Here is a 50,927-nt window from a genome sequence, read left to right as displayed (position 1 = left end):
GCGCATTGGGCAGTTTGTCCCGTGCACACCCACGGATTCGCAGCGTTGAAACTCGATCGCTTCGGCCTGATTCAGTCCCTCACGAGTCTTAATACCAAGCCGCGATGAGGCAGGCGCACGCGGGGGATTCCCCAAGCCCGAAAAGTCTGAATCTATGGGACCAGCAATGGAAGGACTGACTCTTGTCTGACTCCCAATGGTCGGAACCTACCTGTCGCTTCGCGGCCAGGGCCAGGGCCAGTCATACGGAAGCCCCAAACCCGCATAAATGAACGACCCGTTTCGGCGATCCGCGAGCAAGCCGCGAATGTCGGCTCTGCGGGCGCTTCCGGCATTTGTGGTAGCCTTTGACGGCGCGCGCGGCTTGACCGGCGCAGGATGCCTTGCAAAAGTCGGCCATGGCTTCCGAAAAGACTCTGAACGCCAAGAATTTGGCTGCGCTTGGTGCGGAGCGCCTGGCGGAGTTGCTGCTCGAGTTGGCGACGGGGGATGCCGCCGCAAAGCGCCGATTGCGGCTTGAACTGGCCAGCCGCAGCGGCGGCGGTGATGTCGCGGCGGAAATACGTAAGCGACTCGCTGCGATTGCCCGGTCGAAATCCTTTGTCGACTGGCGAAAGATCAGGCCGCTGGCGCAGGATCTCGACATGCAGCGGGCGGCGATCATGGATCATGTCGCCCCGACCAAGCCCGCCGAAGCCTTTGATCTCCTCTGGCGGTTGCTGGAGATGGCGCCATCGATCTACGAGCGGTGTGATGACAGCAACGGGACGATCGGCAACGTCGTCGCCATCGCCTTGGAGGATCTTGGCACAGTTGCAGGGCATGCGGCACTGGTCCCTGCCAGACTGTCCGAGCGGGTCTTCGCAGGGGTCTGCGCCAACGATTACGGCCAGTTCGACGGTTTGATCGCCCTGATGGCAAAGCCGCTTGGGCGGGAAGGACTGGAAACGCTCAAGGCTCTGTTCGAGAAATTGGCCGCAAAGGCGCCGCCGGGCGAGCGCCGCGTGATCGGGTATGGCATGGGCGGTCCTCTCTACAAGGACGACTATCTTGCGAGGAACCACGCGCGAACGGTCCAGTCGGCGCTGACCGAAATCGCCGATGCGCTGGGCGATGTCGATGGATATATCGCGCGCTTTTCACCGGAAGAACGCGCCAACCCGGCCATCGCCGCGCGGATTGCAGAGCGCCTTTTGGCGGCCGATCGGGCGGCGGAGGCCATGACGGCGCTGACTGGTGCCGAAGCCGAATTCAGGAGCGGCAGGCATTGGCCCGATTGGCAGCGCGTCCGGATCGATGCGCTCGATGCCCTGGGACGATCGGACGATGCGCAGAGCGAGCGCTGGGCCATTTTCGAGCGCACGCTGAATGCCGAATACCTTCGGGCCTATATCACGCGCCTGCCCGATTTCGACGACGAAGAGGCGGAAAACCGGGCTTTGGCCTATGTTGGCCAATTTCCGATATTCAGCCAGGCGCTGGCCTTTCTGATCGATTGGCCGGCACACGACCTTGCGGCCAAACTCATTCTGGCGCGCCATGCCGAACTCGACGGCAATCACTATGAGTTGCTGACCCCGGCAGCCGACGCGCTGGAGCAACGCCATCCGCTTGCCGCCACGCTGATGCTGCGCGCGATGATCGACTTTTCACTCATCAACGCCCGATACAAGCGCTACGGTCACGCCGCCCGCCATCTGCAAACTTGTGCGCACCTTGCCAAACGCATCGAGGATTTCGGGGATCATCCGGACCATGACGCCTATGCGGCGCACCTCAAGCAGGTTCATGGACGCAAGACCGGCTTCTGGAACGCGTGATTTTGGCGCGAGGGGTCGCAGCCGCCCTGCCCCTGCGATGAACCGGCTGGCATGGTCCTATGTGAAAACTGTCCCGTTACGGGGACGCTCATCAATGTGCAGGCTGAACAGATCCGGTCTGGAATAGTGCCCCACCACGTCCAAATCATAGCGCGCGCGGATGATTTCGGCGGTGTCGATCTCGGCAACGAGCAGCCCGGCCTCACCCGTCATCGGCCCGGCAATGACATCCCCGAGCGGGCCGACGATCATGCTGCCGCCGCCGATCAGCGGCCTGTCGGCATCCCATTGCGCGATGTCCTTGCCCAGTTCGGCGGGCGAAGGCTGCACCTGGCAGGCGCTGATGACGAAGCAGCGCCCTTCGTGCGCGATGTGGCGCATCGAACTGCGCCAGATGTCACGCTCGTCAACGGTCGGCGCGCACCAGATTTCGACGCCCTTTGCATACATCGCGGTGCGGAACAGCGGCATGTGGTTTTCCCAGCAGATCGCCGCGCCGAGCTTGCCCGCCCGGCTGTCCACAACGGGCATGGTCGATGCATCGCCTTGCGACCAGATCAGGCGCTCGGTGCCGGTCGGCATCAATTTGCGATGTTTGGCAACGACGCCGCGTTCAGGCTCGATGAACACGGCGGTGCAGAACAGCGACGACCCTGCGCGTTCGATCACGCCAAGCACCAGTGTGGCACCGGTGCGTGTGCTCATTGCGGAGAGAGCGGCCAATTCCGGCCCGTCCATGTCGACGGCGTTGGCATGGTAGGACGCAAAGGCGTCGCGCCCTTCCGGCGTGCGATAGCCAAGCCGCGTGCCGAACTGCTCGCCCTTTGGGTAACCGCCCAGCAACGCCTCCGGCATGACCACCAGGCAGGCGCCAGAGGCCGCAATGCGATCTTCAAGGGCCAGGATGTTTTGCAGCGTGACGGCTTTGCCCGCGTAATCGGAACCGATCTGCAGCGCGGCGACAACGATTTTGCTCATGAGCCGGATGTAACCCCGCAGCCGTCAGATCGACAAGACCCGCTTGCACCATGGCTGCGATCGACACCCGCCCGGTTCCATGGATTGTCTTCGTTGTTGTCATTTTGCGAAAAACGGGCAGTTTGGCATTGCGATATCCGGACCGGGCCACGCTGAAAGTGGGGCCTCGTGCGTTCCAGACCAATCAAAGCCGTGCTGTCGGTCGCATGCCTGATTGCCGCGCAATCGGCAGTCGCGCATGGCGTGGTGATGCAGCAGTTCTCGTCGCAAGGTCGTGGGCACGATGTTTTCGTTCTCACACCTGAGGTCCAGCCACGGCAGGACAGAGATCGCGATCAGCCTCAAGCGCTTATGGCTGATTTCGAAGCCCTCGCCACCCCGAACGAGCGGCGTCCAACACCTGCGTTCAGCACGCCCGGACCAAGCGAACCATTGATGTCTGAACTTCTCGCTGGTCGCGCGCACGCTGCCGCTGCCCGCGCATGCGTGGCCGATCCCTATCGCCCTGCCCCGGCGCTGTCGCCGATGACTGAACGCCGCCGCGCCACGTGGTATACCACGATGGTTGGCGCTGCCTGCGCGGCGGGTGTCCCGGTAAACCTGTTCGACGCGCTGGTGATTGCAGAAAGCCGATACAATCCGGCGGCACGCAGCCCCAAGGGCGCTGTTGGCCTCGCACAATTGATGCCGGAAAGCGCTCGACGTTTTGGCGTCGGCAACGTCTGGGATCCGGATGCCAATTTGCGCGGAGGCGCGAGGCTGCTGCGCACGCTGCTCGACGAGTTCGGTCGCTTTGACCTGGCACTTGCCGCCTACAATGCTGGTGCCGGACGCGTGCGCGCCGCAGGGCAAGTGCCAAGGATCCCGGAGACGCTACGATATGTCTCCAGCATCCTGCTGACAATGCGTGACCAGTTCATGGGAAAGGCAGGGAAATTGCCATAGCCGATGCCGGGCCAAGCCGGACAGGTCGGTTCCGCAGAATTCGACTTCGCGCCGAAGATCCCAAATAACAATGAGGATTGATCCGGTCGGCTAGGAAGGGATTACAGACTTCAAGTCCATCACTTCAAATGTCGCGAAAATGGTGAGAATTTTCCCCTTGAAATCAGATCTTAACAGATCAAAATCGATCTCACGTCCGGTTTTACCTGACGTGTGACCGGGTTCCGGCGCGGATGTCCAGGCAAAATGCTAAAGGCGCCGGTGCGTGCTCCCAACGCGCGCTTTCCACAGCTCGGTCACCTTACATCCCGACTTATCCATCCATACAGCGATTATAATTGGATTATAAAATTCAGTTCACGGTTCCAATTGATCATCATTTCCGTGCGGCTGCTGGAGTCGCAAAACAGATGGAGATGATCATGGAAAAGACCTTCGACAATTCCGTCGACGAGCTGATCGACCTCGGCTCGGTCACGCAGGAAACGCGCGGCGCCACGATGGGTCACGAAGACACCGGCGGTGGCCGCCAGATCGTCGCCGGCCTGACCGACGACTGACAGGATGCGCGCGCTTCGGCGCGCGCATCTCATTTGCGAACAGCACTATGCCCGAGCCCGCAATGGACATCCATTTTTGCGTCATCGGCGGACGAGCGATATTTCTCGATCTGCGCCGCAATCGCTATTTCGCTCTCCCTTCGAGAACAAACGGCGCTTTCGTGACCATCGCCGGCGAACGCAGTCTTGGCGCCATAAGAACGAGCGTGTTCGATCAGATCGCCGTGGGCGCAATGCCTTCCGGTTTCGGCTTTGCCGGATCGCACACCATGAACTCTTCAAAGATCGCCACCCCAGAAAGCGACCGTCTGGCCGCGCAAGAACAGGCTGCCACATCACCAGCGCTGGTATTGCTGGCCTGGTCAGCGGTTGCCGTGGCCAAGATCCTTGTTCAGCTTTGCCCCTTGTACCGGATCCTTTCCGGGCTTGAGAAAAGCAGGGCCAAGACCGTTCGGCATAAGGACTTCGCAAACATGGACAGGATTGGCGCTGCCTTTCGCAAGGTACATCCGTTTATGCGAAGCGACGGCAATTGCTTGCCGCTGACTTTGGCCTTCGTTTGGCTTTGCCGACGTTTCGGCCACAGTCCGGCTTTGATCATCGGTGTCCGCGTCAATCCGTTCTCGGCACATTGCTGGAGCCAGGACGGCGCGATCGTTCTCAACGACGCCTATGAACGAGTTCAACCCTACCTGCCGATATTGGTCTCATGACCAGCCAGGGATGGGTGGTGATCGCCGGTCCGAATGCAGCACGGCGTGCTGAGCTGGCAGCAGCCATGGTCGATCGGCCTGACTGGCGACAATGCGTATTCAATGGCCCGGCTGCAGTCTTCACCCAATCGCAATGCCAATACGCAACGCCTCCCGGAACTGCCGATGCAGGGGTTTTGGGCACAGTCTTCACGCGCCACGGCACGAGCTATCACCAGGGCACACTTGAGGATGCTGCCTGGCGAAACCTGTGCTGCGGATCGATCGGCCAGTTCTTCGAACGCTGTTGGGGTGGTTTCGTCGCCCTGTCGTCGAGCGCAGAAAGCCTGCAAGTCAGCCGCGACCCGTCTGCGGCCATGCCATGCTACTATGCGCATGCATCCGGGGTCGTGCTGGTCGGTTCGAGCATTGCGCACCTGATTGCCGCAGGGTTGAGGAAGCCGACGATTGCCATGGACCAACTGGCCCGAAGCCTTTTTCGGGCCGACTTGTCGTCGCAAGAGACCGCATTCGTGGGCGTCAGTGAACTCCTGCCGGGCGATTGCCTTCAGATCGACCGCGACGGCCTGCACATTCGCCATGTCTGGTCCCCATGGGACCACGTCGCCATCGACGAGACAATCGGCTTCCTTCGGCATGCCGAGCAACTACGGGATGCCGTCGAGAACTGCGTGGCGGCGTGGGGCACAACAGCACACAGGACATTGGTGGGCGTCTCCGGCGGGCTCGATTCCTCAATCGTGGCGACCTGCCTGGCCTCGAAAACGCCGAGACCGGTTTGCGTGACAGTCTCCACCGCCGATGCCGAAGGTGATGAGCGGGTCCACGCCCACCGGATATGCGACCATCTGAAGCTTGCGCTGCAGGAAGCCGACTATGACCTCGACGACATTGATATCGAGCGCCCCGCAAGGCCCGATCTACCGCGACCGACGGGACGCATGATCGCGCAGGCCTACAATGCTGCGGTGACACGAGTGGCGCATGGAAACGGCGCTGATGCGTTCTTCACCGGAAATGGCGGCGACAATGTCTTTGCTTTCTCGCAGTCCGCCGGCGCGATTGCGGATCGTTTGCTGCATGATGGGCCATGGATCGGTGCATGGCAGACCGCGCGGGATATATGTCAGCTCACGGGGTGCAGCCTGATTCAGGCCTGGCGATCGGCACTACGCTTGGCAATCGGGCCGCATAGCTACAATTGGAAACCCGATCGGGGATTCCTGCATCCGGACGTTCTGCGCAAACTGGATCGCGAACCACTGATGCATCCATGGCTCGATGCTCCCAAAGGAGCACTGCCCGGTAAGGCGGCGCATATCGCAGCCTTGTTGCGTATTCAAAGGCACCTCGAAGACACCGGACAATTGAGCGCCGTTCGCGTCATCAACCCCTTGATGTCGCAACCTATCATCGAGACCTGTCTGGCCATACCAAGCTGGATGTGGTGCCGGGGCGGCAGAAACCGCTCCGTCGCGCGTCACGCCTTTCGCAATGTCATGCCGCCCTCCATCACCGACCGCGTGTCCAAAGGTGGGCCGAGCGGCTTTGGCACGCGCATCATCAACACATTCCATGATCGCATCATGGGCCGTTTGCTCGAAGGCCATCTGGCGGCTGGCGGCATTGTCGATCGAGCAGCGCTGGAACGCCGCCTGCGCGACGACCGCCCGGATTGGGGAACAGAGCAAGTGCGCGTCCTGGAACTGCTCGAAGCCGAGGCTTGGATCGACCATTGGCGTTAAGCCGGGATCATGACTTGGGCCGCCGTTCGCGCAGCGCGGTCCAGCGGGCCAGCTCTTCCTTCGACGCGTCGATTGGCTCCTCGCTTCCCAACCAGAACTCGAACCAGGCCAGGCTGCGACGATAGATCGCAAGCCGATGGGCCGGTTGCCACTTCACATGATATTCACCAGGAAAAACATACATTTCTGCAGGCTGGTGATGGTCCTGCAACGCGGTGATGGCAGTTAGGGCATTCATCAATTCGCTCTCCGGTTCCTGGATCAGCATGGGCACATCAAGGCGTGCGGCATTCTTGGCGATCGAAACCGGATCCCAGACCGGATCGCTGTCGCTCATCACACTGGGATAGGTTTCAGCGAAAACGGGCATTGCGCCCGGCCCGACGCTGATGGCGAGCGACGAATCCCAGCAACAGGAACTGAATGCCGCAGCCTTGAACAGATGGCTGTTGATGAGGGCGTAGTAAACGCTGGATGCCCCGTCGCTGAGCCCAGTGATCCCAAGGCGATCAGGGTCGGCGACGCCTCGATCGATGGCCAGTTTGATTCCGGCCTCGATTGACGATTGGTTGCTGCGCCGATCAGCGAAACCCTTGTCGGCGCTCCGTTGGGCCTCGGCCAGCGTACGTGCACCGTAGCCGACAAATTGCGGCTGATTCACACTCAGCACGGCAAATCCGTGCGCGGCGAAGAGCTGGATCGGATATTCATCACCCGTCCCGCCACGCAGAAACCCACGCGATTCATACTGTACAACGATCAGCGGATAGCGCTTGCCAGGTTCATAGCCCACCGGCAGGACGAGGTCGCCAAAGGCTTCCAGGCCTTGCGCATTGCGCCAGTGCAGGCGCTCAACTTTGCCGAGCTGGAGTGTCCGATATTCGGGATTGGGATCGAGGAGGTCTGTGTCCCGACCGGACGGCAGATCGATCCGGTCGATATAACGGGGGCGCAAGCTGCCATCGCGCAAGCAGATGACAGCATCCTGATCAGGCACGCAACTGGCGAGCACATCGTTGGTCCGGAAGACGCGCTGCGGCGGCCCTTCATCTGGTTTCCACTCATAGATGGCGATGGCTTCACGATCCCATCCCTCGCGATGCATGAAGCGCAGGCGACCATTGCTTGCCCACCACATGTCGGAAATGTTGCCTGGGCAAATTGCGGACGGGCACTCGATGACCTTGCCATTTGCAAGCCGTGCCGAGAGCTTCATCTGCGGTGGGAAATGCTCCCCATCAATCGCAAGCCAGGCCTGTTCACCGCGTGGTGAAGTCACTGCAGCCATTGCCTTCGGCGGAACAGCAGAGCCCCAGTTGAACAATGCTTCCTGCGCTTTGCTTGCTCGTTCCGCTTGGGCGCCCGGCGTGTCCGTCTGAACCCAGGTCGAATAAGGCAGTGGCCCCGGGACAAAGGGGCGACTGCTCGTCATCGGCGAAAAGCGCGCGTCATAGTGAAAGCCGCTGAGCCCTTCGGCGTCGATGGCCTTGAGACCCTGCCGATATTCTGGTTGCGCCTTGTAGACCACAGTCCGATCATCGGCAGCGATCCGGAAATCGAGCACATCATCGACGCCGTGCGTGACAGCCCTGCTGCCCGATCCATCCGCTTCTGCACGCCAGACCTGCACAGTGCCATTGACCTGCTTGAGGAACAGCACTGCCTTTCCATCGCTTGTCCATGTCGGCAAGCGATTGACCGCAAGGCCATAGGGAAAGCCGGCCTTGCCCCGAAAATCATTGTCGCGGTATCGGATCAGCTCGCCGCCCGTGTCGATAGGAACCGGCTTGGCCTCATGATCAAGGGCAAGAACGAACATGCCGAGGCAAAAGCTGTTATTGGCGGGATCTGCCCGGCGCATTTCGAACGCGAGCCTGGTGCCGTCCGGAGACAAGGCAATCGCCTTGGGATTCCCGGGGACTTGCCCTGCCCAGATCGGCGTATCGAAATTGGCACCAATGTCGCGCAAGCGCACCAGATCTTCAGCACGCAGCCTGCGATCTTCAATCGCGCGGGCAACGGGCTGAAGAGCAGTGGCGCAGTCCTGCGCCGCCTCCTCGCAATGGGCCTTCGGCACAAAGGCAAGGGCCATGAGGGCGCCGACGATCACTGGGCTGATCCTCATCCTCAAAACTCCTTGGAAATGCTGACGCCGATCACCCGGCCCGCAGCCGGATAGTTCGTCGAATCATAGGGTGGGTCGGTCGGGATCGAATTGCGGATCACCGCAGGCTTGGCGTTGAACAGGTTCTGGACCGACAACGCGAAGGTCATGCCTGAGCCAAGCCCGCTCTTCGCTTTGGAGCGCCATTGTCCGACAAGATCGACTGTCTTGAAGGAGCCCACACGCACGTCGGGGGTGTAGCGGTTATCGATGGTGCCACCGACGTAACTGCCGAACGCTGAAATCGTGACGTTGTTCTGCTGCCAGCTCGCGCCCGCACGACCGCGCCAATGCGGTGGATTGAAGATCACGCCCGCCATCTGCAACTGCGGAAACCCCGGACTCAGCTGCTCTTCGCTCTCGAGGTAACTTGCCGAACTTTCGAGCTTGATGAAGTTCTCATGGCCGAGGTCAATCTTGTAACGCGCGGCAAGGTCGAGACCCCGCACGTGCTGGGTCTCCGCGTTCTGCAGCGATGTGTTGATGATGCCGCCAACCGCAGATGGATCGAAGGGCGCCCCGGTCTGATTGCTGAGCCCTTGCGGCAGGTTGGCAATTGCCGCCGCAACGGCTGCGGCCGATGGCGCGATCGTGACATATTGGGCATAGACAGGATCGGTGAATGCCCCCAGCACGTTGGCAACAGGCGAGACGACGCGATCGCGATAGTGGATATCAAACCACGTCGCTTCGACTTCGAGACCAGGGATAGCCGGCGGCGCGACGGTGATCCCGACATCCCAGGTCGTTGCCTTCTCTGGCTTCAAATCGGGATTGCCGCCGGACAAAAGGAGGACCGGCAGATCCGACGGTGCGCCCGGAAAAACCCACGCCGGAAGCAGATCTCCCTCTTGCTGTTGATACTGCTGATAGAGCGTCTGGGTCTTGAAGGATTTGCCCCATCCGCCGCGAATGGTGACCGCCGGATCGGGGCGATAAACGACGCCGATTTTCGGCGTCACCAGCTGCGCATTGCCGGGATAATCCTCGTAGCGAGCAGCAAAATCAAACTGCAGCAGGTCGACCAGTGGCACGCGGTTGATATGGCCGACGAGCGGCAGCGAGAGTTCGCCATAACCGAACCAAACCCCTCGCCCGCTGGTCGTATCGGTGGTGACCGCACTGACACCGCCGCTTTCCTGATTGACCAGGATGTCGAGACCGACATGGCGATACCCGCCGCCGACGGCCAGCTTGACGTCGCCGCCAGGCAGCTTGAACAGGATGCCTTCAGCCCCGATTTCGCCGGTCGCCAGGTCATTGTCGTAATTGAGCCGCGATTGCAGCGTTTCGACACCGCTCAAATATTGGTGCGCGAGGACATGGTTGTTGCTGAAGCCGTAAACACCGGTGGCCGATACCGTCCATGAGCCGCCCAGACCCCAGTGCAATGTCGCCGAGACATTGGCAGATTGGACCACCGGTCGCTGCAGCAAGCCATTGGTCGTCACACTGCTTGTGGTAAGAAACGGCGCCGCTGTCTGCGATACGCGATGGTTGTACTGCGCGTCGAGTTCAAGACTGAGATCGTTCGTGAGATCCTGATGCCCCGCCGCAATCAGGCTGTATTGGCTCTGCCAGGGAACCAGGGTGGAGGAAGGGTCGAGATTGCTGGTGTAACTGCGCTGCCCCGCGGTAATGGCCGTGACATTGGAGTAGCTGCCGGCCACCATAAAGCCCCCGCCGCTCCACCGACTGCCGGTCAACAGGTCATATTGCTGTTGCGTGTCACCCCCATCGGGGGCGCCACCAACCCGCGCCGAAGCGAGCAAGCCCTTATAATCACGACGAAGGATCACATTGGCGACACCGCCGACTGCATCTGAGCCGTAGAGCGCCGAGGATCCATCCGTGACGATCTCCACACGATCGATCGCCACAAGCGGGATTTGCGAAATGTCGACGCCCTGTGCGACCGTGTCATAAGCGAGGCGATGGCCGTTGAGCAGCGTCAGCGTCGCGGCTGGCCCGAGCCCGCGCAAATTGAGCGCTGAGGACGAACTGCTATTCTCGTTGTCGGCGCCCTGATCGCCGCCGCCGGTAACGCCCGGGTTCTGGCCACCGGAAAAGTTTGCGGGAATCGAGCGAATGAAATCGCCAAGATCGTGATGCCCCTCCCCCTCGATTTCGCTCCGGCTCACCTTTTTCACCGGGGCCGATGGGACCGCGCCGCGAATGTGAGTGCCCGTCACAATGATTTCCGGGTCGTCCGTTCCCTCCGGATCCGCATCTGCCCCTTGCGATCGCCCCACGATGACGATCGCACCTTTTGAAAAGCGCGCCTTGAGGCCAGAGCCCTTGAGCAATTGCTCGATTGCCTGACGCGCGGTGAGCGAACCCTGAAGGTGCGGCGCCGACACGGCGTTCACATCCTGTGCCGAAGCATAGAGTTCAAGGCCCGCGCGCGCGGCAACCGCACGCAGGGCGTCGCCAAGGTTTTGCGACGACAGATCGAACGCATAGACAGCTTCCGGCCTGCCCTGCGCCGATCCCGGGCAAAGGCCAAGCGCGGCCCCGGTCAGCAGCGCCGCGACGATCGATGTTCGCTTCCCCATTTCGTTCCCCCCTGTTGCTTGCCGGCTCCACGAAACGGAGATCGGCTGATGGGGAACATCGACGCAGGATTTGCCCGGACCTTAGCGGCGCCCGAAAAATTATTTTGGCGTGAGATGAATGCCGTCGGCGCGGCGGGACACATCGAGACCGAAAACCTCGGCAATTCGGCCGACGAAGGCGTCGGTATCGGTCAGTCGAAAACGGCCGGACGCCTCCAGCGAGCCGCTCGTCGCTCCATCCAGGACGACGGGTATTTCGGCATAACGATTGGCCTGCTCGATCAGCACAGCAAGCGGAACCGCACGATATTCGACCCAGCCCGAAGGCCAGCCTGCGTCATTCACCTCGCTTAGTCGAGATGGTGGGGGCATCGCCTGGAAATCCGACGCGCGGTAGCAGAGGTTATGGCCGGCAAGGACATGCCGCGCTGGCGCCGTATAGACAGCCGGGCGCACGACGGGTTGAACCTCTGCGCTTCCGCTGATCAGCCGCACCATGATCTGCCGGTTGTCGTAACCGACATCGAACGTCGCGGCCGTAGCAGAGACGGTTCCCGCGCCCGCGGTGACAAGGAATGGCCTCGAATCCCGGCTGATGATGAAGCGGGCTTTACCTTGTTCAAGTTCGAGATGCCGGGTCGAACCATCCATGGCAACGGACAGTTTGCTGTCGGTATCGAGCGTCGCCAGGGAACCGTCTGCCAGGCGGAACGTGCGAATTTCGCCATGCCTGGTCGCAAGCGACGACGCCAACGCCGGTGTGGACTTCGGAGCATCGGCACCGCCACGCCCGAATGGATTGCCAAACAGAACCAACGCAATCGATGCGGCCGCCGCAACAAGAGCGCTGCCGACAAGCCACCGCGCAACGGGCCTGATGCGGCCTGATCCTGCGCCATGACGCGCTGATTGCTTGAGTATCCCGGCATCGTCGAAATGCCGGACAGCCCATTCATGCGCCCGCCGGTGCTCTGGCGACTGCGACAGCCACGCCTCGAAACGGCCTTTGAGCACGGCGGCATCAGGCCCCCGCATCCGGACCAGCCACGCGATGGCCTCGTCCTCAACGCCCGAGGTTTCGTCCTGCACATCGCCAACTGCGTCGGTCATCGGCCCGCGTCCACAGCCCGGGCGATCTGTGCCAAGGCCTTCATCATATGGTATTCCACCGTGGCGATGCTGATTCCGAGCCGTTCATGAATCTCGCGATAGCTCAGCTCATCAACGCGATGCATCAGGAAAACACGGCGGGTCTTCTCCGGCAGAGCATCGACCGCGCCTTCATAAAGACGCATCAAGTCGCGCGCCTCAAGGTGATGTTCCTGCTCGGGCAAGCTGGCGGCGTGCTGTTCTTCATCGAGCGGAAAGACGATAACATCATCGGCGCCGCGTCGCCGCGACCGATCGATCAGCAGGTTGCGCGCCACCCGCCGCAGGAAAGCAGCCGGATTGTTGAGCCTGCCGACTTGCGCACTCCCGGCTGCGCGCACGAACACCTCCTGCAGCATGTCCGGTGCAGCATCATATCCGGCGCGTCTGCCAAGGTAGCGCAGCAAAGACGGCCCTTCGTTCCGAAAGGCGTGATCGAGGACCGCAGTGGTTGCCGCAGCGGAAGGACCGGTTTCGCGGGAGTCTGCCGAAGCATCCGCACAGCCATCCGGCCCCGCAACGAGACGTCGCGAGGCTTTGCCAATTGCAAATGGGCCGAAAGGTCTGGAAGACACGAACCGATCAAGCAGGCAGCACCGAACAAGCCGGAATATCCGGCTGCGTCGGCTCCAGTGCTCTGCCGTCGTTCAGCCGCCTGCGAGAGCGGCCTCACCCGATCCGGCCGCCCGTCCGCTTGATGGACCGGCGTTCATGATGCCTGGCGGAAAAATCCACGTCGCGATGGCCAGAAATAACGCGCCGCATCAGCAGCATGCCGTCATGAGATCGTCATGACAAGTGCGGCCCGAAAATTAGGCGGCTTCCCCGTCGGCTTCCGCCTGAAGCCGTGCGATCCGCTCGGCACAGATCACATGCACAGTCCGTCCCAGTTCTTCGATGCACCCGCTCAGCCATGCGAGTTCCTCGGCGCTGATCCGGTAATGCTTCGAATACCGGGCTTTCACATAGGCTTCCTTGAGCTTTTCGAAGCGCGCCTGCTCGACCCGCTTCTCCCGGGGCCAGACATCGACAAGCCGCCGATCCAGACGCTCAGCCTGGGTGCGCAGGAAGCCAATGTTATGCACATGGGGGGTGTAGAAGGTCACGACCAGCAAGACGCAATGGTAGAGAGCCTCAGCAGTTTGGTGCAGTTCGAAGGCCGTTTCCTTCAAGTGCCCCTTCTCAATGCCAAAGCGAACGAAATCGTAGCGCCGCATGGCCGCAGGATACCACTCATCAAAATATTCCTGCGCCATGACCAACGCCTGTTTCGGCGTTTTGGGCTTGGGCTCGTGCAACTCGTCATCGACGGCCTCGTACAGCGCAATCCCGTCGCGCCGCACGTCCATGAAGAAATACCGCCCGTGCGCCAGCCCGTCGTTCACTTCCTGCAGCGTGTGAACGATGAATTTGACCGGCGTCTTCAAGGTCTTGGTAATCGCCAACTCGCGATTGAGCCGATCCTCAAGCTTCAGCCAATAGTCGACCCGATCGGTCAGCCGCTTGTCGTTGACGATAATCAGCAGGTCGAAATCCGACTGATAGCCTTTCGCGGTATGCGGCTCATCCACCCAGCCGCCCCGCGCATAACTGCCATAGAGAACGACCTTCTCGATCCGCCCCCGCTTCTTCCAGGCATGCTTGGCCAACGCCAGCGCATCCTCGAACTCCTCGAAGATGATCGCGATAACCCGATCCAGCTCACGCCGCTTGTGCGCAGGCAAATGCTCCAATTCACGACGCATAAGAACGCCTTAGCAACATTTTTGTCCTTGTGCACCAGTCTACCGGGCATCGTTCACAAGCCAACGCACTTAGTGACCATAACGCCGCATTGCGATGCCGCCTAGCCAGCAAGCCAAGCCACAAACCATTCTGCCCTCAGCTACTTACGCGCACCGACCTTCACAAAGCCCCGTCCCCGGCCCCAAACGGACCCGCCGAAAGCTGCGTATCATTCATCTCAGTCTCGGCCGGCTGGAATGCCGGGGCTTGGGACTTTGCCGCCAATCGCCCTCCGTCCGGGGAATGGCGACTTACGTTCGGAAGCCGACACCCCGCCCTCAAACCAAGACACGCAGCCTACGGGGAACTTGTTGTGGAAACCGGAACGGCCGGTTTCTGATCCTTAGATCACGATAACTGCCATTACGGCTAAAAGCGCTCTATTCCGTCACGGGAACCAGGAAACTGGCCAACACCCTCTTGGCGCCTCTTTCGCCAAAATCAGCTGTCACTTTGTTAGCCTTGATATGGATGACTATCCCATCGCCAAATTTTTCATGCTTCACGCGCCCCTGGAGTTTTAGCCGGCCGTCGGCAGAACACTCATCGGAAAGACCGTCCGCTGGCATCGCGGCCAGCCCCGCCTGCTGGAATGTTCCGATTGCGTCGGATTTCCCCCAGAAATTACAGCTGAAATTGTTGAGATAGCGATCTGTTCGATCAGACTTAGCTTCATATACGGCGGGTATGGTCGAGCCATCCCCACCCGACTTGAGGAACTCACGAACAGATTGCAGCGCCAGCATTCGAAGGTGATCCCAATGCCTAAACAGGGTTGCCTGCCGTTGCTTTTCTAGCTTTGCCGCACTGGGTTTCCGAGTTGATAGCGGCTGCGTGTAATCGTCAACATCGTGGAAGAACGTGATTGCTCCGAACATCCACGCGGCGTCAATTGTGGTCCGCCATTGATAACCCACACGGACCTCGACGCGGTTCTGGAAGGTATAAGGGGGAGAAACGTGATCGTTGATTTGGAGCAATTGAACCTCATTTTCCTGCTCCTCGACCTGCCGCTTCATGTCACGAACAGCGTACACTAAATCGTGGCCGGAACTCCACGCTTGGCTTCTCGTCTCGGATCGCTTGGTCGCTGCTTTCGCTTTGGCGTAATTGGCCAGATCTCGCTCATACCGATGCAGATGGGTGGCGATGTGCGAGGCGGAACTCGATAGATTTAGACCAGCCAATGCGGTAGGACGGCCTTCGTCCAAAGCTTGATCCACGCGACGCTCGACCTCGCGAATATCAATTGCCTTAATAACTGTCATCTCGTGTTGAGAAAGGTAGAGACTGCTCATTTAGCCTATTCCCGAAGCTAGCGCGCGCAGAAGTTACGACAGATTTTCTCAAACATCACTCGCAGCCAATTCTTCCTATCCGAAGTCATTCGAAATGCAGGTTGTAGCTAATCTTAGTGTCTGGAAGACCGGCCCAGTTCAGTTTACGGTCTGCAGGCTTAGGGCAGGCCCTTAAGCACGCGCGATAGCACAGCAACGATATGCCTCTGGACCATTTCCACCGTGACGTCGGCCAGATGCGCTCCGGTCCCAGAACTGGAACTTCCGCCACGACCAGGCGAAATTGTACTCGTGGGGAACCAAACGCCTGCCGAGCCTCGAGAATGGACTGCCCAGACATACGGATACTCATGCCCGCTATAGTACGCAGGTATGCTGCCTCGAAAAAAAGTCAATGCGATCTTCGCGGGGGATTTATGCCCCCGGCTGTCCGTTTGCCCTTCTTCGATTGAAATGTCGCTGCCCCACCCCTGTGCGGCGATAAAATCGGCCATTTCGCGCATGGCAGGCACAATCACAACGTCGCGAATGCGCAAAAACTCTGCATCGTTCTTTTCTGCTTGCGCGACTTGCTCAACCTTCTCTTGGTCGGCCATATTGGTCTTTTGCTTATCCTGAGCGAAGAGGCTTTCAAGCTGCCCCTTGACTTCATCCTTCATCGGGATTGACTTCCTTCTACCCGAGGGCGCTTAGTAAATATCAGATCAGACTTTCTTATGGTGATCGATTCCCGCTTTGTCACCCCAGTGGAGGGGAATATGAACCGCACCGAATTTGGCAGAGGGACAATTTTCTGGGAAGTGCATGAATGAAGAGTTGCTAGGCATTAGGAGGCCTAGCAGCTTGAATGCCAGCTATGTCAGCGGCCTCGAACCAAAGGTCGAAGGGAGGAGAACGGCAGGTGTCGGCGTGAGAAGGCATTCCCAATAGAGCATCGGAACGACGTATATTGGTCGACTGCTGCCGGTAATACGTAGGGGCATAGCCGCCCCCAAAGCCGATGATCAGGGGCCCAAGCTGGGGCATTGAAACCAGCCGTACATTCACGTTGGCCGCATTACTGCCGAAAGACGGGGCCTGGAACATTCCCGACGTTCTCATGCGACACGTCGAACCGTAGCCATTGTCAGGAGCCGATGTTAAACCTTGCACTGTGCAATAAAGCAAAGCTATAGCGCGCGGCAGGCTCAAATAGATCGCTGCCTTTCCATCGGGCCTGTAGTATGGCCAGCACGATGAAACGTGACATGGACCTGATCCGGGATTTGCTCCTGAAGATTGGGGGAAGGCAACGCTCGTTTGATCTGTTGCCCCCCGAGATCGCCGAAATACTGGGCGTGAGTAGCGAAGGCAGACTGCCGCGTGAGCAGGCGGAACTGCTGGAGTATCACCTGACCCTGCTCGATAACGCCGGTCTAATCACGATCCAGGCGAAGCTGTCCGGCGCGGTCTGGCAGATCGGTCAGATTACCTGGGCCGGCCACAACTTCCTCGACACAATCCGTGACCCCGCCATCTGGCGAGAAACAAAGGTCGGGGTCAAACAGGCAGGCGGCTTCAGCCTCGACCTCTTGAAGGCCCTCGCCAAAGGGCTGATCAAGAAAAAGACGAGCAGCACACCGGCGTTGACATGGACCTCTAGTCGCCGTGGCAGTGGCAGTGGGCAAGTCATCATGCTCACCTGAAATTCAGCGAGGCTTTTTCCCTTTATCCAAGAACTCGACGAATGATGCGTAGCAGCGATTTCCCTCTGCATTTCGCATCCGGCCCAGGCGGGTGCGCGTGATTCTTTGCTGAAGGTAAGCGCAGACGCTGTCGAAACGGTCATCCGGGATGAGTTCAAGTTTCGAGCCAAACTCTTTCGCGATGTTGGCATAGATCACGGCAGGCTTGAATTTATCGGTGCGATGCGGAGCCCACGAGGCGAATTCATTATACTGCTTCGCAAGGTACTTTGTGTACCGCACCATATCGCGATCGGCACCAATGGTCCCGGCAAGAGGTGCCATCGTGACGCGGGTTCGCGGCTGACGGATGCTGACATTTGAGCCGGCGCCGGCAATGACGACGGTGCCCTTATTGTCGGGAATTGTGATGCGGTCCATCGCATCGAGAAGGCGCTTTGCTACAAACGCATCCGCTGTACTCTCTGCGCGTCCAGCCAACTGCTCGTGCTCCTGCTTCATCGCCAAGAGCCTGGCCACGGAAAATTCAATTGCGTCGGTGTCGATCAGCTTGTGATGCCGACGGCATAGCAGGATGAGGTTATCGTAGCCGTGCCGCTCCGCTTCGGTTTGGCCGGGATCATAGCGTTCACCGCCTGGCTTGCTGGCGCGAATATGGCAGATTTCGCCCATGTTAATGCCTGCCTTCCCCGGGCTGTTTTCGATGATCGGCGCAGTACAGCCGGAAAAGGCACAACGATTGCCCGACATGGCGTAGAGGCGTTGAATGGCCCGGATCGAAGGCTTCGGCATTGGCCTTGCTCGCTGTTCAATTCAAATTTCGATGGGGACCTCGACCATCACGGGGACCAATGCGGAAATGGGCGTGTGAAGATCGACTTCAACGCCCGGTGTCTCAAGGCTGATCACCAGCGAGTAGCGCGCTTCCTGCTCATATTTTCCGAGCGATTTGCGCTCGCGCCACCATCCAGAAATTGGATGGACATAAAGCGCATTGCGGGCTGCAAGTTCGACTGCAGGCCCCTCCCAGATATCGACATGCAACGAACCCGACGAAATCTGCTTTTCGCCAAACAGCCAGCCATCGTTCGTTTCATTTACAGCACGCGGGGCGTCTTTGTCATATCCTTCGGCATTGTTACGGCGGTTGAAGTTCCCAATGGTCTCACGCGAGCGCTTGAGATCGAAACGCAGGCCGAAGGACTGGTAACGTGCCGGGTCCAGGTTGGTAGCAAAGCTGGGGTTGGGTTCCACGAAATAGGACAGCGTGACTTTCAATCTCACCCGAGTGTTATCGAGCTGCTCGAGCACGTCTTGGGGCCAGGGAAGCTGATAAATATGTGATTCGTTGAATCGCACGCTGCCGCCTTCCATGCGGAACGGACGTATCGTGTTTTGTGCGACCAGAGCGAGATCATCGATGGCGGACGCCATCGCTCGCCCAAGATCGGGGATGCCGTAGCCAAACCGCCTCAGGCAATCGGCCTTTTCTCGCTTTGTCGCGCACTGCGCGACAAGCTGATCCATGTGACGGGTCCAACGAGCGCTATGCACCATCAGCGCGCGGATCGTTTCCGGCCAATACTGCGGGTAAGCGGCAGTCAGGTGTGCTGCCATCCGGGCCGCCTGAGCGGTTGCGGCACTTGTCGCCCAGAATGCGTCCAACGGCTTCTGGGCGACAAGGCGGGAGGCCGTAAGGAGGGAAAGTGAATCGAGCCCGGCCACCGCTTCAGCACCACACGGGCTGAGCGCCCTGTTCCCGGCCTCAAAGACGAGTTCGGGTTTGAACGGAGATTGACTGGTGTCCCAAAGGAAGGATGTCCGGCTGTAAGGGCTGGAGGCGCCAACCGGTGCCATCGTGGTCCAACCGTCGTAGCCTGCCTCGCCTATCCCGGTCTTGTCCGTATATCCGCCGATCGTGAGGGCGTTCCACGCCTGCGACGGGTCTTCAGCCGGGAAGGCATCAGCATCCGCGATTTCAGCGGCGACGGAATTGTCGGGAATATTGCCAGCGGAGAGCAGTATCAGTCGCCGGGGCGACGGATTTTCAACATCGTCCGATTCCGCTCCAGCCGCCGCCTGGTCGATGGCCGCACTCCACGCCGTTGCGTCTGATCCGCTACGCCCCTCGTTGGTGACTGCCATGCAGAAAACACGGTCACGATCCGGGTTGTTGATTTCGGCGAGCAGAATAGCGCTCTGCGTGATCGGTCCATAGGAATGGGGATCATTGTCCGGGATTCCGGGCGGAGGCAGAATTTTGACTGATTCCAGACGGTGGTTGAGCTGGATTGGCTGACCGCTCGCGAGCGGACCGACGAGATCCCCATGCAAGGCAAGACCGGCCATGCCGGTCCCATGACCAGCGCCGTGCCCGTGATCGTCTCCACCCCAAGCAGTATCGATCGCCATCAGATCTTCTGGCGATAGCGCTGGTTCGAGCAGGGGATGGGCCCGATTTACCCCTGTGTCGAGCAGGCAGACCGCAGGCACGTCATTGCCGGGCCAGATTACACGCTCTGCGAGATCATCGATAAATGCCGGAACGTCGTCCTTCAGGTCCCGGGTAAACACCAAAGGACTGTCGCTCGCGCGGCGCAGCTCCGAAATTCCTGCGGTTGCGAACAGCAACATCTCGATTGATGCGCGCCGCCCGTATGCCGGGATCACCGTCGCCTCCGGAAAACGCAGAAAGGTGTCGGGGTTACCAACATGCAGCCCCAGCACCGGAACGCTGGCCAGAACTCTGTCGGTGCGGTCGTTGAAGCACCAGAGCGCCCACCACATCTGCGCCTGGGGGTCTTCCGGCAATGCTTCGGGAGCATCGCGCCAGAAACTTTGCAGACGTGCCGCGCGGATGTGCTCGATCGGTTCGACCCGGGTCTTCTTGGGCGGCGATCCCTTTTCGCTCAGTTCGCCATTTGTGTAGTCCTCAAAGACCTGAGAAAAAGCGTCGCGCATGTCATCCGGGACAAACAGGGCAATGCGGCGCACACCGTTCTCATCGACGATTTCGGCCGCTTGCCGTGTGCCTTCCCTCTGCCGTTCAAGGTTGGTGGCACCTGCGCTCCGATTGAGTTCGACCTCAATGAAAACGCCGCCAGCAGGCTCAAGGTCCGCTGGCTCTTCGGGCAGGCCGCGCTGTCGGGCCTCAGCCTCCGCAAAGGCATTGCCAATTTCCGCGATGAGGCGGAGGCCATGATCCCCGCGAACCCTGTTCAGCGCGCGCTGCCGTGCGTTGCTGCCCGGCGACTTGAAGGCACGTCGCTGGGCAAGCGGGGTGATATCGATGTGCGGTCGGTTGTGTTCGCTCACAGGGCCTAGAACTTCACCGTAAACGCCGTTCGCATGGCCTGGCGCTCAGTGAGCTTGGCAACGACCTCCTGGGTGGTCGTCTGGTTCCTCTGATCGAGGATCGCGGTCTTGACAACTTCATCCGCCGCGCGGGCAACTTCGGCCTGGCTCAGCCCGTGTGCCGCCTGTTCAATCGCGGCCCATCCCCCGCGTTGGAACTTGAGAGGTTTGAGGTTCGCCTTGATCACCGCGCGGATCTGCGCTGCGGTCGGCATCTCAAATTCGAGCACGTCGTCGAACCGGCGGAGCAGCGCCCGATCCAGAAGCTCCGGATGGTTGGTCGCTGCGATGATCGGGCTGTCGGTCGATGTCTTTTCCTCCATGAACTGGAGGAAGCTGTTGAGGACGCGGCGCATTTCAGCGACGTCGTTGGTCGCGGTGCGCTGACCGCCGACAGCGTCGAATTCATCGAACAGATAGACCCCGCGCCGACGCCGGGTTTCATCGAAAACCAGACGCAGTTTTGCAGCAGTCTCACCCATATAGCGGGTAATCAATGTCTCGAGTCGAATGATGAAAAGCGGAAGCTTCAACTCACCTGCGATCGCCTCAGCTGTCATGGTCTTCCCGGATCCCGGCGGACCGACAAAAAGCAGGCTTCTTGAAGGAACCTTGCCATGTTCGCGCAGCCAATCGCGCTTGCGCTGCTGCAGGAGCATCCCGTTAAGACGTTCGGACAACTGCGACTTCAGAATAACGTCTTGAAGATCAACGCCAGGATCGCGATAGTCGAGCAGTCCTTCGAGATCGCCGCGCGGGGCAGAAAAAGATACGGGAATAGATGCCTTCACCCCGCCAGCGCCGCGCGCGGCATCGACTGCGGAACGAAGTTCATTAGCGGTGTCACGGTGCCCTTGACGAGCTTCAGATGCTGCGACTTGCAAGGCAATAGAATAGAATTGCGCGTCGTCACCTTCCGCGCGACTGCGTAACATCGCCAGTATTTGCTTGGCGTTTGACATCTATTCTACTTTCCATTCCCTCGCGCCGCAAACCTGTGACGCCACAAGCGATACGTCATGTTTCCTGAAATTTGAAGCGCGATTGTTGCCCCAGGGCCATCCGATCACCGGGGCTGGCTCAGGCCGCAGTTGCGGCATTACGAATGCCCTACGAATGCCCTTCGTTGCCACCCTCATTTTGCCGGGCCGCGTGCGAAGACCGGCAGCGGTTTCGCGAGAGGCGAGCCTGCTCAGGTTGCGGAGGATTACTGGGACCGGACGTTCCCAAGTGATCAACAAACTCTTGGGGCACTGATCTTGGAGGCGGTGAACGCAGGGCAGCTCAAGGCCACCAGATTCTGGAAGCTGTCGTTCCGGACTCAATACCGACCGACGAGCGGACCGCAAGACTCCGTAAGAATGGCCGGTTTCGAGATTGGCGCGCGGCATCCTGATCGACCACAATAAGGTGTTTGGCCACCCATCTGCCGATCGCCTTATCGTTGGCAAAGTGCTGCACCGCGCCTTCCAGGCTGCATCAGGTTTGGGTTCCAGCTTGAAGCCCGGCTAGAAATCTGTCCGCATGGCGTTTGCGGACCTCGTGATATTCCGTCAGCGCACAAACAAGACCGGTTGGTCGCGAAGCCAAGGCGGTATAGATCAATTCAACGTCCGCTGCCGCGGTTGGCAGGATGGCAACCTCATGCCCGCGGGTGGCATGAAGGCGCGCTCCGAGTATACGAACCGCCTCTGCCACTTCTGCATTGCCAGAAAGGGACGCAATTTGGGCAAAGAGTGCGTCCGTGCGTTCGGCGTGGCCCTCCATGGACAATTCCTTTGAAATTGCACCATCCTGCGGCCCTCCCGTTGCGACGGCACTGAGCAACAGACGCAGGTTCAGATCCAGCAAATCGCGCAAAGCGCGCTCGGTCAGGCGCGGAACATGGAAGCCGATGCCCGGCACAAGCTCGACGAGCCTTTCACCGACCAACCGATTCAGGCTGTCGCGCACCGGCGTCATGCTCACACCAAGATCCTCGGCAAGACGCACGGCTTCCAGACGATGGCCCATCGGCCAGAAACCGACCATCAGGCGCTGACGGATCGCCTCATAAGTCGGTTCGGCAACATGCGACGGGCTCAACGCTCATTCCCGCGCCGTGTTCGCAAACTGGGCCAGCATTTCCGCCTGATCGGGGCGCAAGGCGTCTATGGCGCCAATGTGCTCGGGCATTTGATCGGTCAGCAGCAGCGACGGGCATTGGCCTTCATAGTTGCCCAGATTGGGCCGGTGCTGAATATAGCCGGCAAGAGCCGCAAGCTCTGGCGAGAAGGTCCGTGCCACCTCCGGCGGATAGGACAGCCAGAGATTTTCGTAAGGTTTGAGCCAACCGAGGCTATAGCCGACGACGATCGCGCGCCGGGGGCGATCGGTCCGGTTTGCGCCCGCGCCATGTGCGGTCGATCCCAGAAAGCAGATGGCTGCGCCGGGTTCGCATTCAGCGATGATCGGCGCACCCACCTCGCCTTTGGCCATGCCTCCTGCGCCATGGCTGTAGGGATAGATCTGGGTTGCACCGTTGGCTTTGGTGAACGGGTCGAGCGGCCAGATCACGTTGATCAAATATTCGTGCGTGCCCTTTTCACCGGCCCACATGTCATGGTCGCGATGCGGGAATTGGCGAACCTCGCCCGGGTGGATCTCGATAGCCTGGGCGACATTGAGCTGGATGCGGTCGCAGGCCTTGCCAAGGATTGCCTGCACGATGGCGAGAATGTCGGGCTGGGTGACCAGGGTTTCGGCATGGCGCGAACGCTTGAGCAGGCCGCTGAAGCGCTTGGTGCTAAAGCCATAGAAGTGCCCCTGACTGAGCGGCGTTGCCGCAAATATCGGGTCGAGGTCATCGCTGAGGCCATTGACCGTGGCATCAGGCACGAGGCCGGGAATGATGCAATAGCCCCGTTCGAGAAGTTCTGCGGTCCAGCTTTCGACGTTCATGCCCGTGCCTCCCGGTTGCCGATCAGTTGCAGCGAAAGTGGCGTGTAGACGCCCGTGCCGCGCAAGCCGTCGAGCGTCCGCTCGTCGATCCGGATATGCAGCGCAACGAGTGTCTGATGGCCGACACGGACCGCTTTGCCGAGCGGCACGCACTGCCACCCGAAGCGCAAGATCTGGCTGAACCAGGACAGTTCAGCGACGCCTGTATAGTCGGTTATGCCCGAGTTCAGGGCATGTTGGGCCAGCGCCGTTACAAGCTGGTTGCGCGCGATCCTGCGCTCAGACGTCGATTGGTGGCGGTCGAGACAGAAGCGGGTGATTTCCCGAATGGTCGGGCCGCTGGGAACCGGCTCGTCGCACAAGAAAGGATAGAGATCGTCAAGCAAGTGCGACCGGTCGGTCGGCAGGAGGCGGGCCGAGGCACGATGCCCGCCGCAGTCGCCCAGCAGGATGAGGTATTCGGCATCCGGATTGTCGAACTGATCGACCTCATATTCGTCGGCAAGGATCAGAAGATCCCACTTGAGCAGGTCGACAAACACTTGCTTGCGGGCGGCGAACATGGCGCGAAAGGCGGCATCCTCGGGCACCTGCGGCGCCCGAGCCAGACTTGTCTGCATGGCAGATTTCCCCCTGATGATCGGATTGGTCTGCGGATCAGATCATGAGAGGGCCGCGCAAAACATACCAAGAAATGGGGATGGAATATGCGAAAGTTTGAGCCGAAAATTCAGGTTCCGGCCCACCAATGGAAGACATCGGCAAAGCTGATCAGACCGTCGAACATGGCGCACAGCACCAGTGACTGGCGCGAATGCACATCATAACGCTCACGGGCAAGCTTGAGGTGCTGGATCACCGTTTCTTCGCTGATCGCGAGGATGACGGCGATTTCGGCAGCGGTCTTGCCGCGCGCGGACCACAGGACGCATTCTCGCTGGCGCTCGCTCAAGACCGGCCTGGACTTTGGTGCGACCGCGCCGACGATTTTCCGGGCACTGGCCAGCGCGATTGCGCCGACGATCTCTGCGATATGCAGCATGGAGCGGGGAAGCGTCGCATCGGGCCGGACGACGAACGAGCAGGATCCGTTCGCTTCACCCGGCAGATGGCGCGGAACGGTATAGCCATCGCCGATCCCGCTCTCACGCCCCACCTTCAACATCCGCCGATCACCTCTCGTCAGCGGAATGAGATTTTCGATATGACGCCATTCGAAGCCGCTCATGGATTTCCCGCAAGCGCGGCGCACAGGATCATTCCCGCCAAGATCGAAACCGACATAAAGCTTGGCCCAGGCGTCGGGGTAGTCGTGAACGAGCAGCGATGTACCGTCCCGCGATCCCGGTCGGCAATCGTAGGAAAGCGCGAAATGATCAAATCCCAACCGGCTCGTCGCGGTGTGAAGGGCAGCGGAAAGATCGGATTCGGAATTGGCGCTGGTAACGACTGAGATAAGGTCATCGGCAAGAACAAGACGCATAACCGACCGTTCGATCGCTGGCGCGTTCCCAACCCGCTGACCATGCAGATCGCCCAATTGCCATCCGCACCGGTTTCCATCCGGTTCACAATGGCTGTCGACGTGATGCCGCCTACAGACTCCCCCATCGACTGGCCTCGATAGCCATTTGACGGATTTGTGACATAAAAATGACCAATGCAAAACCCGATATAGCCCTTATCGGTCTTTCATCTTGTTGATAAACCGGGAACATGCATCTGCGGGTCATTCAGATCCACGACGACTGGGCCCTGGGCAATCGGCCACTCGGATCGAAGACGGTGACCTTTGTCGGGAGTTCGTCGCTCCAACGCCACAAGATCAGATTGCAATTCGCCTGGGTGGCGTCGGGCACGAAACTCGGCGCCAAAATGCCCGCAAAGCCTCGGGATTTCAGCCGGTCGACGACAAGCCAGGAGGGTGCATCGTGCCCTTTGCGCAAATAGCCGAGCCATCCGCAGGCAATATCTTCTAGCGAAACGCTGTGCGCGGCCCGTCCGGCGTCCGTCCTTAGATCGGCAACGGGATTGCAATCGACATCGTATTCGCACATCGTCAAAGGCTGCAGCCGCCGGGACAGGCCTTGGGTACATTCCCCGAACGCGGTCATCACATCGAGCGAGAGATAAAGCGTCGGCTCGCCCTTGCGGTTGAAGCGGCCGCCAGTCTTCGCGGCGCCCTCGCCGGACATCGGCGAGAACGACCACATCGGATCATGGCCGCGATAGCACCGGCCGACAAACCTCAAGCAAAGCCGCCCAGTGCCAGGTGATCGAGATAATCGCGCACGGCGCCGGCCTCGCCGGCCTTGACCAGCGCCTCGGCGGTCCGACCATCAAGGGCGGGAATCGGCTGCGCACGATACCAGGCCATGGCCTGCGTCTCACCGCCGGCCCATTCGCGAATGCGCGAGAGGATCTCGAGCATTTCGCGGACACGCGCCTGCGTCCGAGGGGCAGAGCGACGCTCCGACTTGCTGATGGTAGCCGTTCCCAGACCGGCGGTTTCCGCCAATTGCCCCTTGGTCATGCGAAAAGCATCGGCGACGCGTTCGACATCGACGATCCCGCCCTTGTCGATGAAATGCGTCACGAAGCCCGCGCCTGCGAAATCGTGCGTGGACAATGCCTGACTGCGAGCGCTGTGCCTGACGGCAGTCCGCCTCGCTCCATCCTTGGGAATTGCCGACACGTCCCGATCTCCGACCATACTTCGGACATAATATGGGACAAATCGTCCCGAACATCAAGGCAGACCTCATACCGCTGCATCGGATCCACGCCGGATGGGGCGGCGCACCTCCGGCAAGTCAGCAAAGCTGTCGCGCCGACTGCGGATCTGCTCCTCGTTGGCAATGATCGCGTTGGCCAGCCATTCGGAAAACCGGGCGACTGCGGGCCCGGTCAGCGGCTCGATCGCAAATTCAGCAGACGTTTCGAGCTTGGCCAGCACCGGTTGCACCAGTTGCAGGACAACGCCAAGATTCGTGTCGAAATAGCGTTGCCAGTCGCCCAGCACGCCAATCGCCATGAGCGCGCGCTCGCGGTCGATCCCGAGCAAGTCGTACAATGCGACAATCGCTTCGATGCGCAGCGGCGTTTCGCCTGAAAGGATTCGTTTCAACTGCCGCCGACTGATCTTGAGATCGCCTGCAAGATCGGCGCAGGATCTGGCGCCTTGCGCGATGTGATGATTGATCAATGCGCGATGCCCGATCGACATTGCAGTGGCCACACAGCCCCGTTCCGCCTCATTCCATACTAAAGTATTTTCCACATCTGCGCCTGCGTGATCCCGTTGCGTTGCCATGGCGTCTGGAACTCCCTGAATCGTTGAGACATTCATTCGCCAAATCGACCGGGATCAAGTCAAGAGAAACCCGGCAAGCGTAGGTGCAGACAATCAATCCAAACTGGCGACATAACTGCAGACATAGACGGCTTCTGCAACGCTGACCGGCCGACCAAGACGCCGCTCTGCGTGGTCGCGAAAGCTGCGCATCAGGCCGTTCACGCTTGAATCAATCCGGATATTGATAGCCAAACGCCCGGTAACGACATCGCAGTTGCAGAGCCGGTCCAGTTGTTGGTCATCGAGACGAGACAGCCGGTTTTCCTTGTCCTTGAGAACAGCCGTCAGCAACCGGCGCGGTGAACAGATGTCCAGTTCGCGCGCTGATTGGTGATAAATCGCAAGGATCAGCGCCTTGAATGCCACCTCGCTGATCTGGAGCCGGTGCGTTGCCTGCGGCTCCTCCCGCCTGTCGTGCTCCGCCATCGCACCTGCCAATTCATGATCCCATATTTGCAGCAAGCCCATGGGCGCCACGCGCACCAAAAGAGCCAAAAACCGCCCATATCAGGACGAATTGCGCCCGGCCATAGACCGGAAATCGCCCATCGAGCGCCGTAATGCGCCCAGCAGCGGGCCTATTCTGTCCGTATCGCGCCGAGGCAGCGATTTCTTTATGAAAATCGAGATGCGATTACGCCCGAATTATTGCCAGTAACCGATCGGGCGGGAACTTTGGGTCTGGCGCTGAACATCACAACAAGCGCCGCCTCTCAAAAAAAGGGCATCCCCCATGTCTGTTGCACCCCCGCTTGCCATGCCTCCCGCCATGCCGCTCTCCCGGCTTGCTCGCCGACGCGGAACAAAGCCCACTCTTCGCCCGCTCGCTTATGCAATCCCGGTACTTGCGGCGGCCGCAATCCTTGCCCCGGCCGCCTATGCCGGAACGGACACCACGTTCAACACCGCGCTCACGCAATTCACCAACTTCCTGTCCGGCTCGGGCGGCAAGGTGATCACGGTGTTGAGCCTCGCCGGCGGTGTCGTGGGCCTCGCGTCGGGGCGCTTTTCGCTCGGTCAGGTCGCCGTCCCCGTGGGCACCGGCGTCGCTGCAGGCACCGGCGTGCCCATCGTCACCGCGATGGTGACCGCGACGATCTGAACAGAAGGCCGGCCGGCACCGCTTCCCCCCCGGCGGTGCCGGACCGGCCCAACCTTCCATCCAACAACCTTAAGTGACGGCGGACAGCGATGGAACGCTATGCCATTCCCAAGCACCTTGATGATCCCGAGCTGATCGGGTTCTGGACGCTTGATGAATTCCTGGTGATGGTGATCCCGTTTTTCTGGGGCATCGTCGCCGGGCATATCGTTCTCGGGCTCGTATTCTCAACCCTGGCCTGGTTCGGTTATCGCAAAGTTCGAGCTGGCCGGTCGATGTCGTGGGTGCTCCATTTCGGGTACTGGCATCTTCCGGGTGAGTTCTTCGCGCTGAAGAGCTTTCCGCCGTCACATCTTCGTGTCCTGGCGGGCTGAGCGCCATGGATCTCGACCTCGCCCATGACAAAGCCCAGCGCGTACTGCGCCAGCGCAATTGGCTGGCAGGCATCGTGGTGCTTCTCGCAGCCGGGCTCGCGGTGACATTCACTGCCGCACAAAGCCGCGACCGCGAAGTCGTGCTGGTGCCGACCCTGCGTTCGCCGATGACGCTGTCGAGTTCGTCGGTCTCTCGCGAATACCTCGAAATGGTGACCCGCGATGTGGCTGCACTCGCACTCAACCGGTCGCCCGAGACGCTGACCTGGTGGATGACCACCATCCTTGACCTGACTGACGAAAAGGATCGAGGAGAGGTCAAGAAAGGCCTGATGAAGATCGTCGCCGAGCAGCAAGGCTCGCAGATTTCACAGTTTTTCACGCCAGACATGATGACGGTCGATCCGGGCAAGCTGACCAGCGAAGTCGGCGGCACGCTCCACACCGTCGTCGCCTCCAAGGACGTGACGAGCGAGCGTCGCACCTTCCGCTTCCGGTGGCGCTACAACGGCGTGTCGCTGAAACTCGCGGGGTTCGGAATGGTGACCCACGCGGCCGCGGCGCCCGGAGCGGCGCAATGACCGCCCATCCCCAACAGGATATTTGTCCGATGGCTCTCCCCGATTTGACGGCGGGTGCTGGCTTTGCCGCGCGCGCACGCCACGTGCAGCACACGTTGGCCGCCACGATGTTCAGCCTTGGCTTGCTTGGCCTCGCCAGCCCTGCACGTGCCGACCAGAACCTCCTGGCATCCGACAACGGCACCGTCCGCTGCGAAGCCTCACTCAAGGATCTGACGCGGATCACTTTGGCGAACGATCAGTTTGCCTCGATCTCCAAAGTCCAGGCCGGCAATGCATCCGAGGACTTCGAGGTCGTCAACGAGCCGCTGCGCGGGGACATTTATATCTCGGTCGGCCTGGGGTTTTCGAAATCGGCAATCTCGTTCTTTGCCACGACCCGCAAGGGCTATGTCTACAAGTTCCTCTGCGCGGTGGGAGGCACCGATGCCAAGCAAGTCTTCATCGCCAATGCCGATGTGGCTGCGCCCCGCCCCATCAGCGAAGAACTGCCGCCGGGCCTGTCACCGCAAAACGAAGCCGCCCGGCTGATTGCCGCACTCTACGCGCAGCGCTCGGTGGCCGGCTACGATATCGACTGGCACCCGCTCGCCCCGATCGCGACAGGCGATGTCACTGTCCAGCGCATTGGCAACTATCGCGGCGGGCGCCTCACCGCGACGCTGCTCAAGCTCACCAATACCGGCACCAAGCCGCTTGCGCTGCGTGAAGAGGATCTGGGCCCGACGAACGCCGTAGCGATCAGCCTCGCCAATTTCAGGCTCCAGCCCGGCGATGCCACAACTGCGTTCGTTGTCGTTGCCCGCACGTCGCAAGGGGGCCGGCCATGAATGGTAAGGCCACAAACGCGTCAACGCGTGTCAAGGCGGACGGCACCGACGATCTGGCCCACAACGCAGCCGTGCGACGGCGCCAGCATATTGCGCTCTATGCGATCGGCGGGCTGCTGCTGGCAGGCGGGGCATGGTGGATCATAGGCTCGGGGACGCCTGCGACAACGCCCGAGGCGAAAGCGAGCGATCCCGCAACGGTCAAGATTTCTACCGATGACATGGTCAACCGCTCGATGGCCGACAAGGAATGGATGGCGCTGTCGGAGAACCAGCTCACCAGCCAGGGGACCGCGATCAAGACGCTGCAAGGCGACAGCGGCCGGATCGACCAGCTTCAAAAGCAGATCGATGACCTGCAAGGCCAGAACCAGGCACTCAAGACCGATGGGTCCAAAGTGCTGTCGGCCTACCAGACCGAGAACGAGCAACTGCGCAGCCAGGTGTCGGCGTTGTCGACGCAAGTCCAGCGCGCCACGGCGGGGCCGAACGCCATGTACGGGCCTGGTGCGCCTGCCACCTATCAGCGTGCAGGAGCCGCACCGACATCGGGCACAACCGGCGCGACCGGAACACCGGTTGTCGCGGCACCGCGCTCGAGCGAAGTGAAGCTGATGGCGTTCAGCGGCGATGCCAGCGGCACCGCGGCGCGCATTGTTCCGACCAAGACCACCCAATTCACCGACAGCGAGAACTACCTGCCGCCCAACTCGATCGCGACGGCGCGCGTGGTGGTGGGTGTCGATGCGACCACCAATACCAAGAGCCAGACCGATCCCCTGCCCGTGGTGCTGCGCATCACCGGCCCGGCGCGCTCAGTCTATGCGCAGGGGAAATTGCTCAAGACCAACCTCAGTGGCTGCATGGTCAACGGCGCGGCGATGGGCGATCTCTCGTCCGAGAAAGTCTACGTCAAACTGCAACGCATGACCTGCCCGCAACCGGGCGGGCGCGTGGCGGTCAGCGATGTCAAAGGGTTCATTGCCTTTGGCGGCAAGACCGGCGTGCGCGGGCGCGTGGTCAACCGCTCTGGCAATCTTGTCGGCCAGGCATTCATTGCCGGTGTGCTGGGCGGGTTCGGACGCGGCTTCGCGACGAACTCGCAGGCGTTCCTGACCTCGCCCACGGTCAACACCAGCGGCCAGCCCACCACTTTGTCGCCGTCATCGATCGTCCAGGGCGGGCTAGGCCAAGGCGTCGCCCAGTCAGCCGATACTGTCTCCAAGTACCTGATCGAGCGCGCCGAGCAGTACCAGCCCGTGGTCGAGATGCCGACCGGCCTCGATGTCGAGGTGGTGTTCCTCGATGGCGTCTTCATCCGCAACTGAAGGATAAATCCTCATGCGACTTGCCCTTTCCCTTCTGATGTCCTGCACGGCCTGCCTGCCCGGCGCGCATGCCGAGCCCGTCCATGGCGATACCGCCACCGTCAAGGCCGTGACCAAGGCAGTGGCCACGCGCCTCCCGCGCACCAGGATCACCCATGTCGATTGCAGCGTCCTGCCCGGGCTTTGCGAAGTCCAGGCCGGATCGACGCTGTTCTATGTCGATCCGAAGGTGCATTTTCTCGTCGTCGGTCATGCCTATGACCTCGAAACGCATCAGGATCTGACCGCAGCCAAGCTGCTCGCGATCAATCCCGACAGCCTGATATCCACACCAACGCCAGCCCATGCGGGTGCCGATGCAACCCAGCGCAGGACGGATGCAGCGCCGCCGCCCGCCAATATCTCGCTCACCGATCTGCCGGCCTCCGGCGCGATCGAATGGGGCGGCAAAGGGCCTCATGTCACCGTCTTCAGCGACTTTCATTGCGGGTACTGCCGACAGCTTCATCAGGACCTGAAAGCAATGGGCGCGCGTGTGACCGAACGGCCGATTTCCGTGCTGGGGACACGTGACGTTTCCGAAGCGGTGCTGTGTGCGCCGGACCACGCCGCCGCAGTCGATACGGCCTATGCCGGTGAGGCGATCCCCAAAGGCACCTGCGACGCCAGCGGGCTCGATGCCAATGAGACCTTTGCCCGCGTGCATGGATTTTCAGGAACGCCGGTCCTGGTGCGTGACGATGGTGCGGTCGTGCTTGGCTACCGCCCGCGCGAATTCCTCAACGCCTGGCTCAAGGGCGGAGACTGAACGATGCGGTATCTGCTTCTTCCAGTTCTCGTGCTGGGCCTGTCGGACTGTGCGATGTTCCAGTCGAACGTCAAAGGCGGCTTTTCGTGCGGCGCCGCGCGCGGCACCTGCGCCCCTTCGACGACGATCGATGACGCAGCGCTTCATGCGATCGACGCGCACAAGGCCGATCCGGATGCGCCGGGATCTTCGGCGATCGCGCGAGATGATGCCAAGCCCGGTTTGGCTTCAACAGACGCCGATACCGGCCCCGCACTTGGCGCGCTCAAGGTGGTCTATCCCGCCTGGCGCGACGGCAGTGGGCATGTTCACAAGCGTACAGTCGCCTATGTGAACGTCGATGCGCCGGGGTTGGTTGCGGCTGATAGCACGCCGCGTGCTTTGGACAATCCATCCCGCACCAATCTGCTCGCCATTGCCGAAACGGCCCCGGATCTCGCGCTGGTCAGCTCCGCACCATCCCCGGCATCGGTGCCCGAGCCATCGGTGCAGCCACAGCCTTCGGCGACCACCGCCACGCCGATCGGCGCGATCCAGACGCAAGTGCGGGACATTCTGGCCAAGGCGCCCAAGCCGACGATCGGGAAAACTGTGCCGACGCCTCCATCGCCCGCACAGGGTGTACCGACCGGGACAGCAACGACCGGCCCAGCAACGACCGGCCCAGCAACGACCGGCGGCACGTTCCCGCCCCAAGGGGAATGACGCGCCATGCTCGCTCGCCTCGTTGAACTCATCACCGGCGACAGTGCCTCGCCCGAAAGCCGCCCCGGCCCACAAGCCGTGCCGATGCTGGCGGCCTATCTCGGCTATCGCGCTTACAGCCCTGACGAACAGCTGTTCCACCTGACCCGGTCGAAGGGCTTTGTTCTCGAACTTGCGCCCTTGATCGGCGCAGACGACCGCATCAGCGATATTCTCGGCACGGTGTTTGCCGATGTGCTGCTGCCTGGCTGCCAGTTCCAGATCATCAACTACGCGAGCCCGCGCATTGCCGAGAAGCTGCAGGAGTGGGCGCTGCCGCGCGTGCGTGCCGGTGCCGTGTTCGACAAGCTTGCCCGTTATCGGCTCGACCTGTTGACACGCGGAGCATGGACCTCGCTAGCCGGGGACGGGCCGTTTCATGTGCGCCAGTTCCGCGTGTTGTTCGCGGTCGGCGTGGCTGAAGGGGGGGCGGTTTCCAACGACCAATTGCTGTCGGTGCGCGACGGGATCGTTGCCGCGTTCGATTCGATCAATGTGCCGAGCCGCGTGCTCGGCCCGACCGACCTCATCCGCTTTATCGATGACATGCTGTGCCCTTCAACCGGCACCGGCGACGATGCCCCGGAATACAGCCCGTTCGATCCGATCAACGAGCAATGCGTGCGCCGCGACCTTGTCACACGGGTCGAGAAAGACCGGCTGATCCTCGAGGCCTCATCGCTCCGCCCCTCGGGCAACATGATCGATGGCGCGCCCGACCTGATCGAAGTGACGCCGCACGCCTTTGACGTCCGCACGATGTCGGTGCGCTATTTCCCCGAACGCTGGGCGCCGTGGGACACGCAGAAGGTCATCGGCGACGTGTTCAATCCCAAGCTGTGCCTGCCCTGCCCGGTGCTCCAGTCGATCTCGGGGATCATTCCGGCAACCGACTTGTCCGAAGCCAAAGCGAGCTGGAAATTCACCCGCACGACCACGCTTTCCGACGGCAAGGCGGCCCGGCTCGTGCCTGCACTCAAGAGCCAGTCGGCCGAGTGGAGCCACGTCCAGCAACAAGTGCGGCTCGGGCAGAAGTTGGTCCAGATCTATTACAGCGTAACGGTGATTTCCCCGCTCGGACGCGGCGACTTCAATGAGCGAACCCTGAAGGCGATCTACAAGGCCGCCGGGTGGGACCTGATCGACGAGACCTATCTACAACTGGGCGGGCTGCTCGCCTCGTTCCCCCTGCTCCTCGCCGATGGACTTTCGGCGGATTTGATGCGCATGCGGCGTTTCCGCACCGTGCTGTCGGCCAATGTCGCTTCGCTTGCGCCGCTGCAGGGCGAGTATAACGGCAGCACAATTCCGCACCTGCTGTTCATCGGCCGGCGCGGACAGCCGCAATTCTGGTCGCCGTTCCAGAACAGCGCGGGCAACCACAATGTCGCGATTGCGGGCAAGTCCGGTTCGGGCAAGTCGGTGCTGCTCCAGGATCTCACCGCCAGTCTCGCCGGGGTCCATGCACGCGTCATCGTCATCGACGATGGCCGCTCGTTCGAGCACATGGCCAAGGCGCTGGGAGGCACGTTCACCGAGTTTCGCCAGGCGGCAGGGATTTCGCTGAACCCGTTCCGGATGATCGACCCGGCCTTGGCTGCCGACGATCCCGACTATCTCATCGACTGCCTGGCGATGCTCAAAGCCATCATCTCGCAGATGGCGCGCTTCGAGAACCGGCTCAACGATACCGAGCGCGGGCTGATCGATGCTGCGGTCAATACGGTCTGGAATGAACAATCTCGCGACGGGACGATCGATGCGGTGATGGAAGCCTTGCGCGGTACAGGCCACCCGCTGGCCGAAGACCTCGCGACCGCCATGCTCCCCTTCTCCGCCGCCGGCACGTTCGGGCAGTTTTTCCTCGGCGACACCAATCTCGATCTTTCCGCCGACCTCACGGTGTTCGAGCTGTCCGACCTGTCGTCACGCGAGGAATTGCGCAGCGTCGTGCTGACCTCGATCATGTTTGTCGCCTCGCAGACAATGCGCAAGCTCGACCGGCAGATCCCCAAGGCGCTGATCATCGATGAGGCATGGTCGATGCTGAAAGGTGGCGCGATGGCCGACTTCGTCGAGACCTATTCGCGCACCTGCCGCAAATATGGTGCCTCTCTGGTCACCGCGACCCAGTCGATCAACGACTTCTACAAGTCGGGTGGGTCCAAGGCCGCGCTCGAAAACTCGGACTGGATGCTGGTGCTCCAGCAAAAACCCGAGACGATCGCCGATTTCCGCAAGTCCGACCGCTTCGAGATGGACAATTATACCGATGCCCTGCTGCGCTCGCTGAAGCGCCACGGCACCGACTATTCCGACCTGCTCATTCGCGGCCCGGATACGCAATGCGTCTGCCGCCTGGTGCTCGATCCGTTTGCCGCCACCCTCTATTCATCGAGCCCTGCCACTTTCGCGAAGATCGAGGCGGAAATCGCCGAGGGCCGTACCATGGCCGAAGCGATCGAGGTCGTTGCCTACCCCGACCGCGTGCCCGTTCACGCCGAGGCCCGGCCATGAGCGCGCGTCGAGGCCAATTCAACTGGGCCGCGATTTTCGTTGTGACAGTGCGCCTGACAGGTTGGCTCACGGTCAACGCACTCGCGGCAGCCGGGATCATTGCAGTGATCGCCTTTGCCATCGGCAGTTTTTCGCTGCCGCTGACGATGGCCCAACTTGCCAACCTGGCCGACCGCTATGTCGCGGCCAATGCTGCGCGGCAGGGTCAGTTCAACCAAATCATGACCTGCGGATTTGCTGCGGCCTTCCTTGGCGTCTCGTTCTTTCGCCGCGCCGGTTTTGCCCGCGCCCTGGAGAGCACCGATCATGCCTGACGCAATGCCCACCCTGTTCGACCACGCTGATCGCGCAGACGCACCTCTTGCACCGCCCGCAGCCCCAATCCAACCGCGCGAGCCCAGCATGCTACGCCCGGTTGCCCTCGTCATGGCGGTGAGCGGTGCGCTGCTTTGGGGCGTATGGGCCACACACACGATCCTGACCTTGCGCCGATCCACGCCACATCTGGTAAAAGTCGAGCTGGCCGATCTCATGCGCGAATATGTCCAGCGCGAGGCGCGCTCGGGCGAAGCGGCCGAGGCATTGACCGCGCGCACAGCAAGTTTCCTCAAGGCGCTCAACACCGCCGTCGGAGCCCATGCCCGTCGCGGCGACGTCGTGCTGCTCGGCAATGCCGTGGTCGATGGCGACATTCCCGACATCACCGCCAGGGTGCGTGCCGAAGTCTACGCACACCAGACCCGCGCGGCCGAGCCGCCCCATACACCGACCGACGACAAGGCGGGCGAACGCGAGGGCAGCCATGACCAAGACCATTGACTTGCACGCCGGTGCGTTGGTCCTGCCAAAACGCCCCTGGCGCGAGAGGCTGCGCTCGATGGCGCTCCTGGGTCTCGTGGCCATCACCTTTATGGCACTCGACGACTGGCATGACCGCCATGCAATCCTGATCAACGCGAGCGAGTCACTTCCGACCTGGGCGCTTCTCGTGGAGACCGGACGCTTCCCGGCGCGCGGAGACTATGTCGTGTTTGATCCGGGCCATGCCCCCCTGGTGGTCAAGCATTTCGGAGAACACCCCAGGCCTTTTGCGAAGATCGCCTATGGCCTGCCCGGTGATGTGGTTACGCGCGATGGTGCGCGCGTGATCGTCAACGGCGTCGAGGTATCGCGCCTCAAACCCTTCACGCGCCAGGGCGAAAGCCTTGTCCCCGGCCCCACAGGACGTGTGCCCGCAGGCTGTGTCTATGCAGGCACACCGCACAAGGACGGGTTCGACAGCCGCTATGCCGCTATTGGCTTCATCTGCCATGATCGGCTAATCGGCACCGGGGAGCCGATTTTATGACGGGGTCGGCTCTCCACATCGGTCTCACCGCGCTGCTGCTCAGTGCGACGCCCGCCATGGCGCGTGACTACGGCACGCTTGGGGTAACCTGGGCGATTGCCGAGCCGGACTTGCTCGATGTCATCCATGCCCGCCTGCACATGCTCGAAGAACGCGGTGAGCTGGCTGCGCTCAACCGCAAGTTTGTTGAGGCCGCCCGCGCGACCATCGAACGCCCGCATCCCGTGGCGGGAATCACGCAGGCAACCACCGACCGGCAATGGCTGTTCGATCCGACGGTCATGCTGGCCGACGACATCCGCGATGCACGCGGCAACTTGCTGGCCGCCAAGGGCCAGCGGTTCAACCCGCTCCATGTCGTGGCGATGACCCATGCCTTTGCCGTCATTGATGGCGACAACAATGCCGAAATCGCCTGGGCGCTGAAGCAAGGCTCGCCAGACAAAATTTGGATCGTGCTGATCAAAGGCTCGCCAACCGAGCGCATGGCCGCACTCAGACGCCGGTTCTGGTTCGACCAGGATGGGGTGATCACCCGCCGTTTCGGGATCGCGCATACCCCTGCGCTGATCAACCAGAAAGATGATCTGATCGCGGTGCGTGAAGTCGCGCTGCAACATGAAGGCGCACAGCCATGATCGGGCGCCTCTTCAATCAGGCACGCGATCGTCTTGTCGCGCGCCTGCCCGCCCCGATGGCCGCGCCGGAGACGGTGGCGCAACGCCGTCGGCGTTGGCGCCTGATATGCCTGCTTGCGATGATGGCCATGGTGTCCTTGATGGCACCGACACTCGCAGGGGTTTCGCAGGCTGGCACAGCCCTGCTCTGGCTCGGCCTCGCACTGGCGACCTTGCTGCAGGGCACCACCTGGCTCACCGCCAAGCTGCACGCCGATGCTGTCTGGTTCGACGAGCGCCCCAAAGACCCAAGCCACGAGATCGGCGAGCCATGATCCGGGCGCTCATCTCGCCCGCCATGGCCGCGCTCGGCCTGCTTACCGCCGCCCCCGTGGCCGAGGCGCAGAGCGCAACGACGTGTCATGGACATTTTCCCAATCCGCTGACCGATGTCTGCTGGGATTGCTTCTTCCCGCTGTCGATCGGGGCTGCGGATCTGTGGCCAAGCCAATATCCCGATCCGCCCAATCCATCGCTGCCGGTGTGCCTGTGTGGAGTGCGGCCCGGCTTGTCGTTCGGGTTCTGGGAGCCGGTGCGGCTGATCGATGTGACCACCAAGCCGTTCTGCTTTCCAAACCTGGGCGGGATCACCCTCAACCCCGGGCTGCACCTCGGAACCGGGCACATGTCCTATTCGAGCCAGACCGGCGGTGCGGGCGAGATGACCGCACATTACCAAGCGCACTATTACATCTACCCGCTGTTCTATCTGCTCGAATTGCTGGGCGATTTCATCTGTTTCGAGCAGGCCTCGTTCGACTTGGCCTATATGACCGAGCTCGACCCGACCTGGGCCGACGATACCCTTGCCGCCGAAGTCTACCCCGAGACTGTAGTGTTCGATTTTCCTTTGGCTCAGGCGGCGTGCGCGGCCGATTGTGTCGCTGCAACCATGGGGCTGCCGCTCGATCCGCTGTTTTGGTGCGCAGGGTGCAACGGCAGCATGTACCCGATGACCGGCCATGTCGGGAACAACACCACCGTCGACCAATCGATGCGGCTCGTCGCCGAGCGCATGCTGTTCAAGATGCACCGCACAGCGCTGGCCTGGGGCACGATGGGCAGCCAGGGCCTGTGCGGCAAATACATCATGCCGATCCTGCAGAAGTCGCAATACCGGCTGCAGATGGTGAACCCGGTTGCGGCGACCTCGGGCCGCTATGCTTGCGAGCCGCCAGGTGGGTCCACCGTCATTCAGGCAACCTCGCACGTCTATCCGGTGGTCGGCGAAGACGTCGGCTACCTGCTGTGGCGCAAGCGCAATTGCTGCGCTTTCTGAGGTGGGACCGATGCGCAAACGTCTCATTCTCCTTGCGAGCCTGGCCCTCACTGCCACCGGTATCGGCACTGTGCTTGCCCAGACAAGCGTCGATGGCCTGGACCTTGAGGCCATCAGTCGCCATGCCCAGAATGAAGCCGCTACGCTTTCGGCGCTGATCGGCCGCGCCATCGCGCGGCAGGCTGTGAGCGGCGCCAGCAACGCCGACGCAGAGCACACGGTCGATGTGTCCAAGGCCCGGCTTGGCGAGGCTGCTGCGAAAACCAACCCGAATCCAGCATCTGCCGGCACGATCGATCTCGACTCCATGGTGGCCAATGCGAGCAGGACCATGGCGCCGGTCGCACGCCCTGCGCCGCAGTTTCTCGCTTTTGCCAGCCTCGCTATGCCCGAGGATTCTTTGCGCCAGATGATTGGCGATGTGTCGCGCGCCGGGGGCACGATCGTGTTTCGGGGGTTCTCGCCGCAGGGCGCGGGCGCTTTCATGAAAGGCTTGTCGAAGGCGATTCCGCCCGGAACCCAGCCCCGCATCACCATCGACCCCCGGCTGTTCAAAGCGTTCCATGTCGAGGTTGTGCCGACCTATGTCGCGGCCTCCACCGGCATGGCGCCGTGTACGGGAGACGACTGCGTTGCAAGCCCACCGCCGTTCGATCGCCTTTCCGGCAATGTGACAACCTCTTTCGCGGCCGAAACGATCGCCGATGGCAACGGGCCCGGCGCGTCTGTCGCGCGCGCCGCTTTGCAGGCACTGAAGGGGGCTCCATGAGCCGGCGCCGCACCTTTGGCCGTGTGAGCGCCACAATCGCTCTGCTCGCCTCGACCACGCTCCATGCCCAGACCATCGATCCGACATCTGCGGCCGGCCAGGTCGCACAAAGTCTGCAGACCCAGGTTGCAGGCACGGTCACCAGCACCAATGCCCCCAGCACCGTCCCGGGCTACGGTGGCAGTGACCTGCCGCAATCGAACTATCTCACCAATCCCGCCCAGATGGGCAGCGATGGCGCGGTCGCTGCCGCCACCAGTCAGCCTTACGCCATCGTCACCAACCCCAATCGGGGTTCGTTCGATACTTCGACGATCGGGGTCGCCAATGCGCAAAGGGTGGAAGCAAACCCCGGTGCCTATGCCGGGGTCGGCACCAGCAGCAGCGAAGGCTCCTGCCAGCCTCTGCCGGCAACCTCTGGCGGCAGCAGCGTCTATTATGATTCCTGCCAGATCGGCTCAGCGGAGACGGATTCAAGTTTCACCTGCACCATCAACTGGGCAAACCAGTTCACCACCGGCTACCAGTATACCTGCCACACATCGCAATGGTCGATCGTGGATGCGAAGACCGGAACTGCATCGCCGTTCGGCAGCGCATCGGACTGCGGAACCTTCGCCACGCAATCGTCCTGCAAAGTGGCGCAGACCGTCACCAAGCCCGCGACGACCACCTGGCCTTCGGGTGCCGGGCTCGGCGTGTCCTTTGCCGAAACCGACACGACATATACCTGCTCAGGCCAGACCAATTATGGGACCGGGGCGTCCAACACCTACTGCTATTATGGCGGCGCGGTCTGCGGTCCCCCGCCTGCGGTGGATCAAGCCCCCGGCGTTGCCGGTGCGAGCTACCTCGGCCCGGTCCAGATCTACGGGGGATCCAGTGTCGACAACAGCGACTGCCAATCGCAGTTGACCGCCATCTCTGCGGGCGGCGCAACATGCCTTCCGCCCACGCAAGTCTGCACCGACCCCTCACCCACCACGCGCACGATCAACGGCGTGTCGGTCACCCACGATTGTTGGCAATGGCAGGCAACCTACCAATGCGGCGCCCTGACGCCGGCGAACACCTGCGCAACGCTGGCCACCAAGACCAATTGCACCTTCGACCATTCAGTCTGCCTCGACAACCCGCAAGTCGGGGCCTGTCAGGTCACCAGCAACGTCTACAAATGCACGACGCCCAACCCGACGCAGGCGCCCGGCGGCTATGCGTGTTCGGGCAGCGTCTACTGCCTCAACGGCAGTTGCACGACGCTGCCCACCTCGCCCACGCCGGATCTCCAGAATGCCCTGGCGGCGATCAACGCCATGGGCAATGCCACCAGCCAGTTCGATCCGGGCAGCCTGACGATCTTTGGCGGCACATCAACAGGCTGCCACAAACCGCTGTTTGGTTTGGTCAATTGCTGCGCGGGTAAAGTGTCCGGAATGCTCACTGCCGCCTCGAGCGCAGTCGCCCTCGCCGGCATCCTGACCGGCAATTACGGCTTCCTGCTCTCGATGGTCACCCAGTTTCTGGTGACTTTCCTGTGCTCGCAGCAGGAGATGCTGCTCGATGTCGAGGACCGCATGGGGCTGTGCCACTATGTCGGGGAATACTGCTCTCAAAAGGCGCTGTTCGTCTGCACCACCGAGCGCCTGAGCTATTGCTGCTACCAATCCGAGCTTGCCCGCGTGATCCAGGAACAGGGCCGCATGCAGCTGGGGATCGACTTTGGCACGCCGCAGACCCCCAATTGCAGCGGGTTCACCGTCGCGCAGTTTTCGCAGCTCGACCTCTCCAAGATGGATTTCTCCGAGGTCTACGCGAACTTCACCAGCGCCGTCTCGCTGCCCGGCTCGCTTCAGACTTCCGCGCAGATCCAGGCTCAGGTCCAGCAATATTACCAGAACGCCGGCGCGACCGGCACACAGACAGGGTCCACACCATGATCCACACATCCACACGCCCACATGTTCACATGCGCGCATTTTTCGGGGTGGCCTTGATCGCCGCATGCTTTGCAAGACCCGCTTTGGCCGCGCCGCCCGCGCCGGATCTGGATGAGCCCGCCGCCACGGCCAACCCTGATGGCAATGATCCGGCTGCGCCCATGCAATCCAGCGACAACGGCACCGCGATGGCATCTGCGGATCATGCGGAAGCGCCCGGCCAGGACCCATTCTATTGCGGCGAGCGCAAGCTCGGCACATGGTTCTATTGCGAACGGCCCAGGACGGCCGACAAGACCAGCGCATCAACGGCGCCCGCAGTGCCCTATCGCAAGCAACTCGACCAGATCGGCGCGCAGCTCGAGGAACTGAAGGCAAAGGCCATCCTCGAGCCCACGCCTGATAATGTCATTGCCTATGTCCGCTACCAGCGTGAGCAACTCGATCGGGCCTCGACCTTCACCGACGTGTGGGAACGCGCCATCTGGCAGCATGCTGATCTCGATTACACGCTCCAGCGCCCGGTCGACACGTTGGGCAAGACCGCCTGGCTCGCCCAGCGCAAGGTCGACAAGGAAGCCGTGATGGCTTCCTTGTCCGAACGCTATGGCCTCTTCCTGTTCTATTCAGCCTCGTGCGGTGCCTGCGATGTATTCGCGCCGATCGTCCGCACACTCGCCGACAAGTACAATATCTCTGTGCTCGCGGTCTCGATGGACGGTGGGCCAAACCCCATTTTTCCGCGCTTTGTCGTGAACCATGGGCAATACCTGAAGATGGGGCTGTCGGGAGGTCAGGTACCCGCGCTGGTTCTGTTCGACACTTACCTCAAGAAGCCGATCCCGATCGGCTACGGCGTCATGGCCGAAGACGAGGTCATGAGCCGCATTTTCACGCTCACCAGCGTCAAGCCCGGGAGTGACTTCTGATGCGCAACTCCCGCCTCTGGAAAGCCGGCATCTGCCTTGGCGCCACATGCGCACTGGTTGGTGCCGATACTGCGTGCGCCGATGTCTCGGGCCAGCTCAACACCTTCTTCACCAGCCTTGGCGGCTCGGCCAATGCTACCGGCCCGGTTGCCTATTCCGGCCAGAAGGGCGGCTATTACAGCGGCGGCAATCTGTGGGTCCGCTTCCCCGCGCCGCAGACATTCACGTTGGGCAATCTGCAGATGCCGAGCGTGAAGGCCGGCTGCGGCGGCATCGACATCTTCACCGGCTCGTTCTCCTACATCAACTCCGACCAGATCGTCGCGATGATGAAAGCCGTCGCCAATGGCGCCGAGGCATTCATTTTCAGTCTGGCGATCGACGCGATCAGCTCGGTGATCGGCGTCAACATCAAGGAAGTGAGCCAGAAACTTCAGCAATTCCTGCAGCATTCCTTGAATGCCTGCCAGGCGGGCGAGCAGATGGCCGCAGGACTTGCGGGCTTGGCTGGCGCGCGCGATTCGCAGTTCTGCAAGCAGATCGGCAACAGCCAGGGCGTGTTCTCGGACTGGGCTGCGTCCGAGCAAGGCTGCGGCACGGGCGGCAGCCAGACATCCACGCTGTCGGGCAACAAGGACAAGACGATCCCCGCCGGCCCCTACAACTACACGTGGGCGATGCTCACCCAGAAATACCCGAGCTTCGACACCGATTTCAAACAGTACCTGATGAGTCTTGTCGGAACGGTAATCTATCAGCCCGGCACCAGCGACAGCCAGGGGCCGACCTATCAATTCATGGGCCAAGGCGATCCGGCTCTGATCACGGCGCTGCTCGATGGTGGCAGCACGGCGCAAGTCTATGCCTGCGACACTACCGACCAATGCCTCAACCCGACGCAAACCACGCTGAACGTCAACACCAGTGCCGCACTCAAGACCCACGTCTACAATATGTTGATTGACATCCAGGGTCGGATACAGGGCAATCAGGCGCTGACGACCCAGGAGATCGGGCTCCTGGGGGCGACCTCCATTCCGCTCTACAAGATCATGGTGGTCAATTCCGCCGCGAGCTTTGGCGGGATGAACAGCGCGGACCTGACCGAGCTTTCCGAAATCACCGCAGTCGACCTGCTCGAGACTGTGGTCCAGCAGTTCTACAAGATGGTCACCGATGGGCAGACCTCGTTCCACAACGCAGATCCGACCACGCTCAAGCAGTGGCAGGACCAGTTGCGTACCGTCAGCCAGACGCTCGATAGCCAGGTCATGCACAATTCCGGGCGCCTGACCCGCACCGAGCAGATCCTCGACCGCACCATCCGCATCGAGGCAACATTGCGCAACGCAATGTCGCCACAGATGACCGCCGCGCTCCAGTTCGAAAAATCACTCAGCCAGCACCCGCTCCAATAAGAGGCCCCCATGAACGTCAACGTGATCACCAGCGGGGGCGGTCAGTACATCGTCAACGTGCTCAACGCCGTCGCTGCCTGGTGCGGCGGCGGCGGGTTTCGGTCGATGCTCCAGGTCGTCATGGTCATGGGTCTCGGCTACTGCCTGGTCGTCATGGCCTTCGCGCTCAATTGGCGCGTGCTGTTCAACTGGTTCCTGTCGGCAACGGCGATGTATCTCGCCATGATTGTGCCGACGGCGACGGTGGTCGTGACCGACACGGTGAACCCCACCGTCGGCAATGGCGCCGTTGCCAATGTTCCGATCGGGCTTGCCGTCGTTGCCTCATTTTCGAGCCAGGTGAACAATTGGCTGACGCAAACCGCCGAGAGCGTGTTCACGATGCCCGCCAGCCTCGAGTTCACTGCAGGCGGGATGCTCTATCCGACCCGCCTCAACGATCTGACCAGCCAGTTCACGATCGCCGATCCGATCATGAAGGCCAATGTCGAAGCCTACCTTCAGCAATGCACGTTCTATGACATCTTGCTCGGCCAAGGGAACGGGTGGACAACGCTGGCCAGCAGCACAGACTTGCTGACTGCGCTGGGGCCAGGTTCACCGGCTCGCTCCACCAGCTGGATCCCTGCCGGTGGTGGTACGTCTTCGATCATCGGCTGCCAGGCCGCCTACACCGCAATCCAGTCCGCCTATCCCAATCTCGGAACCGTCGGTTTGCAGGCAGCGGCGTCATCCTTCTATCCCAACTTGCCGGCAGCCAGCGCCGTCACCCAGTTGCAGACCGATCTTCCGACGATGGCGCAAACCTATTTCGGCGGCAACGCAATGAGCGCCCAACAGATTTTTCAGCAGCGCTCGCTGGTCAACGCTTTCATGGAAGCGCGCGCCAACTTCGGCTCGGGCGGCGGCGACACTTTCGCCGCGCTCCATGCCGATGTGCAGGCGCAGAATTCCTACATCTCGGCCGCGCGCCAGGCGATGACCTGGGTGCCGGTGCTGAACCTGGTTCTGACCATCGTCTTCTACGCGATGTTCCCAGTCGTGTTCCCACTGTTCCTTTTTCCGCAGACTGGCCCTGCCCTGCTCAAGGGCTACCTTACTGGTTTCTTCTACCTCGCCTCGTGGGGCCCGCTCTATGCCGTGCTCCACATGTTCATTACCCAGTACTCGGCTGCGCAGCTCACCGCGCTGGCCCCGCAGGGCATGACCATGGCGACGATGGCCGGGATCGACAGCGTCGACCAGAACATGGAGACGCTCGCCGGCTATCTGCTGATGTTCGTGCCCGTCATCGCCGCCGGCATGGCCAAGGGGGCCATGTCGATCGCTTCGAACACCACCGCTATGCTCGCCCCTGCCCTGCAGGCCGCCGAAGCGGCGGCCGTGGAACGCACAACCGGTAATTATGCCTACGGCAACAGCCAGTTCCAGAACGCGACCGGCAACCAGGTCAACACCGCGCCGACATGGAATGTGGCGACGTCCCCAATCCCACAAGTGAACATGCGCGAGGGCAACGGCACGATCACGACCACCACGGCGGATGGCTCGACAGTATACAATGCTGCGCCCGGGATCAGCCGGTTCGGCTTCTCCGCCAGCGAAGTGGCCAGCGTCACCGGCAGCTTGCAGGACACTGGCGCGCAGTATCACACCCGCGCCAACCAGTTGCGCGAAAGCTCAAGCCGACGTTGGAGCGAAGGCCTGCGCACCCTCGATGGGACGTCCTCGGGCTCTCGCTCTGCGCATGGCAGCGAAGGGGCAAGCGGCGCGCAAGGCGGCAATGTCGAGACCCGGTTCGACCGGCAGGGCACCGATGCCAAGCACCAGACCGGGTCGAGCCGAACTATCGGCGACACGCTTTCTGATGGCAAATCGCTGGGCCACGCCCAGACCAACACCTGGGGGCTGCACGCAGGGCTCAAGGCTGGCGCAGGCGCCAAGCTCCCTGGCGGCGAAGTGGGCGGATCCGGCAGCGGCACATGGGACCATGCCTGGGCCAAGACTACCGGTGACCAGGAAACGCACGGCTCGAGCGACAGCCAGACCGAGACCCAGAGCGCCAATGTCGCGCATTACCACGCCAATGGACAGGACATCACGCTTACCGATGGTGGCTACTGGCGCGACGGGGCGTTTCACCGGATCGAGAACTTTGCGGAAAAGCGGCACGCCGTGGAGCGCGACTTCTCTGAGGCCCAGGCGCTCGAACGGCAGGCATCGCGTTCTGACGACATCGGAACCCGTCTTGAACATATCGCCTCGATGTCACGCAGCAACGGCTACCAGATCTCTGACGACATGAGCCAGGTCATAGCCAGCCGCTATGCCGCCATGGCCGCATCGCCTGAATTCCGGGACCTTGGCGCACCGTCACTGACAAGCACCACGCCCTCCCCCCATCAGCGCGAAGTCCGCAACATGATCGTTTCGCGGATTCTGGAGGAGTATGCGGCGGATGACCTGGGGCGTGTGCAAGGGGCGCTCAAGGATCCGGTCGAGGCGATGGGCGCGGTTCGTGGCGCGGCCCCCTTCCCTCTGCCGCATGAGGCAGCACCAGCCTGTGCGGGGCACCAGCGTCATAGCCAGTCAGGGCAAGGTTCTGGATCACGTGCGCGTGATCAGGCCAGCGCCGAACAGCATCCCCATGTCGCACCCGGCGATCAGAAAACGCGCGATGCGATTGATCATGGCGCTTCGGACGTGCGGCGTGAGGACGGCTCGGCAAAGGCGGAATTCAAGCGCAGTGCCCAAGGAACCGGCATCTGGGAACCCAAAGTTCGGAAGGACGCCGATCAGCCTTGATCCCTATTTCTCCAGGTTCTTTTGGACGGAGCTTCTCAGATCGTCAGCCCACTTTGACGCGGCGCGCTGGGTTTCGACCGACTGCTCGTAATCGCGATAGGCATTGATGCCGCCCACTACCGCGACTACTACCAGCATCGCAGGAACGACGAAAAAGAGCGCCGTCGCAATCTTGCGTTGCACACGGATCGCGCGGGGCGTTTTGAGGACGTTCGGGATGCGGTCGTATTCGAAGGCAAGCATGGCTTCGGCCTTCGATCCGCGAAAACCATCGTGGCGCAAGGCTTCGTTTTCGGCAGTGAGCCGTTCAACCTCGCACTGGAGTTGGGTGAAATCCCGGCCTTCAGACATGCCGATACGCTACGTATGATTGGAACAAAGCGCAAAGATATATGCAATTTGCGGCACTGAATTCTTGTCCGTTTTGACTGGATTACGGCCTCACGTGAATGTCCTGCAATTGCACCTCAGATTTCCTTGCGACGGTTGCCCTCAGGTGCGGTCAGCAGAGTGAGATCACCGGCCTTCTACCCACGCTGACCGCGACGGAAGCCATGCCCAGATCCAAGATTGCGCGAATTGGAGAATAATTGCGCGATTCTGCATTTTCTTGCGTATTGACAGGTTTTGTTGCGCAATTTATCATCTGCGCAACAAAGGAGTGCGTGTGGCAAGGCTGATTTCCGAAGCCGATCTGGCTGCAATCGAGGCGGCGGTGGGCCGGCATCCCGGCGGCGCTTCGGCAGCGCAGATCATCGAGTCACTCGCCATTCCCGGCGCAAAACGTACACTCCAGTATCGCCTTCGCGCACTGGTGAATGCCGGTCGCCTGCGCCTTGCGGGGGACGGTCGCGCCGCCCGTTATCATCTCGGCACAAGTGCCATGGTCGCCCCCGATGCGACCGGAATCATCCCCATATCGCCCGAGGGCAATGCGGCCCTCGCCTATGTCCGCCAACCAATTACAGCCCGACATCCGGTCGGCTATGATCGCGATTTTCTCGCGCGCTACAGGCCAAACGAAACCTTTTACCTGAGCCCGCACCAGCGCGCGCATCTGGCGTTGGTCGGCAAACCGAGGATCGAGGCCGCAGCCGCCGGGACTTACGCAAAACAGATCCTGAACCGCCTGCTGATCGATCTCGCGTGGAATTCCAGTCGGCTGGAGGGCAACACATATTCGCTGCTCGACACCCGGCGCCTGCTGGATTTCGGTGAGGCCGCCGAAGGCCGGGGCCAGCGCGAAGCGCAGATGATCCTCAACCACAAAGATGCAATCGAATTTCTCGTCGGCAACGCCGACGACATCGGGTTCAATCGCTATACGATCCTCAACCTGCACGCGCTCTTGGCCAACAATCTGTTGACGGACCATTCGGCTGTTGGTCGGTTGCGGCATATTATCGTCGGCATCGACGGTTCCACATTCTATCCTCTGGAAGTACCTGACCTGATTGAAGAGTGCTTTGACCAGATCCTTGCCACGGCGTCTGCGATCGACGACCCGTTCGAGCAAGCTTTCTTCATGATGGTCCACCTTCCTTATCTGCAGCCCTTCGATGATGTGAACAAACGCGTATCGCGCCTTGCCGCCAACATTCCGTTGATCAAGGCAAACCTGGCGCCGCTTTCGTTCACTGAAGTTCCGGGGGATCTGTATACCAGCGCGACACTGGCGGTGTATGAACGCAACGACATCAGTTTGCTACGCGACGTGTTCGTGTGGGCCTGTGAACGATCATCCGCCCGCTATGCTGCGGTCCGCCAATCGCTGGGCGAGCCCGATCCGTTCCGGTTGCGCTACCGTGACAGCCTGCGCGATACCATCCGGGATGTTATCCGTGGGCCGATGAACCGGCAGGCGGCGCGCGCGCATCTCGCCGCCGTTGCGCGCCAGATCATCCCCCCAGAGGAACAGGACCAATTTATCGAGGTGGTGGAGACGGAATTGCTCGGTCTGCATGAGGGCAATTTTGCGCGGTATCAGGTCCGCCCCTCCGAATTTTCGACTTGGCGTCTGGGATGGACTCAAACAGGACAGTCTTGATGATCCGCCACGTCGATTTCGTGCAATGAATGGCCGAGGCAGACAGCGCCAACTTAGACCCAGAATCGATCACATCTGCACATATCCGGAATGTCTGAGGTAGTTTGAGCATTCGTTTGGCTGGAACTTTTCGAGGATGATTTTAATGGCATCGCAGATTGCGTCGAATGACCTTGGTGCCATCCGCCGGAGCAAGGCCTTGAGTTTAGCAAAGACCTGCTCGATCGGATTGAAGTCCGGGCTGTAGGCCGGAAGGTAGAGCAGGCCCATCCCTGCATCTTCGAGGCATTTGCGGATGCCGGCGACTTTATGGGCTGGCAAATTGTCGGCGATGACGATGCTGCCAGGCGTCATTTCGGGGATCAGACATTCTTCGAGCCACTGGCGGAAGATCATACCGGTCATTGGACAAGGCAATAACTGCGGTGCGAGGATGCCATCATGGGCCAGCCCCGCCACGAAGGTCGATGTCATCCAGTGACCGTGCGGGGCTTTGGCAAAGAGCTTCCTGCCCTTGTGACCCCAGCCATGCGTCCGCGTCATCGCAGTGTTCGTGCTCGTTTCATCAACAAAGACAAGGCGCCTAAAGTCCAGGCCGGTCTGACATGCCCGCCAAAGCTGGCGAGCCAAAGCAACGTCTGGACGATCCTGCTCAGTCGCAAATATCGTTTTTTTTGAAGCGCAGTCCGAGCCGCTTCACTGTGCGCTGCCCCCCCGCATAGCTGACATTGATCCCGCGCCCAGCCAGTTCATTGCGGACTTCAGCCAGCGTCAGATCGGGAACCAATGCCAGCCGTTCCGACAGCCAGCCAAGCTCATCGAGCAACTTCGAACGCCGGTCACCCCCAATCGAAAGAGGGGCGTAACTCTTCTTGGTCCGATAAAGCCGATGCCAGTTCCCCGCCGTACTCGGCGCAACCCCAAACCGCTCCGCCGCTAACCGACAACTGAGCCCACCTTCCATCGCAGCAACAACCCGACCGCGCAGATCATCCGAATATGGCCGCATCCATGCTGACCTCCATACCAGCCAGCATCCTGAATCAGAAAATCGCCGCCTTGGGAATCCCCAGCGATTCAATGTGGTCGATTTCGGGTCTAACGGCCATTCGCGGGTCCAAACTTGCCCGTCAATAGCTGCCATAGGTTCACAAGCATGGTAAGCTGGGCCGGCAGTGACTGACCAAGAGTGCTTCGATTTCTTTCAATCGGAGTCGCGAATTTCCGAAGCTTCGGCTGCGTCGGCCAGACCGGTCCGGACACGCGCGGGAAGGCTCAAGCACAGCCGCACTCTTTCGGGTCCGAGGCAGTCACAGACCTCATTGAGAAGATGGTCGGGAACCCGCATTCGCGCTTGCGTAAGCGACGCGAACAGCACCGTAGCAAGCGTGTCAGCGTCCAGCATCAAGCGGATCTGTGCGCTTAGTAGAAGGTCGGTGGTCGTGGCGACGGTCAAGTCAGGAAAACGTGCTGTGGCGACGCCAATTGCCTTGCGCTCGTCGATCAAAGCAGTTGTGCCGAGGTGAAGAGCGAGCGCAAGTGTAGCCGCCTCCCCGTCATCCAATGTCTGACTGGCTCGTCCCGCAACCAAGCTCAGGTAGATGCCCTCTGCTGCCTCCGGCAAATCCATTACAGTTATGTAACCGTCCGCGATCAGCGGCGTGATAGCAGCGTAGGTGCTACGCCCCCTATCGCGACCACGTTCAAGTTCGCCGAGCACGATGCTTGGAATGATTGTAGACGCGGCCAAAGCGCGCAGCACGTCGGTCGCACGGCCTCCGGCGACAAGGTTTACCCAGACGCTAGCGTCGGCGACAAGCGGTGGTTCAGGCCGAAAACGAACGGGATCCATCCGTCTCAGCTCCTTCCGCTTCAAACTCGTCAATAAGGGCTCGAGCGTCGACGCGGTCAATGTGAAGGAGCCTGGCAATCTGCCCCTCGCTCAGCAGAGCCTGGCGCCAGCTTTCGCTAGCCATCACACCCATGCGCATCGAAATCTGGCGCCGCGCGTCTATTTTTGCATCGTCCGGCAGGATCAGGTCACCGAGCACCTCCCGTGCCTGCGCATCGGTGATGCCACCCTGATGGACAAACCAATCCCAGGTACCGGGCTTTGCGAGCCCCAGCTCCTCAAGGCGGCGCACCATCGCCTCACGTGACACCCCGAAGATATGGGCGAGCAGGATGATGTGCCGGCGGGTTAGCTTGGAAGCACCGGCAGTCAGCTCCTGGAATTTGACATGCACGGCTCGAGCCGGAGTGAGGAAACAGCGCGCAAAAGTGTTCGCATAGCGCTCCTCACGGGTCGATTCGAGGGTGCCGTCATGAAGCGTATCCGGCGCGTGACGAGTCGAAATGAAATGCCCCAGTTCGTGCGCACCGGATTGG

49 protein-coding genes (1 of these 49 running past the window's edge) are annotated in these 50,927 nt (G+C 61.1%); 26 read left to right on the top strand and 23 right to left on the bottom strand.

Annotated elements, in window-relative coordinates:
- Positions 1–398: 398 nt before the first annotated feature.
- Positions 399–1,820 carry a DUF6880 family protein gene (locus AQZ50_RS16100; RefSeq protein ID WP_067747750.1) on the top strand — a complete coding sequence of 474 codons (1,422 nt, stop codon included), beginning with the start codon at positions 399–401 and terminating at the stop codon, positions 1,818–1,820.
- Between the two features lie 57 nt (positions 1,821–1,877).
- On the opposite strand, the gene AQZ50_RS16095 is transcribed toward AQZ50_RS16100, so the two are convergent.
- Positions 1,878–2,798: a carbon-nitrogen hydrolase family protein gene (locus AQZ50_RS16095; RefSeq protein WP_067747748.1), complete on the bottom strand. Its 921-nt coding sequence runs from the start codon at positions 2,796–2,798 to the stop codon at positions 1,878–1,880.
- A 192-nt stretch (positions 2,799–2,990) separates the two neighbouring features.
- On the opposite strand from AQZ50_RS16095, the gene AQZ50_RS21035 reads away from it, so the two are divergent.
- From AQZ50_RS21035 to AQZ50_RS16080, 4 genes are all read left to right on the top strand, one after another.
- Positions 2,991–3,743, top strand: coding sequence for a lytic transglycosylase domain-containing protein (locus AQZ50_RS21035; protein ID WP_231730350.1), 753 nt, complete (start codon positions 2,991–2,993; stop codon positions 3,741–3,743).
- 422 nt (positions 3,744–4,165) lie between these two features.
- On the top strand, positions 4,166–4,303 hold the full coding sequence (locus AQZ50_RS20780; protein WP_197412525.1) for a benenodin family lasso peptide: 138 nt from the start codon (positions 4,166–4,168) through the stop codon (positions 4,301–4,303).
- A gap of 47 nt (positions 4,304–4,350) precedes the next feature.
- The gene (locus AQZ50_RS16085) at positions 4,351–5,016 is read left to right on the top strand and encodes a lasso peptide biosynthesis B2 protein (RefSeq protein WP_082703717.1); all 666 of its coding nucleotides are present in this window, start codon (positions 4,351–4,353) and stop codon (positions 5,014–5,016) included.
- A complete protein-coding gene (locus AQZ50_RS16080; protein ID WP_067747745.1) occupies positions 5,013–6,761 on the top strand; it encodes an asparagine synthase-related protein in 1,749 nt (582 codons plus the stop codon). The genes AQZ50_RS16085 and AQZ50_RS16080 overlap by 4 nt, the downstream gene beginning before the upstream one ends.
- A gap of 7 nt (positions 6,762–6,768) precedes the next feature.
- On the opposite strand, the gene AQZ50_RS16075 is transcribed toward AQZ50_RS16080, so the two are convergent.
- From AQZ50_RS16075 to AQZ50_RS16045, 7 genes are all read right to left on the bottom strand, one after another.
- Positions 6,769–8,886 (bottom strand): Atxe2 family lasso peptide isopeptidase, encoded by a 2,118-nt coding sequence (locus tag AQZ50_RS16075; RefSeq protein WP_067747743.1) that lies wholly within the window; start codon positions 8,884–8,886, stop codon positions 6,769–6,771.
- 2 nt (positions 8,887–8,888) lie between these two features.
- Positions 8,889–11,480, bottom strand: a complete 2,592-nt coding sequence (locus AQZ50_RS16070; RefSeq protein WP_067747741.1) for a TonB-dependent receptor — start codon at positions 11,478–11,480, stop codon at positions 8,889–8,891.
- A 99-nt stretch (positions 11,481–11,579) separates the two neighbouring features.
- A complete protein-coding gene (locus AQZ50_RS16065) occupies positions 11,580–12,590 on the bottom strand; it encodes a FecR family protein (protein WP_067747739.1) in 1,011 nt (336 codons plus the stop codon).
- The gene (locus AQZ50_RS16060) at positions 12,587–13,204 is read right to left on the bottom strand and encodes an RNA polymerase sigma factor (RefSeq protein ID WP_369801432.1); all 618 of its coding nucleotides are present in this window, start codon (positions 13,202–13,204) and stop codon (positions 12,587–12,589) included. Before AQZ50_RS16060 ends, AQZ50_RS16065 begins: the two co-directional genes overlap by 4 nt.
- Positions 13,205–13,441: 237 nt before the next feature.
- Positions 13,442–14,374, bottom strand: a complete 933-nt coding sequence (locus AQZ50_RS16055; protein WP_067747738.1) for a nucleotidyltransferase and HEPN domain-containing protein — start codon at positions 14,372–14,374, stop codon at positions 13,442–13,444.
- 420 nt (positions 14,375–14,794) lie between these two features.
- Positions 14,795–15,712 (bottom strand): hypothetical protein, encoded by a 918-nt coding sequence (locus AQZ50_RS16050; RefSeq protein WP_156427403.1) that lies wholly within the window; start codon positions 15,710–15,712, stop codon positions 14,795–14,797.
- Between the two features lie 158 nt (positions 15,713–15,870).
- Positions 15,871–16,371 (bottom strand): hypothetical protein, encoded by a 501-nt coding sequence (locus AQZ50_RS16045; protein ID WP_067747735.1) that lies wholly within the window; start codon positions 16,369–16,371, stop codon positions 15,871–15,873.
- A 588-nt stretch (positions 16,372–16,959) separates the two neighbouring features.
- Between AQZ50_RS16045 and AQZ50_RS16040 the strand changes: the two genes are divergently transcribed.
- Positions 16,960–17,397 (top strand): DUF2513 domain-containing protein, encoded by a 438-nt coding sequence (locus tag AQZ50_RS16040; RefSeq protein ID WP_231730349.1) that lies wholly within the window; start codon positions 16,960–16,962, stop codon positions 17,395–17,397.
- Positions 17,398–17,400: 3 nt separating this feature from the next.
- Here the strand turns inward: AQZ50_RS16040 and AQZ50_RS16035 are convergent, their stop codons facing one another.
- The 11 genes from AQZ50_RS16035 to AQZ50_RS15985 all read right to left on the bottom strand — a co-directional run bounded on the left by AQZ50_RS16035 (position 17,401) and on the right by AQZ50_RS15985 (position 27,541).
- Entirely contained in the window at positions 17,401–18,189 is a 789-nt protein-coding gene (locus AQZ50_RS16035; protein WP_067747733.1) for an HNH endonuclease signature motif containing protein, read from the bottom strand.
- 21 nt (positions 18,190–18,210) lie between these two features.
- Positions 18,211–20,712: a S8 family peptidase gene (locus AQZ50_RS16030; RefSeq protein WP_067747731.1), complete on the bottom strand. Its 2,502-nt coding sequence runs from the start codon at positions 20,710–20,712 to the stop codon at positions 18,211–18,213.
- A 5-nt stretch (positions 20,713–20,717) separates the two neighbouring features.
- Positions 20,718–21,713: an AAA family ATPase gene (locus AQZ50_RS16025; RefSeq protein ID WP_067747730.1), complete on the bottom strand. Its 996-nt coding sequence runs from the start codon at positions 21,711–21,713 to the stop codon at positions 20,718–20,720.
- A gap of 517 nt (positions 21,714–22,230) precedes the next feature.
- A complete protein-coding gene (locus AQZ50_RS16020) occupies positions 22,231–22,836 on the bottom strand; it encodes a GntR family transcriptional regulator (protein WP_067747729.1) in 606 nt (201 codons plus the stop codon).
- 3 nt (positions 22,837–22,839) lie between these two features.
- Entirely contained in the window at positions 22,840–23,691 is an 852-nt protein-coding gene (locus tag AQZ50_RS16015; protein WP_067747728.1) for a phytanoyl-CoA dioxygenase family protein, read from the bottom strand.
- Positions 23,688–24,311, bottom strand: coding sequence for an acyl-homoserine-lactone synthase (locus AQZ50_RS16010; RefSeq protein ID WP_067747727.1), 624 nt, complete (start codon positions 24,309–24,311; stop codon positions 23,688–23,690). Before AQZ50_RS16010 ends, AQZ50_RS16015 begins: the two co-directional genes overlap by 4 nt.
- A 110-nt stretch (positions 24,312–24,421) precedes the next feature.
- Positions 24,422–25,231, bottom strand: a complete 810-nt coding sequence (locus tag AQZ50_RS16005; RefSeq protein ID WP_231730348.1) for a LuxR family transcriptional regulator — start codon at positions 25,229–25,231, stop codon at positions 24,422–24,424.
- A 193-nt stretch (positions 25,232–25,424) separates the two neighbouring features.
- Positions 25,425–25,943, bottom strand: a complete 519-nt coding sequence (locus AQZ50_RS16000) for an RES family NAD+ phosphorylase (RefSeq protein ID WP_067747726.1) — start codon at positions 25,941–25,943, stop codon at positions 25,425–25,427.
- Complete coding sequence (locus AQZ50_RS15995) at positions 25,940–26,287, bottom strand: antitoxin Xre/MbcA/ParS toxin-binding domain-containing protein (RefSeq protein WP_231730347.1); 348 nt, start codon at positions 26,285–26,287, stop codon at positions 25,940–25,942. Before AQZ50_RS15995 ends, AQZ50_RS16000 begins: the two co-directional genes overlap by 4 nt.
- 165 nt (positions 26,288–26,452) lie before the next feature.
- The gene (locus tag AQZ50_RS15990) at positions 26,453–26,929 is read right to left on the bottom strand and encodes a helix-turn-helix domain-containing protein (RefSeq protein WP_156427402.1); all 477 of its coding nucleotides are present in this window, start codon (positions 26,927–26,929) and stop codon (positions 26,453–26,455) included.
- Positions 26,930–27,097: 168 nt separating this feature from the next.
- Entirely contained in the window at positions 27,098–27,541 is a 444-nt protein-coding gene (locus tag AQZ50_RS15985) for a hypothetical protein (RefSeq protein ID WP_156427401.1), read from the bottom strand.
- A 274-nt stretch (positions 27,542–27,815) separates the two neighbouring features.
- Between AQZ50_RS15985 and AQZ50_RS15980 the strand changes: the two genes are divergently transcribed.
- The 19 genes from AQZ50_RS15980 (at position 27,816) to AQZ50_RS15890 (ending at position 46,492) form a co-directional block, all read left to right on the top strand.
- Complete coding sequence (locus tag AQZ50_RS15980; protein WP_067747719.1) at positions 27,816–28,148, top strand: hypothetical protein; 333 nt, start codon at positions 27,816–27,818, stop codon at positions 28,146–28,148.
- An 89-nt stretch (positions 28,149–28,237) separates the two neighbouring features.
- Positions 28,238–28,522 (top strand): type IV conjugative transfer system protein TraL, encoded by a 285-nt coding sequence (gene traL / locus AQZ50_RS15975; RefSeq protein WP_067747717.1) that lies wholly within the window; start codon positions 28,238–28,240, stop codon positions 28,520–28,522.
- Positions 28,523–28,527: 5 nt separating this feature from the next.
- Complete coding sequence (locus tag AQZ50_RS15970) at positions 28,528–29,103, top strand: type IV conjugative transfer system protein TraE (protein WP_067747715.1); 576 nt, start codon at positions 28,528–28,530, stop codon at positions 29,101–29,103.
- Positions 29,104–29,132: 29 nt separating this feature from the next.
- Entirely contained in the window at positions 29,133–29,933 is an 801-nt protein-coding gene (locus AQZ50_RS15965; protein WP_067747713.1) for a type-F conjugative transfer system secretin TraK, read from the top strand.
- Positions 29,930–31,261, top strand: coding sequence for a TraB/TrbI/VirB10 family type IV secretion system protein (locus tag AQZ50_RS15960; RefSeq protein WP_067747711.1), 1,332 nt, complete (start codon positions 29,930–29,932; stop codon positions 31,259–31,261). Before AQZ50_RS15965 ends, AQZ50_RS15960 begins: the two co-directional genes overlap by 4 nt.
- Before the next feature lie 13 nt (positions 31,262–31,274).
- Positions 31,275–32,069: a DsbC family protein gene (locus AQZ50_RS15955; RefSeq protein WP_067747709.1), complete on the top strand. Its 795-nt coding sequence runs from the start codon at positions 31,275–31,277 to the stop codon at positions 32,067–32,069.
- 3 nt (positions 32,070–32,072) lie between these two features.
- Positions 32,073–32,774, top strand: coding sequence for a hypothetical protein (locus AQZ50_RS15950; protein ID WP_067747707.1), 702 nt, complete (start codon positions 32,073–32,075; stop codon positions 32,772–32,774).
- Positions 32,775–32,780: 6 nt separating this feature from the next.
- Entirely contained in the window at positions 32,781–35,330 is a 2,550-nt protein-coding gene (gene traC, locus AQZ50_RS15945) for a type IV secretion system protein TraC (RefSeq protein ID WP_067747705.1), read from the top strand.
- Complete coding sequence (locus tag AQZ50_RS15940; RefSeq protein WP_067747704.1) at positions 35,327–35,644, top strand: hypothetical protein; 318 nt, start codon at positions 35,327–35,329, stop codon at positions 35,642–35,644. Before traC ends, AQZ50_RS15940 begins: the two co-directional genes overlap by 4 nt.
- An 88-nt stretch (positions 35,645–35,732) precedes the next feature.
- On the top strand, positions 35,733–36,149 hold the full coding sequence (locus AQZ50_RS15935; RefSeq protein WP_197412524.1) for a TrbI F-type domain-containing protein: 417 nt from the start codon (positions 35,733–35,735) through the stop codon (positions 36,147–36,149).
- Positions 36,133–36,678, top strand: a complete 546-nt coding sequence (locus tag AQZ50_RS15930; protein WP_067747700.1) for a S26 family signal peptidase — start codon at positions 36,133–36,135, stop codon at positions 36,676–36,678. The genes AQZ50_RS15935 and AQZ50_RS15930 overlap by 17 nt, the downstream gene beginning before the upstream one ends.
- Positions 36,675–37,316, top strand: coding sequence for a type-F conjugative transfer system protein TraW (gene traW, locus AQZ50_RS15925; protein WP_067747699.1), 642 nt, complete (start codon positions 36,675–36,677; stop codon positions 37,314–37,316). Before AQZ50_RS15930 ends, traW begins: the two co-directional genes overlap by 4 nt.
- The gene (locus AQZ50_RS15920) at positions 37,313–37,630 is read left to right on the top strand and encodes a hypothetical protein (RefSeq protein ID WP_067747698.1); all 318 of its coding nucleotides are present in this window, start codon (positions 37,313–37,315) and stop codon (positions 37,628–37,630) included. Before traW ends, AQZ50_RS15920 begins: the two co-directional genes overlap by 4 nt.
- Positions 37,627–38,634 (top strand): conjugal transfer pilus assembly protein TraU, encoded by a 1,008-nt coding sequence (gene traU, locus AQZ50_RS15915; protein ID WP_067747697.1) that lies wholly within the window; start codon positions 37,627–37,629, stop codon positions 38,632–38,634. The genes AQZ50_RS15920 and traU overlap by 4 nt, the downstream gene beginning before the upstream one ends.
- A 10-nt stretch (positions 38,635–38,644) precedes the next feature.
- Positions 38,645–39,403 carry a type-F conjugative transfer system pilin assembly protein TrbC gene (gene trbC, locus AQZ50_RS15910; RefSeq protein WP_067747695.1) on the top strand — a complete coding sequence of 253 codons (759 nt, stop codon included), beginning with the start codon at positions 38,645–38,647 and terminating at the stop codon, positions 39,401–39,403.
- Positions 39,400–41,340, top strand: coding sequence for a conjugal transfer protein TraN (locus AQZ50_RS15905; RefSeq protein ID WP_067747693.1), 1,941 nt, complete (start codon positions 39,400–39,402; stop codon positions 41,338–41,340). The genes trbC and AQZ50_RS15905 overlap by 4 nt, the downstream gene beginning before the upstream one ends.
- A 161-nt stretch (positions 41,341–41,501) precedes the next feature.
- Positions 41,502–42,269 (top strand): conjugal transfer protein TraF, encoded by a 768-nt coding sequence (locus AQZ50_RS15900; RefSeq protein WP_197412526.1) that lies wholly within the window; start codon positions 41,502–41,504, stop codon positions 42,267–42,269.
- On the top strand, positions 42,269–43,687 hold the full coding sequence (locus AQZ50_RS15895; RefSeq protein ID WP_067747689.1) for a conjugal transfer protein TraH: 1,419 nt from the start codon (positions 42,269–42,271) through the stop codon (positions 43,685–43,687). The genes AQZ50_RS15900 and AQZ50_RS15895 overlap by 1 nt, the downstream gene beginning before the upstream one ends.
- Positions 43,688–43,696: 9 nt before the next feature.
- On the top strand, positions 43,697–46,492 hold the full coding sequence (locus tag AQZ50_RS15890; RefSeq protein ID WP_067747687.1) for a conjugal transfer protein TraG N-terminal domain-containing protein: 2,796 nt from the start codon (positions 43,697–43,699) through the stop codon (positions 46,490–46,492).
- Between the two features lie 3 nt (positions 46,493–46,495).
- On the opposite strand, the gene AQZ50_RS15885 is transcribed toward AQZ50_RS15890, so the two are convergent.
- Complete coding sequence (locus AQZ50_RS15885) at positions 46,496–46,843, bottom strand: hypothetical protein (protein WP_067747685.1); 348 nt, start codon at positions 46,841–46,843, stop codon at positions 46,496–46,498.
- A 316-nt stretch (positions 46,844–47,159) separates the two neighbouring features.
- Here AQZ50_RS15885 and AQZ50_RS15880 point away from each other — a divergent pair, with 316 nt between their 5' ends.
- On the top strand, positions 47,160–48,539 hold the full coding sequence (locus AQZ50_RS15880) for a Fic family protein (protein WP_067747761.1): 1,380 nt from the start codon (positions 47,160–47,162) through the stop codon (positions 48,537–48,539).
- A gap of 69 nt (positions 48,540–48,608) precedes the next feature.
- On the opposite strand, the gene AQZ50_RS20165 is transcribed toward AQZ50_RS15880, so the two are convergent.
- The 3 genes from AQZ50_RS20165 to AQZ50_RS15860 form a co-directional block, all read right to left on the bottom strand.
- Positions 48,609–49,548 (bottom strand): IS630 family transposase gene (locus AQZ50_RS20165; protein WP_156427406.1). Its coding sequence is split into 2 segments (ribosomal slippage): positions 48,609–49,214 and positions 49,216–49,548, totalling 939 coding nucleotides; the frame shifts between segments, so codons are not numbered across the junction.
- 195 nt (positions 49,549–49,743) lie between these two features.
- Positions 49,744–50,391 carry a PIN domain-containing protein gene (locus AQZ50_RS15865; RefSeq protein ID WP_067747681.1) on the bottom strand — a complete coding sequence of 216 codons (648 nt, stop codon included), beginning with the start codon at positions 50,389–50,391 and terminating at the stop codon, positions 49,744–49,746.
- Positions 50,366–50,927, bottom strand: the final stretch of a protein-coding gene (locus AQZ50_RS15860; protein WP_067747678.1) for a helix-turn-helix domain-containing protein. 620 nt of this gene lie beyond the right edge of the window; the window shows 562 of its 1,182 coding nt (coding positions 621–1,182); its start codon lies off the right edge, out of view; the stop codon is at positions 50,366–50,368. Before AQZ50_RS15860 ends, AQZ50_RS15865 begins: the two co-directional genes overlap by 26 nt.

Origin of the sequence: Novosphingobium sp. Fuku2-ISO-50 (assembly GCF_001519055.1) — a bacterium.
GTDB lineage: Bacteria > Pseudomonadota > Alphaproteobacteria > Sphingomonadales > Sphingomonadaceae > Novosphingobium.
The sequence above is the reverse complement of the archived record's forward strand: the minus strand, read 5'-3'. Positions and strand labels throughout refer to the sequence as shown.

What these genes read in the sequence shown, in the direction of transcription:
- AQZ50_RS16100 (WP_067747750.1), top strand. Translation starts at nt 399, where the DNA reads ATGGCTTCCGAAAAGACTCTGAACGCCAAGAATTTGGCTGCGCTTGGT.
- AQZ50_RS16095 (WP_067747748.1), bottom strand. Translation starts at nt 2,798, where the DNA reads ATGAGCAAAATCGTTGTCGCCGCGCTGCAGATCGGTTCCGATTACGCG.
- AQZ50_RS20780 (WP_197412525.1), top strand. Translation starts at nt 4,166, where the DNA reads ATGGAAAAGACCTTCGACAATTCCGTCGACGAGCTGATCGACCTCGGC.
- AQZ50_RS16085 (WP_082703717.1), top strand. Translation starts at nt 4,351, where the DNA reads ATGCCCGAGCCCGCAATGGACATCCATTTTTGCGTCATCGGCGGACGA.
- AQZ50_RS16080 (WP_067747745.1), top strand. Translation starts at nt 5,013, where the DNA reads ATGACCAGCCAGGGATGGGTGGTGATCGCCGGTCCGAATGCAGCACGG.
- AQZ50_RS16075 (WP_067747743.1), bottom strand. Translation starts at nt 8,886, where the DNA reads ATGAGGATCAGCCCAGTGATCGTCGGCGCCCTCATGGCCCTTGCCTTT.
- AQZ50_RS16070 (WP_067747741.1), bottom strand. Translation starts at nt 11,480, where the DNA reads ATGGGGAAGCGAACATCGATCGTCGCGGCGCTGCTGACCGGGGCCGCG.
- AQZ50_RS16065 (WP_067747739.1), bottom strand. Translation starts at nt 12,590, where the DNA reads ATGACCGACGCAGTTGGCGATGTGCAGGACGAAACCTCGGGCGTTGAG.
- AQZ50_RS16055 (WP_067747738.1), bottom strand. Translation starts at nt 14,374, where the DNA reads ATGCGTCGTGAATTGGAGCATTTGCCTGCGCACAAGCGGCGTGAGCTG.
- AQZ50_RS16050 (WP_156427403.1), bottom strand. Translation starts at nt 15,712, where the DNA reads ATGAGCAGTCTCTACCTTTCTCAACACGAGATGACAGTTATTAAGGCA.
- AQZ50_RS16045 (WP_067747735.1), bottom strand. Translation starts at nt 16,371, where the DNA reads ATGAAGGATGAAGTCAAGGGGCAGCTTGAAAGCCTCTTCGCTCAGGAT.
- AQZ50_RS16040 (WP_231730349.1), top strand. Translation starts at nt 16,960, where the DNA reads ATGGACCTGATCCGGGATTTGCTCCTGAAGATTGGGGGAAGGCAACGC.
- AQZ50_RS16035 (WP_067747733.1), bottom strand. Translation starts at nt 18,189, where the DNA reads ATGCCGAAGCCTTCGATCCGGGCCATTCAACGCCTCTACGCCATGTCG.
- AQZ50_RS16025 (WP_067747730.1), bottom strand. Translation starts at nt 21,713, where the DNA reads ATGTCAAACGCCAAGCAAATACTGGCGATGTTACGCAGTCGCGCGGAA.
- AQZ50_RS16015 (WP_067747728.1), bottom strand. Translation starts at nt 23,691, where the DNA reads ATGAACGTCGAAAGCTGGACCGCAGAACTTCTCGAACGGGGCTATTGC.
- AQZ50_RS16010 (WP_067747727.1), bottom strand. Translation starts at nt 24,311, where the DNA reads ATGCAGACAAGTCTGGCTCGGGCGCCGCAGGTGCCCGAGGATGCCGCC.
- AQZ50_RS15980 (WP_067747719.1), top strand. Translation starts at nt 27,816, where the DNA reads ATGCCGCTCTCCCGGCTTGCTCGCCGACGCGGAACAAAGCCCACTCTT.
- traL (WP_067747717.1), top strand. Translation starts at nt 28,238, where the DNA reads ATGGAACGCTATGCCATTCCCAAGCACCTTGATGATCCCGAGCTGATC.
- AQZ50_RS15970 (WP_067747715.1), top strand. Translation starts at nt 28,528, where the DNA reads ATGGATCTCGACCTCGCCCATGACAAAGCCCAGCGCGTACTGCGCCAG.
- AQZ50_RS15965 (WP_067747713.1), top strand. Translation starts at nt 29,133, where the DNA reads ATGGCTCTCCCCGATTTGACGGCGGGTGCTGGCTTTGCCGCGCGCGCA.
- AQZ50_RS15960 (WP_067747711.1), top strand. Translation starts at nt 29,930, where the DNA reads ATGAATGGTAAGGCCACAAACGCGTCAACGCGTGTCAAGGCGGACGGC.
- AQZ50_RS15955 (WP_067747709.1), top strand. Translation starts at nt 31,275, where the DNA reads ATGCGACTTGCCCTTTCCCTTCTGATGTCCTGCACGGCCTGCCTGCCC.
- AQZ50_RS15950 (WP_067747707.1), top strand. Translation starts at nt 32,073, where the DNA reads ATGCGGTATCTGCTTCTTCCAGTTCTCGTGCTGGGCCTGTCGGACTGT.
- traC (WP_067747705.1), top strand. Translation starts at nt 32,781, where the DNA reads ATGCTCGCTCGCCTCGTTGAACTCATCACCGGCGACAGTGCCTCGCCC.
- AQZ50_RS15940 (WP_067747704.1), top strand. Translation starts at nt 35,327, where the DNA reads ATGAGCGCGCGTCGAGGCCAATTCAACTGGGCCGCGATTTTCGTTGTG.
- AQZ50_RS15935 (WP_197412524.1), top strand. Translation starts at nt 35,733, where the DNA reads ATGCTACGCCCGGTTGCCCTCGTCATGGCGGTGAGCGGTGCGCTGCTT.
- AQZ50_RS15930 (WP_067747700.1), top strand. Translation starts at nt 36,133, where the DNA reads ATGACCAAGACCATTGACTTGCACGCCGGTGCGTTGGTCCTGCCAAAA.
- traW (WP_067747699.1), top strand. Translation starts at nt 36,675, where the DNA reads ATGACGGGGTCGGCTCTCCACATCGGTCTCACCGCGCTGCTGCTCAGT.
- AQZ50_RS15920 (WP_067747698.1), top strand. Translation starts at nt 37,313, where the DNA reads ATGATCGGGCGCCTCTTCAATCAGGCACGCGATCGTCTTGTCGCGCGC.
- traU (WP_067747697.1), top strand. Translation starts at nt 37,627, where the DNA reads ATGATCCGGGCGCTCATCTCGCCCGCCATGGCCGCGCTCGGCCTGCTT.
- trbC (WP_067747695.1), top strand. Translation starts at nt 38,645, where the DNA reads ATGCGCAAACGTCTCATTCTCCTTGCGAGCCTGGCCCTCACTGCCACC.
- AQZ50_RS15905 (WP_067747693.1), top strand. Translation starts at nt 39,400, where the DNA reads ATGAGCCGGCGCCGCACCTTTGGCCGTGTGAGCGCCACAATCGCTCTG.
- AQZ50_RS15900 (WP_197412526.1), top strand. Translation starts at nt 41,502, where the DNA reads ATGCAATCCAGCGACAACGGCACCGCGATGGCATCTGCGGATCATGCG.
- AQZ50_RS15895 (WP_067747689.1), top strand. Translation starts at nt 42,269, where the DNA reads ATGCGCAACTCCCGCCTCTGGAAAGCCGGCATCTGCCTTGGCGCCACA.
- AQZ50_RS15890 (WP_067747687.1), top strand. Translation starts at nt 43,697, where the DNA reads ATGAACGTCAACGTGATCACCAGCGGGGGCGGTCAGTACATCGTCAAC.
- AQZ50_RS15885 (WP_067747685.1), bottom strand. Translation starts at nt 46,843, where the DNA reads ATGTCTGAAGGCCGGGATTTCACCCAACTCCAGTGCGAGGTTGAACGG.
- AQZ50_RS15865 (WP_067747681.1), bottom strand. Translation starts at nt 50,391, where the DNA reads ATGGATCCCGTTCGTTTTCGGCCTGAACCACCGCTTGTCGCCGACGCT.